49 protein-coding genes and 4 pseudogenes (1 of these 53 running past the window's edge) are annotated in these 57671 nt (G+C 58.1%); 38 read left to right on the forward strand and 15 right to left on the reverse strand.

Annotated features, from left to right (window positions below; translation table 11 throughout):
• From N5D53_RS00005 to N5D53_RS00050, 10 genes are all read left to right on the forward strand, one after another.
• Window positions 1-544: hypothetical protein (locus N5D53_RS00005; protein ID WP_279838963.1), on the forward strand; the 544-nt coding region annotated here is incomplete at its 5' end.
• Entirely contained in the window at window positions 544-1875 is a 1332-nt protein-coding gene (locus tag N5D53_RS00010; RefSeq protein ID WP_108078641.1) for an MFS transporter, read from the forward strand. The genes N5D53_RS00005 and N5D53_RS00010, both read left to right, overlap by 1 nt.
• 72 nt (window positions 1876-1947) lie before the next feature.
• Entirely contained in the window at window positions 1948-2634 is a 687-nt protein-coding gene (gene pxpB / locus N5D53_RS00015) for a 5-oxoprolinase subunit PxpB (RefSeq protein ID WP_279838965.1), read from the forward strand.
• Window positions 2631-3596, forward strand: coding sequence for a biotin-dependent carboxyltransferase family protein (locus tag N5D53_RS00020; protein ID WP_274083868.1), 966 nt, complete (start codon window positions 2631-2633; stop codon window positions 3594-3596). Before pxpB ends, N5D53_RS00020 begins: the two co-directional genes overlap by 4 nt.
• 15 nt (window positions 3597-3611) lie before the next feature.
• The gene (locus tag N5D53_RS00025) at window positions 3612-4394 is read left to right on the forward strand and encodes a LamB/YcsF family protein (protein ID WP_279838971.1); all 783 of its coding nucleotides are present in this window, start codon (window positions 3612-3614) and stop codon (window positions 4392-4394) included.
• A complete protein-coding gene (locus tag N5D53_RS00030) occupies window positions 4394-4828 on the forward strand; it encodes a biotin/lipoyl-containing protein (RefSeq protein ID WP_279838973.1) in 435 nt (144 codons plus the stop codon). Before N5D53_RS00025 ends, N5D53_RS00030 begins: the two co-directional genes overlap by 1 nt.
• Window positions 4821-6197, forward strand: coding sequence for an acetyl-CoA carboxylase biotin carboxylase subunit (gene accC / locus N5D53_RS00035; protein WP_266033117.1), 1377 nt, complete (start codon window positions 4821-4823; stop codon window positions 6195-6197). Before N5D53_RS00030 ends, accC begins: the two co-directional genes overlap by 8 nt.
• Window positions 6187-6588, forward strand: coding sequence for a hypothetical protein (locus N5D53_RS00040; RefSeq protein WP_279838976.1), 402 nt, complete (start codon window positions 6187-6189; stop codon window positions 6586-6588). Before accC ends, N5D53_RS00040 begins: the two co-directional genes overlap by 11 nt.
• 81 nt (window positions 6589-6669) lie before the next feature.
• Complete coding sequence (locus tag N5D53_RS00045; RefSeq protein WP_279838977.1) at window positions 6670-7902, forward strand: OprD family porin; 1233 nt, start codon at window positions 6670-6672, stop codon at window positions 7900-7902.
• A gap of 75 nt (window positions 7903-7977) precedes the next feature.
• Window positions 7978-8889, forward strand: coding sequence for a LysR family transcriptional regulator (locus tag N5D53_RS00050; RefSeq protein ID WP_266033126.1), 912 nt, complete (start codon window positions 7978-7980; stop codon window positions 8887-8889).
• Between the two features lie 199 nt (window positions 8890-9088).
• Here the strand turns inward: N5D53_RS00050 and N5D53_RS00055 are convergent, their stop codons facing one another.
• Window positions 9089-9733 carry a TetR/AcrR family transcriptional regulator gene (locus N5D53_RS00055; RefSeq protein ID WP_132845603.1) on the reverse strand — a complete coding sequence of 215 codons (645 nt, stop codon included), beginning with the start codon at window positions 9731-9733 and terminating at the stop codon, window positions 9089-9091.
• Window positions 9734-10102: 369 nt separating this feature from the next.
• Between N5D53_RS00055 and N5D53_RS00060 the strand changes: the two genes are divergently transcribed.
• From N5D53_RS00060 to N5D53_RS00095, 8 genes are all read left to right on the forward strand, one after another.
• Window positions 10103-11197: an LLM class flavin-dependent oxidoreductase gene (locus N5D53_RS00060; RefSeq protein ID WP_266033135.1), complete on the forward strand. Its 1095-nt coding sequence runs from the start codon at window positions 10103-10105 to the stop codon at window positions 11195-11197.
• A gap of 18 nt (window positions 11198-11215) precedes the next feature.
• Window positions 11216-11836, forward strand: a complete 621-nt coding sequence (locus tag N5D53_RS00065) for an NADPH-dependent FMN reductase (protein WP_132845601.1) — start codon at window positions 11216-11218, stop codon at window positions 11834-11836.
• Window positions 11826-14276 carry a glycoside hydrolase family 3 C-terminal domain-containing protein gene (locus N5D53_RS00070; protein WP_279838985.1) on the forward strand — a complete coding sequence of 817 codons (2451 nt, stop codon included), beginning with the start codon at window positions 11826-11828 and terminating at the stop codon, window positions 14274-14276. Before N5D53_RS00065 ends, N5D53_RS00070 begins: the two co-directional genes overlap by 11 nt.
• A 70-nt stretch (window positions 14277-14346) precedes the next feature.
• Window positions 14347-15561 (forward strand): MFS transporter, encoded by a 1215-nt coding sequence (locus N5D53_RS00075; RefSeq protein ID WP_138736396.1) that lies wholly within the window; start codon window positions 14347-14349, stop codon window positions 15559-15561.
• A gap of 95 nt (window positions 15562-15656) precedes the next feature.
• The gene (locus N5D53_RS00080) at window positions 15657-17006 is read left to right on the forward strand and encodes a carbohydrate porin (protein ID WP_138736395.1); all 1350 of its coding nucleotides are present in this window, start codon (window positions 15657-15659) and stop codon (window positions 17004-17006) included.
• A gap of 9 nt (window positions 17007-17015) precedes the next feature.
• A complete protein-coding gene (locus N5D53_RS00085; protein WP_279838989.1) occupies window positions 17016-18221 on the forward strand; it encodes an MFS transporter in 1206 nt (401 codons plus the stop codon).
• Between the two features lie 40 nt (window positions 18222-18261).
• On the forward strand, window positions 18262-19245 hold the full coding sequence (locus N5D53_RS00090; protein WP_266033152.1) for a fumarylacetoacetate hydrolase family protein: 984 nt from the start codon (window positions 18262-18264) through the stop codon (window positions 19243-19245).
• A 44-nt stretch (window positions 19246-19289) separates the two neighbouring features.
• The gene (locus N5D53_RS00095) at window positions 19290-20078 is read left to right on the forward strand and encodes a cyclase family protein (protein WP_132845583.1); all 789 of its coding nucleotides are present in this window, start codon (window positions 19290-19292) and stop codon (window positions 20076-20078) included.
• A 96-nt stretch (window positions 20079-20174) separates the two neighbouring features.
• On the opposite strand, the gene N5D53_RS00100 is transcribed toward N5D53_RS00095, so the two are convergent.
• From N5D53_RS00100 to N5D53_RS00115, 4 genes are all read right to left on the reverse strand, one after another.
• Window positions 20175-21110 (reverse strand): VOC family protein, encoded by a 936-nt coding sequence (locus N5D53_RS00100; RefSeq protein ID WP_243055402.1) that lies wholly within the window; start codon window positions 21108-21110, stop codon window positions 20175-20177.
• Between the two features lie 16 nt (window positions 21111-21126).
• Complete coding sequence (locus tag N5D53_RS00105) at window positions 21127-22284, reverse strand: prolyl oligopeptidase family serine peptidase (protein WP_138736392.1); 1158 nt, start codon at window positions 22282-22284, stop codon at window positions 21127-21129.
• A gap of 534 nt (window positions 22285-22818) precedes the next feature.
• Entirely contained in the window at window positions 22819-24525 is a 1707-nt protein-coding gene (locus N5D53_RS00110; RefSeq protein ID WP_279838996.1) for a DUF5597 domain-containing protein, read from the reverse strand.
• A gap of 463 nt (window positions 24526-24988) precedes the next feature.
• Window positions 24989-25765, reverse strand: a complete 777-nt coding sequence (locus N5D53_RS00115; protein WP_266033168.1) for an SDR family NAD(P)-dependent oxidoreductase — start codon at window positions 25763-25765, stop codon at window positions 24989-24991.
• A gap of 322 nt (window positions 25766-26087) precedes the next feature.
• Here N5D53_RS00115 and N5D53_RS00120 point away from each other — a divergent pair, with 322 nt between their 5' ends.
• From N5D53_RS00120 to N5D53_RS00145, 6 genes and pseudogenes are all read left to right on the forward strand, one after another.
• A complete protein-coding gene (locus N5D53_RS00120) occupies window positions 26088-27263 on the forward strand; it encodes an FAD-binding oxidoreductase (protein ID WP_266033170.1) in 1176 nt (391 codons plus the stop codon).
• A 252-nt stretch (window positions 27264-27515) separates the two neighbouring features.
• Window positions 27516-28631, forward strand: a complete 1116-nt coding sequence (locus N5D53_RS00125; RefSeq protein WP_266033174.1) for a branched-chain amino acid ABC transporter substrate-binding protein — start codon at window positions 27516-27518, stop codon at window positions 28629-28631.
• 76 nt (window positions 28632-28707) lie between these two features.
• Window positions 28708-29617: pseudogene (locus N5D53_RS00130) on the forward strand (branched-chain amino acid ABC transporter permease LivH).
• A gap of 2 nt (window positions 29618-29619) precedes the next feature.
• Window positions 29620-30828 (forward strand): annotated as a pseudogene (gene livM / locus N5D53_RS00135) (high-affinity branched-chain amino acid ABC transporter permease LivM); the annotation flags it as partial.
• A pseudogene (locus tag N5D53_RS00140) lies at window positions 30820-31257 on the forward strand (hypothetical protein); the annotation flags it as partial. The pseudogenes livM and N5D53_RS00140, both read left to right, overlap by 9 nt.
• Window positions 31254-31970 carry an ABC transporter ATP-binding protein gene (locus tag N5D53_RS00145; RefSeq protein ID WP_266033185.1) on the forward strand — a complete coding sequence of 239 codons (717 nt, stop codon included), beginning with the start codon at window positions 31254-31256 and terminating at the stop codon, window positions 31968-31970. The pseudogene N5D53_RS00140 and the gene N5D53_RS00145, both read left to right, overlap by 4 nt.
• A 23-nt stretch (window positions 31971-31993) precedes the next feature.
• On the opposite strand, the gene N5D53_RS00150 is transcribed toward N5D53_RS00145, so the two are convergent.
• Together N5D53_RS00150 and N5D53_RS00155 are read right to left on the reverse strand one after the other, a co-directional pair.
• Window positions 31994-32731 (reverse strand): helix-turn-helix domain-containing protein, encoded by a 738-nt coding sequence (locus N5D53_RS00150; RefSeq protein ID WP_266033188.1) that lies wholly within the window; start codon window positions 32729-32731, stop codon window positions 31994-31996.
• A 45-nt stretch (window positions 32732-32776) separates the two neighbouring features.
• Window positions 32777-33661: a LysR substrate-binding domain-containing protein gene (locus N5D53_RS00155; protein WP_279839005.1), complete on the reverse strand. Its 885-nt coding sequence runs from the start codon at window positions 33659-33661 to the stop codon at window positions 32777-32779.
• A gap of 283 nt (window positions 33662-33944) precedes the next feature.
• On the opposite strand from N5D53_RS00155, the gene N5D53_RS00160 reads away from it, so the two are divergent.
• The 3 genes from N5D53_RS00160 (at window position 33945) to N5D53_RS00170 (ending at window position 35309) form a co-directional block, all read left to right on the forward strand.
• Window positions 33945-34748 (forward strand): NAD(P)H-dependent oxidoreductase, encoded by an 804-nt coding sequence (locus N5D53_RS00160; protein ID WP_279839006.1) that lies wholly within the window; start codon window positions 33945-33947, stop codon window positions 34746-34748.
• A 2-nt stretch (window positions 34749-34750) separates the two neighbouring features.
• Window positions 34751-34942 (forward strand): 4-oxalocrotonate tautomerase, encoded by a 192-nt coding sequence (locus N5D53_RS00165; RefSeq protein ID WP_266033196.1) that lies wholly within the window; start codon window positions 34751-34753, stop codon window positions 34940-34942.
• A gap of 76 nt (window positions 34943-35018) precedes the next feature.
• The gene (locus N5D53_RS00170) at window positions 35019-35309 is read left to right on the forward strand and encodes a DUF1330 domain-containing protein (protein ID WP_279839007.1); all 291 of its coding nucleotides are present in this window, start codon (window positions 35019-35021) and stop codon (window positions 35307-35309) included.
• 299 nt (window positions 35310-35608) lie between these two features.
• On the opposite strand, the gene N5D53_RS00175 is transcribed toward N5D53_RS00170, so the two are convergent.
• Genes N5D53_RS00175 through N5D53_RS00185 form a run of 3 tightly spaced genes read right to left on the reverse strand, consistent with a single transcriptional unit; the run spans window position 35609 to window position 38617 of the window.
• The gene (locus N5D53_RS00175; protein WP_279839009.1) at window positions 35609-36538 is read right to left on the reverse strand and encodes a LysR substrate-binding domain-containing protein; all 930 of its coding nucleotides are present in this window, start codon (window positions 36536-36538) and stop codon (window positions 35609-35611) included.
• A gap of 2 nt (window positions 36539-36540) precedes the next feature.
• Window positions 36541-38202: an ABC transporter ATP-binding protein gene (locus N5D53_RS00180; RefSeq protein ID WP_279839011.1), complete on the reverse strand. Its 1662-nt coding sequence runs from the start codon at window positions 38200-38202 to the stop codon at window positions 36541-36543.
• 1 nt (window position 38203) lies between these two features.
• Window positions 38204-38617 (reverse strand): ABC transporter permease, encoded by a 414-nt coding sequence (locus tag N5D53_RS00185; RefSeq protein ID WP_279839012.1) that lies wholly within the window; start codon window positions 38615-38617, stop codon window positions 38204-38206.
• Here N5D53_RS00185 and N5D53_RS00190 point away from each other — a divergent pair.
• The 3 genes and pseudogenes from N5D53_RS00190 (at window position 38515) to fliE (ending at window position 40571) form a co-directional block, all read left to right on the forward strand.
• Window positions 38515-39075, forward strand: coding sequence for a metallopeptidase TldD-related protein (locus tag N5D53_RS00190; protein ID WP_347881660.1), 561 nt, complete (start codon window positions 38515-38517; stop codon window positions 39073-39075). The two genes, N5D53_RS00185 and N5D53_RS00190, sit on opposite strands and share 103 nt — an antisense overlap.
• A gap of 20 nt (window positions 39076-39095) precedes the next feature.
• A pseudogene (locus N5D53_RS00195) lies at window positions 39096-40102 on the forward strand (metallopeptidase TldD-related protein).
• Between the two features lie 139 nt (window positions 40103-40241).
• The gene (fliE, locus tag N5D53_RS00200; RefSeq protein ID WP_279839016.1) at window positions 40242-40571 is read left to right on the forward strand and encodes a flagellar hook-basal body complex protein FliE; all 330 of its coding nucleotides are present in this window, start codon (window positions 40242-40244) and stop codon (window positions 40569-40571) included.
• 2 nt (window positions 40572-40573) lie between these two features.
• Here the strand turns inward: fliE and N5D53_RS00205 are convergent, their stop codons facing one another.
• Together N5D53_RS00205 and N5D53_RS00210 are read right to left on the reverse strand one after the other, a co-directional pair.
• Complete coding sequence (locus N5D53_RS00205) at window positions 40574-41923, reverse strand: ATP-binding protein (protein WP_279839017.1); 1350 nt, start codon at window positions 41921-41923, stop codon at window positions 40574-40576.
• Window positions 41913-42602, reverse strand: a complete 690-nt coding sequence (locus N5D53_RS00210) for a response regulator transcription factor (RefSeq protein WP_279839019.1) — start codon at window positions 42600-42602, stop codon at window positions 41913-41915. The genes N5D53_RS00205 and N5D53_RS00210 overlap by 11 nt, the downstream gene beginning before the upstream one ends.
• Before the next feature lie 308 nt (window positions 42603-42910).
• Here N5D53_RS00210 and N5D53_RS00215 point away from each other — a divergent pair, with 308 nt between their 5' ends.
• A complete protein-coding gene (locus tag N5D53_RS00215; RefSeq protein ID WP_279839020.1) occupies window positions 42911-46075 on the forward strand; it encodes an efflux RND transporter permease subunit in 3165 nt (1054 codons plus the stop codon).
• On the forward strand, window positions 46072-46389 hold the full coding sequence (locus N5D53_RS00220; protein WP_279839022.1) for a DUF2790 domain-containing protein: 318 nt from the start codon (window positions 46072-46074) through the stop codon (window positions 46387-46389). Before N5D53_RS00215 ends, N5D53_RS00220 begins: the two co-directional genes overlap by 4 nt.
• Window positions 46390-46543: 154 nt before the next feature.
• Here N5D53_RS00220 and N5D53_RS00225 read toward each other — a convergent pair whose 3' ends face one another.
• From N5D53_RS00225 to serA, 3 genes are all read right to left on the reverse strand, one after another.
• On the reverse strand, window positions 46544-48187 hold the full coding sequence (locus tag N5D53_RS00225) for an acetolactate synthase large subunit (protein ID WP_279839024.1): 1644 nt from the start codon (window positions 48185-48187) through the stop codon (window positions 46544-46546).
• A 91-nt stretch (window positions 48188-48278) separates the two neighbouring features.
• Window positions 48279-49607 (reverse strand): MFS transporter, encoded by a 1329-nt coding sequence (locus tag N5D53_RS00230; RefSeq protein WP_279839026.1) that lies wholly within the window; start codon window positions 49605-49607, stop codon window positions 48279-48281.
• A gap of 302 nt (window positions 49608-49909) precedes the next feature.
• Complete coding sequence (gene serA / locus N5D53_RS00235; protein ID WP_279839028.1) at window positions 49910-51139, reverse strand: phosphoglycerate dehydrogenase; 1230 nt, start codon at window positions 51137-51139, stop codon at window positions 49910-49912.
• 435 nt (window positions 51140-51574) lie between these two features.
• Here serA and N5D53_RS00240 point away from each other — a divergent pair, with 435 nt between their 5' ends.
• The 6 genes from N5D53_RS00240 to N5D53_RS00265 form a co-directional block, all read left to right on the forward strand.
• On the forward strand, window positions 51575-52699 hold the full coding sequence (locus N5D53_RS00240; RefSeq protein WP_279839030.1) for a pyridoxal phosphate-dependent aminotransferase: 1125 nt from the start codon (window positions 51575-51577) through the stop codon (window positions 52697-52699).
• Between the two features lie 140 nt (window positions 52700-52839).
• Window positions 52840-53757: a LysR family transcriptional regulator gene (locus N5D53_RS00245; RefSeq protein ID WP_279839032.1), complete on the forward strand. Its 918-nt coding sequence runs from the start codon at window positions 52840-52842 to the stop codon at window positions 53755-53757.
• A 205-nt stretch (window positions 53758-53962) separates the two neighbouring features.
• A complete protein-coding gene (locus N5D53_RS00250) occupies window positions 53963-54859 on the forward strand; it encodes an NAD(P)-dependent oxidoreductase (protein WP_279839034.1) in 897 nt (298 codons plus the stop codon).
• 45 nt (window positions 54860-54904) lie between these two features.
• The gene (locus N5D53_RS00255) at window positions 54905-55486 is read left to right on the forward strand and encodes an amino acid synthesis family protein (protein ID WP_279839036.1); all 582 of its coding nucleotides are present in this window, start codon (window positions 54905-54907) and stop codon (window positions 55484-55486) included.
• A 103-nt stretch (window positions 55487-55589) separates the two neighbouring features.
• Window positions 55590-56597, forward strand: coding sequence for a 2-hydroxyacid dehydrogenase (locus N5D53_RS00260; protein WP_279839038.1), 1008 nt, complete (start codon window positions 55590-55592; stop codon window positions 56595-56597).
• Between the two features lie 2 nt (window positions 56598-56599).
• Window positions 56600-57671, forward strand: the 5' portion of a protein-coding gene (locus tag N5D53_RS00265) for an aldehyde dehydrogenase family protein (protein WP_279839039.1). Its footprint extends 374 nt past the window's final position; only the first 1072 of its 1446 coding nucleotides appear in the window; the start codon lies at window positions 56600-56602; its stop codon lies beyond the right edge, outside the window.

A 57671-nucleotide genomic window follows, 5' to 3' on the forward strand; every position in this document is an offset into this window, starting at 1 on the left:
GGACCGTGCATCGATGGCCGGAGTGATTAAGGCAACACGCTTTAAATCCCCATCCGATTTTCCAAAATACCTCGCGCTCTATTGGGCAGAGGGCATCTCTGCCTTCGACTGCCCGGAATATGCGCAGGCGTTCAAGTACCAGTCTGTCTGGTCCAGGAAAATGCTTCCGCTCATGCAGAACCCCACCCGTCGCATCGGTGAAGCTTTTGGGCAATTTGACCAGCCTGGAGGGGAGTGGGTGGCAGTCGTCGCAGCAGCCGAAGCAACTGAACCTCGCTCGCTGAACACGCTTCATTCAGCACTTGCCGAGATCCCAGGGTACATCCAGAGCTACGCTATAAGTCCGGTGCCAGCGCTGAGCTTGCCGTTGCCCCAGGAAGCCGGCAACCCGCGGCCGATGGCTCCCATACTCATCGTGGAATGCGCCAGCGAAAGTGCGGCGCGACAGGCTGCCGAATCCAGCCTGATCCATTTGCCCACCGGTAGCACCCATTTTGGCGTGTATCAGAGCCTGAGCAAGGACTCGGTCGGGGAGGTGCGTTGATGAACACTTCGATCGCATCCGTGGATCAGTCAGGCCCCATCAGCAGCGAAAATTCTGGCAAGCGTGCCGACATCAGGCGACTCGCCGCTGCCAGCTCGATCGGGACTACGCTCGAATGGTATGACTTCACGGTCTACAACCTGATGGCGGCGCTGGTCTTCAATGTCATCTTCTTCCCTTCGTTCGACCCGTTGGCGGGTACCGTCATTGCGTTCTCCACCTACGCGGTAGGCTATGTCTCGCGCCCTCTGGGCGGGATCGTCTTCGGCAGCCTGGGCGACAAGCTCGGCCGGCGCTGGGTTTTGGTGGCGACACTGATTTTGATGGGGACGGTGACCGGGTTGATGGGGTTGTTACCTACCTATGAAACCTGGGGTATTTGGAGCCCAATCCTTCTGGTCCTGCTGCGTTTCCTGCAAGGGGCAGCTATTGGTGGGGAGTGGGCCGGATCAGTACTGTTGTCCATGGAGCATGGCGAAGATCGCCATCGTGGTCGGAATGCTTCCTTCACACAGGTAGGTCCGGCCTGCGGGACCCTGTTGGGTGCCGGGTTCATTGCCTTGATCACTTTCGTCATGACGCCCGAGACGTTCCAGGAATGGGGCTGGCGTATTCCATTCCTGTCCAGTGTCCTGTTGGTGATGCTCGGGTTCTGGCTGCGTCGGGGTGTAGATGAAACACCGGTTTTCAAGTCGATCGAGGCGAAGGAAGCCAAAGTCGACGCACCGGTGCGGGAAGTGTTCGTTGGGCACTGGCGGCGGTTGCTGGTCGCAGGCGGCGCACGTATCGGCTCGGACATCGTCTACGCGTTGCTGGTGGTATTCACGCTCGCTTATGTGACCAACGTCCTGCACTTACCTCGTTCTACCGCGCTGACTGCCACGATTATCGGTTCCGTGTTCCATGCCGTCAGTGTTCCGCTGTTCGGTATGCTTTCCGACCGATTGGGGCGCCGGCCGGTCTACGCATTGGGAGCAGTGCTATCGCTTGGCTGGGGGTTTGTGTTCTTCGTGCTGCTGGATACCGCATCCCCCGTGCTCATCTGCCTGGCAGTCATTGTCGGCATGATCTTCCAAGCAATGATGTTCGGCCCCCAAGCTGCTTTCGTTACAGAGCAATTCCCCACTCGCGTCAGGTATGCCGGATCGTCGTTGGCCTATACCTTGGCCGGCATTGTCGGAAGCGGACTGGCCCCACTGGTTATCACGGGAATATTCAAGGTATACGAGTCTTCGTTCGCAGTCAGCCTATATATCGCCGGCGGGCTGATCATCACCTTGATAGCGCTTGCATTCGCACGTGAAACCGCGAAGAAACCGTTGGAAGAATAATCCGAAATAGACAGGCAACTTCCTGATGCCCAATTGGGGTTGCCTGTCAAAACTTCGCTGTGGGATCAAGCCATGCGAGATATAGACATTATTGAAACGCCTGCCGCCGAATTATTGTTTAGCCCGTCAGGGTGTGGTGCAGTGCTTGTTGATAGTTCCCAGCCGGTGTTTTCGCCAAGTGTGCAAAGAAAGTTTTTTTCACTGGCGCGCGCACTGGAAACTGATCAACAGATCAGTGAATTGGTGCTCGGGGTGAACAATCTGTTGGTCATGTTTGACCCGTTCGTTAGTTCACCTTCGACGATTGAACAATTGATTCAGAGCCTTTGGCTGTATCCCGATGCGCTTCCTTCCACCCCCAGGGTTATGGAAATCCCGGTGAGCTACGGCGGTGAAGCCGCTCAGGACCTGGCCATGCTCGCCGAGCACGCGGGGTTCAGCATTGATCAGTGGATCGAATGTCATAGTAACGCAACCTATGAGGTGGCGTGCGTCGGCTCCATGCCCGGCTTCGCCTACCTGTCAGGGCTACCCGCTGAATTGGCCAAACCCAGAAGAGCGTCCCCGCGGGCACAGCTCGCCAAAGGTACTGTGATTATTGGTGGTGCGCAGGCCGGAGTAATGCCGTGCACCGCACCATCAGGCTGGCACGCGATAGGGCGTACTGACGTCGATCTGTTCGACATTCAAAGACAGCAGCCATGCCTGCTGTTGCCCGGCGACCAAGTTCGGTTCCTGGTTCGGGAGGTCGCGTCATGATCGAAGTACTGAGTGGTGGTGCATTGAACCTGGTCCAGGATCTCGGGCGCTCGGGGTGCATGGCGATGGGGGTGAGCCGCAGTGGCGCCATGGATGCGCCCGCACTGATGATTGCCAACTGGCTGGTTGGCAACCAGGAGAACGCTGCAGGGCTTGAAGTGACCATCTTTCCGTTCCGTTTCAAGGCGGAACGCGAGCTACTCGTCAGTTGCACCGGTGCACACTGCGCACTTAGCGTGGATGGGCATCCCGTACCCAGTTGGACTTGTCTGGAAATCAGGCCCGGCCAACAGGTAGTGGTTGAGCGACCACGCTTGGGGGTCAGGGCTTACCTTGCGTTTTCAGGTGGTGTTGACGCACCGGTGCAATTGGGTTCCCGCGCGACAGATCTGAAGGCGGGGTTCGGCGGTCATGAAGGGCGGGGCCTCAATCGTGGTGACCGTCTTCGACTATTGCCCCAAAGCCTTTCGTTACCAGGACGTGCCATCCTGCCCCTTGAGCGTGTGCAGTATGCAGAGGCTATGCGCGGCCAGCAGCTGACAGTGCGGGCGATCGCGGCAGCTCAGGCTGACGACTTTTCCTCCGCTTCGTTGGACGCGTTCTATTCCACTCCCTACGAAGTCACCCCGCAGGCCAACCGCGTCGGTTACCGCCTGCAGGGCCAACCCCTGCAGACCCTTCGACCCATCGAATTGCTCTCACATGGCATTGCGCCGGGCACTGTCCAGGTGCCGCCAGCGGGGCAACCCATCGTGCAACTGGCGGAAGCCAATACCTGCGGCGGCTATCCGAAGATCGCCACGGTACTCGATTGCGACCTCTGGCGCCTCGCCCAAGCGGGCGTCGGTTGCAGCATTCATTTCGAGCTCGTCACTGTGGCCGAAGGCATTGAAGCCCTTGCCCAGCACCGTGCGGCGCTCGCGAACATTCAGCGACACCTGGACGTCAGTCCACCAGCCTGATTCGAGGAACAGACAATGAACAACAAGACCTTACGCATCGATATCAACTCGGACATGGGCGAAGGCTTTGGTCCTTGGAAAATGGGTGACGATGACGCGATCCTCGACATCGTTACCTCTGCTAACGTCGCCTGCGGACTGCATGCCGGCGACCCTGAGATCATGGCTACCACCTTCGCCCAAGCCCAAGCCAAGGGCGTAGCAGTGGGGGCCCACCCCGGTTTTCCAGATCTTTGGGGTTTCGGTCGCCGGGTGATTCCGCACACGACCGGCGAAATTGAGCGCTTCGTTGCCTACCAGGTCGGTGCGGCTGTGGCGTTGTCCAGTTACGCCGGTCACCCCATCACGTACGTCAAAGCCCATGGTGCGCTCGGGAATCTCACCCAAACGGACCCTGAGGTTGCCAAGGCTATCGCCAAGGCCGTCAAAGCCGTCGACCCCACGCTCGTCTGCGTCACATTCGCGGGTGGACTGATGATTCCGATTGCCAATGATATGGGCCTCGAAACTCGTGCAGAGGTCTTCGCGGACCGTGCTTATACCGAGGCCGGCCATCTGGTTCATCGTAAAGAGCCTGGTGCAGTGCTCCACGACGTGGATTTCGCCGCCCAGCGCATGCTGCGCATGGTTCAGGCAGGCGGTATCGAAACGGTGAGCGGACGCATGCTTCCAGTTCATATCGACACCATCTGTGTGCACAGCGACACGCCAGGTGCAATCAGCATGGCACGGGTACTACGCAAGACCTTGGAGTTGGCCGGCGTCCAGGTTTGTGCTTTCGCTGAGGGATCCCGCTGATGGACAAACCCCTTGTCGAACGGCTCGTCAGCCTGCTCGAAAACAGCGCATTGAGTGAAATCGAATATTCGGCAGACGGCACCCGTATTCGGTTGGTCAAAGAGTCGGGGTGGACGGTGCCCCTGCAGCCTCGCCCACCTGAAGCGCAGTCATCAATGGCAACGCCGACACGCCAATCGAGTTGGACCATTGATGCCGGATTGACTGGCATTTTCTACCGCGCCCCTTCGCCGGATGAGTCCGCTTTCGTCGATGTTGGCACTGTCATTGAGGAAGGCCAGCAGGTAGGAATCATTGAGGCGATGAAGATGCTAAACGTGCTCGAAAGCGAGCGCAGCGGGCGTGTGGTGCGCATCTTGGTAGAGGACGGTGCTTCGGTAGAGGCAGGGACGCCGCTGTTCGAGCTGCAATCGATGGAGGATGGCCATGTTTGACTCAGTCTTGATCGCCAACCGAGGCGAGATCGCCTTGAGAATCCTGCGTGCTTGCCGGGCATTGCAGATTCGGACTATTGCCGTGCATTCCTCGGCAGACGCCGATCTGCGCCATGTGCAATTGGCCGATCAGGCACTGTGCATTGGCCCCGCCGCCTCGGCTCAAAGTTACTTGGATATCGGTCGCCTGCTGGAGGCCGCCGAGCTAACCGGTGCGGGCGCCATCCACCCCGGCTACGGCTTTTTGTCTGAGCGTGCCGATTTTGCCGAGGCTGTAGAACGCTCCGGTCGAGTGTACATCGGCCCCACCGCTGCAGCCATTCGCCTGATGGGCGATAAGGTCAGTGCCAAAAAGGCCATGCTGGAATCCGGCGTGCCTTGCGTGCCCGGCTCGAACGGCGCTCTGCCTGGCGACCCACAGGCGGTGGCTGACATAGCCCGACATGTGGGGTATCCGCTGATTGTGAAGGCAGCAGGTGGTGGAGGCGGGCGGGGAATGCGCATCGTCCGCGAGCCAAGCCAGTTGGCTCAGGCGGTGATCACCACGCGGGAAGAAGCCAATCGTGCGTTTGGTAACCCGGCCCTTTACATCGAACGTTTTCTCGAAAATCCGCGGCACATCGAAATCCAGATCCTGGCAGACGGATTCGGCAATGCGGTATGGCTCGGTGAGCGTGACTGTTCCATGCAACGGCGGCATCAGAAGGTGATCGAAGAATCTCCTGCCCCCGGTGTTTCAAGAGAGGCGATCGCAGAGATCGGGCAACGCTGCGTCGACGCCTGCGTGCACATCGGCTATCGCGGCGCGGGCACTTTCGAGTTTCTCTACGAAGACGGGGCTTTCTACTTCATCGAGATGAATACCCGAATCCAGGTCGAGCATCCGGTGACTGAGTTGGTGACCGGTATCGATCTGGTGGTGGAGCAGTTGCGAATCGCCCGGGGGGAGCCTCTGTCGTTCGGCCAGAAAGATGTCGCCGTGACCGGGCACGCGATTGAGTGTCGCATCAACGCCGAGGATCCATGGCGGTTCACGCCGGCACCGGGCACAGTTGACCATTGGCTTGCGCCTGGCGGCCCGGGAGTTCGTGTCGAGTCCCACTTGTATTCCGGGTACCAAGTACCGGCCCACTACGACTCGCTGGTGGCCAAGATACTTACGTATGGCAGCAACCGCGAGGAGGCCGTCAACAGGATGCGCCAGGCACTAGAAGAAACCGTGCTGGAGGGGATTTCATGCACCATTCCACTGCACAGACGGTTGATGGATGAACCTGGGTTCACAGCTGGCGGCTACAACATCCATCACCTGGAACATCTTTTCGAACAAGGCTTTGGTCAGTCTGCGGAGAGCCCTCATGAGCGTTGAAGAACTCGCGGTACTGATTGAGCAGTTGCAGGGGCGAGGTATTGCGAGATGTGAGTACGAAACTGAGCAGGGGTCAGTGGTTCTGGTCTTCGCGTTACAATCCCGTACATCTGTCGTGGAACCGGTTCAACTGCCTGTCCCGGGTCGCCAGGATACTTTAGTCGAGGCTCCGAAGGCCGGCCGGTTCTTGTCTTCCCATCCTTTGCAGGGCGTCGCTCTGGCGGCCGTTGGCGAACCTGTCGAGGCGGGTGCAATCATCGGCTTCATTCAGGTTGGGGAGTCCCTTCAACCCGTCAAAGTGAAAGCTGCCGGCGTCATGGTCGGCTACTGCCCGGTCGACGGCGAGCTTGTAGGCTACGGGGCGCCAATCGCAAGGCTGATCCCTTCCTAAGGGAATGCCAGCACGCGCACGACCTTATCGTGCGCACTCCCTCCTGCGGTATTCATCTATTCAAGAAGAAGAGGTCGCTGCATGCGTGCACATTGGCCCGTGGTACCTGCTGTCCTGTGTTTGACCTTTGCAACGGACCTGAGAGCCGGTGGCTTTCTCGAAGACAGCCGGGCAAACGTCGACTTCAGAAACCTGTATTTCGATCGAGACTTTCGCCAGCCTGGAGGTAACAGTGCAAACGGTCAAAGCCAAGCACGGGAGTGGGGTGAAGCCGCCGTTCTGACACTCCAATCCGGATTTACTCAAGGTACGTTTGGGCTGGGGATCGATGGCGTCGCCATGACCGGCCTCAAACTCGATTCCAGCCCAGATCGTGCAGGCACCGGTATGTTCCCAACTGAGCGTGACGGACGTTCGGATGATGAATTCAGCCGACTGGGCGCGAGCTTCAAATTGAAGTACTCCAAGACGCTTGTTCGCTCGGGCGTCATGGCCTTTCGTAAGCCCGTGCTTCAAAGCGCCGACTCTCGGCTGCTACCTGGGCTGTTCAAAGCCACCACGCTGGAATCCAGTGAGCTGGCGGGCCTCACCCTTCAGGCTGCACGCGTGACCAAAACGATGGGTTTGGATTCATCTAACTGGGAGCGGCTGACCAGCCGCTATGGCGGGCGCAGCGAGGATTTCACCCTGTACGGAGCGGATTACGCGCTGAATGACAAAAGCCAAGTCCGGGCTTATTACGGAAAGCTGGACGGCATTTACCAACACACGCTGGCCAATTACCAAGGGCGCGTCGATTTCACGGCGGATCGACACCTCTCTTTCGATTTGCGCTGGGCGAAGGCGGAAGAGGTAGAGGACTTTCGCGACATCGACAACAGGGCAGTGGGCGCCTTGGTAGGGTTCCGCCAGAAGCACCACACATTGAGTCTGGGCTTCCAGAAGATGAGCGGGCACGATGCTTATCCGTACGTAAACGGAACCGATCCCTACCTTGTTAACTTCGTTCAGATCCTGCAGTTCTCCAATGCTGGAGAGCGTTCATGGCAGTTGCGCTACGATCTGGATCTGGCCGCATGGGGTGTTCCTGGGTTGAGCTTCATGAGCCGATATGTCCGGGGAGACCAAGTTCAGCTTTCGAGCGGCGGCGAAGGACGAGAATGGGAGCGCAATAGTGAGCTCACCTATGTCATCCAGGGCGGCTCATGGAAAAACGCCTCAATCAAATGGCGCAACGCCACTGTCCGCTCAACCTTTGGTAATGATATCGACGAAAACCGCCTCGTGATCAGCTACCCACTGAGCCTGTTCTGATGGATCATCGATTCATAGATCGAACGCCCCGCTTGGTAGCGGGGCTATCCGCCGGATCGAGTTCGTGGGGAATCAATGAATACGCGTTTCATCGAGGCGTTCTTACAGATTGCAAGGCTGAAAAGCTTCAGAGCCGCGGCCGAGCATCTGCACCTGACCCAAGCTGCCATATCCAACCGGATCGCTTCGCTTGAAGAAGAGATCGGTGCTCGGTTGTTTGAGCGGGAAACACGAGAGCTCAAGTTGACTGCGGTCGGCTCGCGGCTGGTCGACTATGGCGAGCGCATGCTGGATTTGGAACAAGAGATCCGCCATCTGGGTCGGCCCAGTCACGAAGTTTTGGGGTTAGTGCGCATTGGTGCGGTAGACAGCGTGGTGCATACTTGGCTGATTGCCTTCCTGAAGTGCCTGCAGTCGACTTACCCGGGTATCGAGGTTCAGCTGACCTCGGAAACCAGCGCCGGTGTTCATAAGGCATTACGTGATGGGGTGATCGATATCGCCCTGCAGACGCATCCTATCGAAGGTGACGGTATCACCAGCATTCCCTGCCTCTCGATTGCCACAGGGTGGATAGTCAGCAACCAGGCGATGATCAGTGCCCAGCAACCCATTCTGGATTTGCTGGGGCAGCCGACCATCACCATGAGCCAGAACTCACAACCCCATCTGGTCCTTAAAGAGCTTTACCGCAGGTTCAGCCTCCCGGTCGGCAAGACGCACCATGTCAGTTCGATATCCGCACTGGTGCAACTGGTTCAGGCTGGTTTTGGCAACGCGTTTGTTCCTCTTGCGCCGGTGCGCTATGCCATCGAGTCGGGTCAAGTGAGGCTGGTGGACTGCGGGCTGGCAATCCCCAACCAGCCGTTGGTTGTAAGCTATACCCAAGCGCACTCGTCCGAGGCTATTCGGTTGGTAGCAGAGCTTGCGTGCCGTGAATGCGATCAATACGTACGAGCCTTGGTGCCTCCGTACGCTGCTACCTGACGTTGACGAATTCATGCAGCGCTATTCAAACAGGGTGATAGACCGCAAACTCTCCGAACGCGCGGCGTGCATCACCGAAGAAGCCCCTGAGGCAGTGGTACGCATCGGTGAACCTGGATTGGGGAGAGCAGGATGTCGATATCTTGCCACTCGACCCGGCTAAGTGGGCACTGCGCGCGGCAAACCAAGGCAAAGCCGATCAACTGTGGTCCATTTCCAGGCAAAGGAAACCCCGACACATGATGCCGAGGTCTTTTTTCAATTGTTCCCAATTACCCTCGCCAGAGGCTTCGGCCGCAGAGCCAAGCCCCAGGAATCGTGCCAGTGCGGCATAGGTGATCGAAAAGCACGCCTCTACCGCATGGGGCGGATTCGGATGGCGGATATCAGCGCAGCACTCCAGCAATAGGCTCTGAAAACCATGGGCAGCTTTCAGGTAGCTGGCTTTGCCGCAATTGGCGACGTGCTTGTCCGATGCGCGGCCCATCAGCGGACGCAACAGGTTGGCATGGGTCTTGAGGTGTTCGGCGAGCATCTCCACCACTGCAGGCACACGCTTGTCGAGTGGCAGCTCGCGCGCGCGTAAGGCGCTTAAGAGGGTGGCCCACTCCGCATCGATTTCGGCAAGTACATTGGTCATTACCGCCAGGAACAGATCATCCTTGCCTTGAAAACGCGCGTAGATTGACCCCACCGAGACCCCTGAGAGCTTACTGATCGCGCCGATGGTGAGCTGCTCAAACGTGCCATCGCGTAGTAACTCACGTGAAGCGGCCATCAGGCGCTCAAGGGAGGCTCGACTGCGGTCTTGTTTGGGTTGCTTGGCGCCAGGCGCAATGGACATGGATCTGCCTCTGGTTGGAAATGAAACGCTGATTTTAACTGCTGCAAGAAAGATTGTGTCGCGAAGGTCATACATTAGCGGGCATCTGGACGTGTTGACGAGCTTTGGACGAGCTGCTATTTTCTGCAAATAGAACGTGCATTCTATTTAGGTGGATTGCTCACGCATAACAAGAAAAGGTAATTATTCCATGGCTCCCATTACCATCCTCCATCCTTGTCTCTCGCGGCTGTCAAATGACGGCTTGTTTTCAGTGCTGCAGACGTTGGCGCACGTGTTCTGAGATCTTCCCTGGCACCGTACTTCAGGTCTAATTTCGACAATTATCTAGAATCAGAATTCCGATTCAATAATAAGAAGGGTTTTTCTATGCGTTTTTCAGTGTTCCTTGTAGGCCGCTCCACCGCCGCAGAAGACGACAAGGCGGTCATGGACGCGTTGATCGATCACGCCTGTCAGGCTGAAACCCTGGGTTTCGACGCGATTTTCATGCCCGATCACCACTTCACGGGCTACGCACCGATGTCCAGTGACCCGTTCATGTTCGCCGCGTATCTGGCCAGTCGGCTCAAACGCGTGCACTTTGGCATGTCTGTTACCACTGTGCCGTTGCATCACCCGGTGCGTTTTGCCGAACGTGTCAACCTGCTCGATCAGTTGACCGAGGGCCGCCTGCTGGTAGGTATCGGCAGCGGTACTACACCTGAAGAGATGATCGGTTTTGGCGTGAACTACAAGGAAGCATCGGCTCTCTTGCAGGAAAACCTCGACTTGGTGCAACGGCTTTGGGACAAGCGCGTCGAAGATGAGCCGATTACCTTCGAGACCAGCCATTACAAAGGGGCAGTGGTACAGCGCATCGTACCTACGGCGTTCCAGCGGCCGTTCAATCGCATCATGCCAGTGGCACTGCGTGAAACCAGCATGCAGCGCGCCGCTGATATGGGCTGGCCGGCGTTTATCCCTGCATTCACTCCTCCGGTACCCGCCAGCGCCGAGCCCTTCGAGCACCTTAGTCGGTACTTCACGCGCTACCGCGACGCCCTGGAGGCCGCCGGGCATACCCAGCAGGTGGTTGACCATTGCTTGTCCTGGACCACTCACACCTACCAATGCGTGCACATCGCAGAAACCGATGAACAGGCCGAGCAAGAGCTTCAGATAATCCTCAAGGCATACAAGCGCGCGATCGACCGCGAGTATGAATTCAACAAGCGAGCCGAGCAGATCAGCGGCGTTGAGTTGCATCCACACCCCGATTGCTTCAGCCGTGAATGGATCAAGACATGGTGCCTGCACGGTAGCCCGGAAACCGTTGCTGCAGAGCTGGAAAAGCACCGTCAGCTGGGTATCGGCAACGTGCTGATGGGCTTCACCAATGGCCCCCTCACGCAAGAGCGAGTGCGCTATGGCCGTCAGTCTATGGAGCTGTTTGCCAAACACGTCATGCCTCGTTTTCAGTGACCGCCGGAGCCCTTTCCCATGACAGAAGCCAATACTCTTAAACCTTTGAAACAAGGGCCACTCATCGTCGGTATCGGCGGCACTACCCGTTCCGGCTCAAGCACCGAGCGCGCGCTTGCCTTTGCCTTGCAGCATGCCAGGCAATGCGGTGCCCGCACCCTCATGTTCGGCGGCGCCGAGCTTGCACAGCTGCCGGCATTCAACCCCGAGGATAATACCCGCAGCGCTGGACAGTTGGCGCTGATCGAAGCCGTGCGCCAGGCGGACGGCATTATCCTCGCCACACCTGGCTACCATGGTGGTGTCTCGGGGCTGGTAAAAAATGCGCTGGACCTTCTCGAAGATCTGCGTGACGACACCCGTGTGTACTTCGACGGGCGTGCGGTAGGCTGCATCGTCACCGCCGCCGGCTGGCAGGGTTGCAATACAACGTTGGGAGCCTTGCGTTCGATCGTCCATGCGATGCGCGGCTGGCCTACGCCATTGGGCGTGACGTTGAACACCGCCGGCGTAAAGCTGTTCGACACCAGTGGCAGCTGCACTGATGAGCGGGTCACCCAAGCGTTGCAACTGGTGGCCGAACAGGCGTTGGCAGCCCCTGTACGGGTTGTGGCTGCGGAGCTTGAAAATGCCTGGTGAAGATCTCGCCGAAAAGCTGATGTTCACCGCCGGTGCCGACATGTGGTCGACCTGCACGGATCAGCAATGGGGGCTGAGCGCGTTGCGCATGGCCGATGGCCCGATGGGCGTCACAGGTGGCCGGGTAGACGAGCGCGATGTCGCCCTATTGACCCCGTGTGGCTTGGCATTAGCGGCTTCGTGGGACGCCGAGCTGGTACAACGTGTTGGTCAGGTGATTGCCGAAGAGGCCGTGCGCATGGGCGTTCAGGCGGTGCTGGCACCCAACCTGAATTTAATGCGCAGCCCGCTGGCCGGTAGAGCATTTGAACTGTTCGGCGAAGACCCGCTGTTGATTGCACAACTGGGTTGGGCCTGGGCGCAGGGCGTGCAGCAAGAAGGCGTTGCCGCAGTAATCAAGCACGTGGTGTGCAATGACTCCGAAACCGACCGGCGCAGCATGAATGCGGTGGTCGATGAACAGGCGTTGCGCGATGTCTACTTCAAGCCCTTTGAATATGCTGCGCGCCACGGTGCATGGGCAATGCTCACGGGTTACAACCGGGTCAATGGTCGGGCGTGTGCCGAGCATGAACAGGTGCTGCGCAAGTGGCTGAAGGGCGACCTGGGTTGGGACGGCTTGGTCATGTCGGACTGGTTCGGTACGCAGGATGGCATCGTCAGCTTGAATAACGGTCTGGACCTCGAGATGCCTGGACCAGGCCGACACATGGGGGCTGCGCTGCTGGGTAACCCTAGCCTTCATGCCGTGGACGAAGCGCGTCTGGACGATGCAATCGAACGTCTGCGCAGACTGACCGCACGGGCACAACCGACACAGGCACCTGACCGCTCGGCAGCGGCTACTGACAGGCGCCTGCAAGTACTCGAAGAGGCGGCTGCAGCGGGCATGGTATTGCTGCGTAATGAGGGCGATCTGCTGCCCTTGGAGTCTGACTCAAAAGGGCTGCTCGCGGTGATTGGGCCTAATGCGATCCGGCCGTGCTATCAGGGCGGGACCTTTGCCAAGGTCGCCTTGGCCGACGATGTGGTTTCGCCGCTCGAGGCCCTCAATCAGGCGTTGGCGGACACTGGCAAACGAGTCATTTATGCCCAGGGTGCTGCAGCTGAGCACCGTATACCGCCGATCACTGAACTTGATTTGTCGTGTGGGGAAGGCCAGCCAGGCTTGTTGGTTGAGTTTTTCGCCCCCGGCGCTGCTCAACCGTGCCACCGCGAAATCCGCCATGCGAGTTCGCTGGTCTGGTTCAAGGACATGCCGGGTATAGGGCCGCTGTTGACCCTGAAAGACCAGGCGCAAGTGACGGTAAACACTCGTTTCGTTGCCCCGCGCAGCGGTGAATATCGCTTTTACTGGGGCGGGACCGGGCGTGTGCAGTTGACGCTCGATGGTGCGTTGCTGGGCACCTTCGATGGTGCTACTGCCGAAGGCGACATAATGGGCAAATTGATGCAGGCGTCCCATACGACGGCGGCATTCAACCTTGAACAGGGGCAAACAGTCCGTTTGAGTTTGACCATGGACATCGCCCGCAGCCTTGCCCACGGTCTGTGGCTGGGCTGCCAGGTGCCAGAGCCTTGCGACCTTGTTTCGCAGGCGATTGCGTTGGCGGAAGAGGCCGACCACGTTCTGCTGGTGGTCGGCGAAACGGCAGACGCCGGGCTTGAGAGCGTCGACCGCTCCAGTACCCATTTGCCTGCCGCGCAGGAAGAATTGATCCGTCGGGTCTGCGCTGTGAACAACCGTACCACGGTGGTACTCAATGTCGCCCATCCGGTCGATATGGAGTGCCTGCAAGATGCCGCGGCGATCATCGTTGCCTGGTATCCAGGGCAGCAGTTTGGGCCCGCGCTGGCCAGCGTGGTATTTGGCGAGCGTGAACCGGGAGGGCGCCTGCCGGTGACCTTCGCCCGAGATGAAGCCGACTATCCGGTGTGGTCGCTGACCCCTGCTGCCAATGGCGACCTTGCTTATCACGAAGGCTGGTGGGTGGGCTATCGCAGCTTTATCGCACGTGATACTCATCCGGCATTCAGCTTTGGCTATGGGCTTGGCTATGCCCGTTTCGCGTACAGCCCTGGCGCTGTGCACGGCAAACGGGTGGATCAACTGGTGATCTCGCTGACGGTGCGCAATATCAGCGCGCGGGCGGGCAAGGAGGTGGTCCAGTTGTATCTGCTGGAGCCATCAGCCGCCGATGAACCTGCACGCCTGTCGCTTAAAGCCTTCGCTGCGGTGTTCGTGCAAGCCGGGGCCGAGCAGGAGGTTCGCCTCACGCTGCAGGCAGATGCGTTCTCCCGCTGGGACAGCCGTGCCAACCGCAGCGTATTGATCGCAGGGCGTTATCAACTGCAGATCGGACACGCCGTCGATGACGCGTTGATTCAGTACAGCCTGGCGGTGGGGCACAAGGGGGATGTTGAAGTACTTCACGATTGATCATTGATTCAAGCCTTTGTGTGATCCACAACAAAAACAAAAGGCACCTCAAGTGTGCCAGGAGTCGATCATGTCCAATGCGGTCTCTAGCAGCAAGGGTTCATCAGCCGAGCGTAAAGCTGGCGCGGCCCAAGCGCTGATACTGGTCTTTACCACGCAACTGCCGATCATGGGATTGCTGTCGCTGATCCCCATCGTTCCATTGTTGTTCGAACAGTTTGGTAGCCATCATGAAGCGCGCTTCTTGATTCCGCTGCTAATCACCGCGCCCAGCGCCTGCATCGCATTGCTCTCGCCGCTGGCGGGGTGGTTGGCCGACCGCCTGGGCAGGCGCCGTCTGTTGCTCGCTGCGGTGTTTGGCTATGGCATCTGCGGGTTCGCTCCGTACTTTTTGCATGACCTCACCTCGATTATCATCAGCCGCTTTGGCCTGGGGATCACCGAGGCAGTCATCATGACCGTGGCAAACACCCTGATGGGCGACTTCTATCCGCCCGAGCCGCGGCGTAAGTGGCTGGCTGTGCAAAGTGCGGTGGGCTCCCTATCAGGCACGACGTTGATGTTCCTCGGCGGAGTACTCGGAGGCTATGGCTGGCAAGGGCCTTTCCTGCTTTACCTGCTGGCGTTCCCGATCTTTGCAATGTTGCTGTTTTTTACCTGGGAGCCGGTTGCCCATCGCGAGCCTTCAGGTTTTGCCGGCGCAGCTTGCTTTCCGGTGCGGAAAATGGGCGTCATTGCCTTGGTCACGCTGTTTTGTGCGGTGCTGTATTACGTTGAAGTGTTGCAGGTCAGTCAGGTGTTCCACTTGCTCGGTTTGACCAGCACAGCAGATATCGGCCTGGCTGGCGCGATTGCCGGGTTGGGTGTGCCGCTGGGCGCGCTGCTGTTCGCCAAGCTGTCGAAACAGGACATCCACGTTCATGTATTCACGGTGTTTACTCTGTTCGCCATAGGCCTGGTTGGGCTTGGCCAAGCCAGTACCATACCTTGGGCCGTTGGCGCAGCGTTTGTTGCGCAGGTGGGTTGCGGCATGCTGATCCCCGCGCTGATCAACTGGTGCCTGGGCAGCCTGAATGCACAACACCGCGGCCGTGGGGTGGGTATCTGGACGGGCGCATTCTTTATCGGTCAGTTCGTCAGCCCGTTTGCAGTCACTCTGCTGGCCTCTGCGTTCGGCGGTCTGGCGACAGCAATTGTCGCCATGGGTGGAGTTGCGTCGGTTGCGCTGCTGGTTGTCTGGTTTATCCCACGAAACCTGCGCCACACCTCTACGCAAACCGGCTGATCTACAACCACTGTCCTCCACTGCCTGGCTACAGGCGGTGCGGGCTTCTGCGCGCCTGAAACCTTGATCTATCAAAAACAATAAAGGATGGAGCTATGCAGTTCTCGAAGATGCTGTTTGCCTTGCTGTGCGTTGCAACCTCTCCTGTGGCGCTAGCCGTGACCCCGATGGCGGCCGAAAGCAGAACCGGCCCGGGTAACCTGCCACAAAGTGCCTTGCCTGCTGCAGCGGATGGCTGTCAGGACTTCGCCAAATTCATGCCACGCACCGAAGCGGTGCTTCATCAGACACAACCCTGCGAGACGATCGCTCCCGAATTGTTCGGATTGCGTTCGACGCTGGCCGAAAACGGTATGGGGCTGGCTCTGAATGTGCAGCCGAACTTCCGTTATGACGTACTCGGCCACAATGAAAAGCCACAGTTGTATAACGGACAGAACCCAACCTACCGGCAATCGACAACCTTCAAGTTGACGTACGACCTGACCCGCATGGGGTGGGGTGGCGATGCCCAGTTTGTACTGGGCGGCACCTGGGAGTCCGGGAGTTACAAGTCAGGCAACCCCAACTTCGCGACGATGTCCAGCTTCGCTGTCAATCAGCGCTTCTACGATGGCCGACTGGAGCTTCAATACGGCTACTACAACTTGATCCGTGAATACTACGGGATGGTCTTGGGTGGGAACTCTTCTGCGGCAGCGCTTGGCCCGACCAGTGTGATTCCGGTGCAACTTGGCTTGTCACTGTTTACCCCAAGCCCGGCGATTACAGTTGGCATCAAGGACTCGAGCAAACGTTGGTACAACCGCGCGTCTGTGGCACGGAGTGCTAGCCCCAACCGCTTTCAGTACGACCTGGACGAGAACCCAAGCGGTTTTGAAATCAAGGTCAAGGGTTCTCGCGCACTGCTGGTGGACGAGGTGGGTTACAAAATCGATGCGGGGGCTAATCGGCCAGCGTTCTGGGCGAGGGCAGGGGCGATTTACAACACCAGTCACTACAGCGACATGCGTAACGGCGGCATGACCGATAACAATTATGGCGGCTATGCGGCCGTTACGCATCAACTGACGCAGCCGAACAAGGCTGGCCCCCGAGGCCTGTATCTGGACGCCAAGATCAACTATGCCCCAGAGGACCGCAACCTCTACACCAAGGACTTCCAGCTCACGGCCTTCTACATCGGTCCCTTCGAGACACGCCAGCGTGACATGGCGTCGATTGGTTTTACCCGGAGCTACTTCAGCACGTACGCGCACGATGCGGTAGAGGCGGGGGGAGGCGATGCCGAGCGCACGTCGACTGCCTTGTCCGTGTCCTATGCGGCACGTATGACCCGTGGGGTGTATTGGGTAAACGGTCTTACTTACCAGGAAGGCCCCACGTTCTCGCCAGCGCGCGATGACGCGCTGATCTTCCAAACGGGTCTGAACCTGAGTTTCTGAGGAGTCTGAATGAAGTTCACCCACATCCTGCTGTTGGCCGGGCTGAGCATGCTTGGACCACTGGGCATCGACATGTACCTGCCTGCGATGCCGACCATCACCGAGCAAATGCGTGCTGCGTCTTGGCTCGTGCAGCTTTCGCTCAGCGCCTACCTGGTCGGGCTGGCAGCAATGATGTTGGTCTACGGAGCACTTTCCGACCGCGTCGGCCGGCGACCTGTCCTGCTGTGGTCTACGGCCGCTTTCAGCCTCTGCTCACTGGCGGTAGCCTGTTCGCAGAATGCGGAGCAGCTGCTGCTGTTCCGCGTCTTGCAGGGCCTATCTGCCGGGGCCGGAGGTGTTGTCGGCCGCGCACTGATTCAGGATACGCTGCAAGGGCCGGCAGCCATGCGCGCCATGTCGCAGGTAATCATGGCGTTCGTGCTGGCGCCCGCCATTGCCCCCCTATTAGGCGGTTATCTGCTCGACGCGCTGGGATGGCGCGCGGTGTTCCTGGCTCAGGCCGGGTTCGCTGCCGCGTTGTTCGCCTGGGCACTAGTGCAGCTCGGCGAAACGCTGCAGCCAGCGCATCGCGTAAGGCTAGGTATGCGCGCCATGGGCCGCACTTACCTGGCGGTCGCCAGGGACGCGCAGTATCAGGCAATGGTCCTGGCCGGCAGCCTGACGTTCATGATCTTCTCACTCTACATCGGCGCCGCCGCCTGGTTTGTTCTGCAGGTACTGGCGTTGCAGGTGACCGAGTTCGGCTGGGTGTTCATTCCCCTGGTGGCGGGTGCCATGCTCGGCGCCGCTGTCAGTGCGCGGCAGGCCTCGCGCTGGTCACGCAGCAAGCAAATGCTGGTGGGCTACGGGCTGATGCTCACAGCCAGTGCTTGCAACTGCGCCTACTTCATTTGTACCGATTCGCCACAGGTGCCTTTCGCTGTACTGGCACTGGCGTTGGCGAGCTTGGCTTTTGCGCTGCTCAACCCATGCATCTGCCTGATGGCTGTGGAACGCCACGCCGGTTATAGAGGCATGGCCAATTCTCTGTTGTCTTTCGAGCAAACGCTTTTCTTTGCCGCGGTCACGGCATTTTTGTGCCCCGCCCTGGAGCCCAGTGCAACCGCCTTGGCGGCGGCACTGTTTGTCGCGGTGCTTTTGAGTGGTGTGATCATGCTGCGTTCCGTGACATCTGAACGGACTGTCGAACACGTGGCAGGCACCCCCTCATGACCGTTCAGTCTTTCTGCAAAATTACAGGGAGCTTCTTGAAATGAAATTGGCAACGCTTCGAGATGGCAGTCGCGATGGCTGTCTGCATTTGATTTCCCGAGACCTCACACAAATGGTATGCGCCGCAGATATCGCACCCACGCTGCAAGCAGCAATCGAGCGTTGGGGCACTGTAAGCTTTGCCCTGGAGAAGCGCTATGAAGCTTTGAATGCTGGCCAGCTGGGGCATGCACTGGCCTTCGACCCACACCAGGCGATGGCACCATTGCCGCGGGCCTGGCAGTGGCTAGACGGCTCGTGTTTTCTGAACCATGCCGACCTCATGCAGCGCGCATATCAACTTGAACCGCTGGATGGCATCGAGTCCATACCATTGATGTATCAAGGGGCTGGGGATGACTTTCTGGGGGCGACGGATGATCTGGCACTGCCAAGCGACGCGCATGGCATCGACTTTGAAGGCGAGTTTGGCGTGCTGGTAGATGAAGTGCCGATGGGCTGTTCGGCCGATCAGGCGCTCGCCCATATCCGCCTGTTGGTCCAGCTCAACGACGTGAGTTTGCGCGCGCTAGGGCCGCGCGAAATGAAAACCGGCTTTGGCTTTGTGCAAGCCAAGTCGTCCTCCAGCTTTGCTCCGGTGGCGGTTACCCCTGACGAGCTGGGTGACGCCTGGCACGAGGGCAGGGTGCACTTGCCATTGAGCGTGGAGTGGAACGGCGAATGGTTCGGCCACCCCCACGGTGGCGCTATGAATTTCGGCTTTCATGAACTGATCGCTCATGCTGCGCTGACTCGGCGCTTGAGCGCAGGCACCGTGCTCGGCTCCGGTACGGTATCCAATGCCGATCGCAATGTCGGCTCGGCATGTATTGCCGAGCGCCGCGCCATGGAGATGTTGGAGCAGGGTGCGGCACGGACGCCGTTCATGCGCTTCGGCGACCGGGTGCGCATGGAGGCAAGAGACCTGCAAGGGCAGGCCTTGTTTGGCGCGATTGATCAGCGTGTGGTGCGCGCCGGTATTTGACTGAGCGCTGCCAACCCTCAACTCATTCTTCAAGGACTCAGCGCATGACGCTTCCAGGCAAACGACGCCTCGTCGACCTCTCCGTGACGTTGGATAACAACCCGTACACCGACCCGCCGCCGTTACTACCGCACATCGACTATATGGACCATCAGCAGGGATGGCCGGAAATGGCGGCGATGTTCCCCGGCCTAACCCTGGAGCAGTTGCCCGGCAAAGAGTCCTGGGCGGCAGAGCGGCTGACCCTTACCACGCACAGCGGCACTCACATGGATGCGCCATGGCATTATGCGTCGACCACCGACGGCGGCAAGCCAGCTTTCGGTATCGATGAACTGCCCTTGGACTGGTGCTTGCAAGCTGGTGTGAAACTGGATTTTCGTCACTTGCCGGATGGGCATGTGGTAACTGCAGCGCAAGTTGAGGCCGAGCTGCTGCGTATCGAGCATGACTTGCAGCCGTTGGACATCGTGTTGGTCAACACCCGCGCAGGTGAATTGTTTGGACAACCTGGTTATCTGGACGCCGGGGTCGGTATGGGGCGTGAGGCCACGCTCTATCTGCTCGATCGAGGCGTCAAGGTGGTGGGCACCGACGCCTGGAGCTGGGACGCGCCGTTCAAATACACCCGTGAACGGTTCGCTGAAAGCGGTGACGCCTCGTTGATCTGGGAAGGGCACAAGGTAGGTCGGGATATCGGTTACGGCCAGATGGAAAAACTCGCAAATCTTGCGGCGTTGCCAGCCAAAGGCTTTCTCGTTTCGTGCTTTCCCTACAAGATCAAGCATGCTTCGGCAGGTTTCGTAAGGGCGGTAGCGATTTTCGAACAGTGATGAGCGGGCCCTGCAAAAAGGCGCCAGCTTTGATTCTGGGACATAAAAAAGGGCTAAGTCTGGGATACAGACTTAGCCCTTTGTCGTTATGTGCGATCAATGCTTGGGTGGCGGCCCCCCTGGCGCCCATTTTTCCTGGTGACTGAACAGGAAGTACTGCGAGTTGTCGGCACCCGGCAGCGCCTCGCGCGCAGCCCAGTCGTCATCATGCAGGTCCATATCCGCGTCGTACTCTACGTGGCAGCCCAGCGGGCTATTGAAATACCAGAACCAGTTCGACCCCAACTGATGACGTCCCGGGCCCCAGAACGACTCATAGCCTTTCTTGACGAAACGGCTACCGGCTAGTAGCACTTCAGTCGGGCCGCCCAAGTGGAAGGTGAAATGTTCGATACCCTTCAGGAAGGGTGGGGTCTGGATCAGGAACAAGGTGTGGTGATCGAGTGTGCCAGCAGGCCGCAGGAACGGCCCCACCCCAGTGAATCGGTCAGTGCAGACGAAACCGAGTCGAGCATAGAACGCCTCCGCCTTGGCGTAGTCGGGCACGAAGTACACGACATGCGACAGGCTACGCGGGAGAGCTTCGATCGCGTCGCTGGCTCCCAGGTCGTTGACTGGACGGCCACTCTGCGCCCCCGGCGCATTACTGATCTCGCCGGGGAGCTGGAGTGCTTGACGACGAGTGATCTGAAAGCCCAGCGCGAAGCCCATGTCGTCCACGGCTCGCAGTACCCCATCTTCACCGCGGACAACGACACGGTCCTTGCTCAATTCGGCTTCGATGGCTTGCAAGGCTTGTTCGTCGGCGACCCCATAGACGGTTTCGCGAAGCATAGTGGCGGTTTCCATGGGCGCTGGCAAACGCCCGTCACTGCGGTGACGGACAAGCACACCGGTGCCGTCCAGCGCCTCCAGGTAACCACCATGCTGATCTACATCGACGGGCTTGAGGCCGTAGTCGGTCAGGTACTTGACACACTGCTGGACGTCGTCCACGCCAAACACCAGGTAATCGGGTCCAATGATGTTCATGATTGTCTCTCTTCTGTCAGGCCGTGCGGCCGCCAAGGGTCTGGGCAACCCAGTCAGCAATGAAGTGTCCCGCGTTTATGGAGTTGTCGAAGCTCGAATGCTGTACGCCGCCTTCGCGCGCGGTGAAAATCTTCAACTCGCGCTTGGGGCTGTTCACCAACTGCTCGAAGGTGCGGTACGCCCACTTGACTGGGATCTGCGAGTCCTGCTCGCCATGGGTCACCAAGAACGGCACCTTGATCCGCTCGACTACACCGTCGAGATGAACGTTTTCAGCGATGCTCATGAATTCATCGATGTCTTTACCGCCCCAGACCCAGCGCACGTGATCCCAGTAATGTGGCACGGGGAAGTCGCCTTCTCGCTCCAGGCGACGTTGCTGCACGTCTCGCCAATCGTGGTTGGCGCCCCAGACCACGCCGCAGGCAAAACGGGGCTCGAAGGCGACAATCCTCGGGCAGTAGTAACCGCCTAGAGAAACGCCTTCGCAGCCAATGCGCTGGGTATCTACATCGTCACGCGTCTCGAGCCAGTCGAACACGCGGCTGCCCCAATGTTCAGCGTCGTAGCGCGCTTTGAGGCCATGCAAGCGGAGCGCCTCGCCGGTCCCGGGTTGGTCGAGTATGAGCGAGGCCACACCACGCTTGGCCAGCCAGGCTGGTAGCCCAACTCGATATTTCATCTCTTTTACGGAGTCCAGGCCATTGAGCTGTACCAGCAAGGGGGCACGCCCGGTTACACCTTCGGCGCGTACCAGTAACCCAGATAGCACCCCATCTGCATAAGGAATCTCGACACGTTCGCAGTTCTCTCTCGACAGATCGACGCCGCGGGCGAAGGTGTCCAGAAACCGTTGGTAGAGGGCAAGCCTACCGGGGGTGTTGTGCGCTTGCAGGCGCTCGCATGTCAGGTAATAGATGGCCGCTCTATTGTACTTTTCACCGGCAGACAACCTTCGGCCCAAGGCAAGGTCCTCGCTTGCGAGGTCGCACAGCTTGTCTGCCATTTTCGACCACGTTTCGCGAAACGCCTGGGTACCTGCTGCGTCCGGCTGCTTTGCGGCGTCCTGCAGGGGTTCGCACATTTCGACGATTTCGCCGATACGGGCACCCATTTCCAAGGCAAGATCCACGGACAAGTTCCACGCGTAGTTGGTGGGGAAGTATCGGAACATGATTATTATTTTCCTCTTGGAGCTAAACGACTAACAACACACGTTCAACAGGTGCTGGTAGCTGATGCCCAGGAAGCGCGGGCTTCCCACGCTCACCCCGCAGGTGCAGGTTTGAGTGATGCGCTGCCACTGAGCTAATCCTGGAATGCCAATACTAGAATCACAATTCTGATTTAGCCAGCTTTTTAGGTTTTAATCGCTGTTAACACCGTGCTTTGCTGGACAGCGGGCAACCGTACCGAGGGCTGCTGCCGATGCGCTCTGCTTCCAATTTGGGCTTGCTAAGCGTCCCATGCCTGGCTGTGTAAGATCACATCGAGGTGCGGAGGGGGGGGCAACCTGCAGCGCAAGCAGGAGGTAGATCGTCAACAGGTGATCGTTGACGCCAGCGCCGCAGGCATTTGTTAGCCGCGTGTGTGGTCGCATGGTGGTACCGCAAGGGAGTGCTGACCTGTTCTTCGACGCTGCCAACCGTGAATAGGGCAACTGTGAGGTTCGATGCTAGGGCCGCCCAAAGCCCTAGCACACCAAGGCTTAGTGACGTATCAGCTTGATCTTAGCGATACCGAAGCGATCCGGAGGGACCAGTCGCAAGCGTTGATCACCGTTTAATACGCGGCCTGCGACCCACTTGCCCGCTTGGAAGCTACCTTCCTCGACGCGAGAAATCTCTACAGACTCCTGACTGCCTTGCTTGGGTTTGAACTCCAAATAAAGATCACGGCCCACGATCAGAAATTCGTCGCTACCTGTTTCAATGATCAAGCCGCTGGGACGCAGGTCGCTACTGTCGGGAGCAACGCTCGAGTCAGCTTGCTGTTTCTTGGCTCTGCGATCCACTGGCGGAGGGACCCCCATGTCACGCAATTTAGTCAATAGGCTTTCATGTTGGCCTTTAACCGTAATGGTGTAATTATCGAACGTGAATTGTTCCTGGCTGGTGGGCTCGAGCGCGAAACCGCGAATTTTATTGTCCGCCTGTGCACGCGCAATCACTTCTGTCATAGGGCCTAACAGGCCGTAAACCTCTGCGATCTCGTTGCCCAGAAACCCGTCCTCAATGCCGAAAGGTGAAAAGCCGACGCCGCGGTAGAGGCCGATCGTTTTGAATAAATTGCCCACGATAAATCGAGCCTCGGGGACGAACAGCATATTGTCGGAAGTTGTGTATTGGCTGGCCCATGCATCGAAGTCATCTACGTAGATGTCGGGTGACAGCCAGTCAAGCTGGGGTGCCCCAGCGGTCCAAATATCCATTACCTGCGGCACCGGCCCCCCGGAAGGGTACGTGCCTGCGCTGTCCTGTGGAGCTTGTGGGCCCAGCCAGGCGTTGGCATACATCGGCAGTGGAAGTTGTTTCTTGCCCGCAGCGGCGACTGTATCGACAGACCGTGCCTGGTGCCACGCCATGAAAATTTCATCTCCCCTCATGTCGTCACCAAATACTTCAGGCCACGTGCCGGTAGTCCGGTAACCCTGCTTGGCCCATGCCTCCTTGATAAACGGCGATAGGGCTTGCTTGTTGTGTTCAAGGTGAGCCATCAATTCGCTTGGCACCTCACGCTTCCAGGCCTCTTCTGCTTCCGGTGAACGCTCACGGCTATCGCCGAGCAGCCCCGTTTCGTTTTGCACCTGAACGGCGATGACTGTGTGTTGTTTGTCATGTGTCGCAAGAAACTTCAGCACTTGAGCGAACGCGTTGGCGTCGGCGTCGAGCGTCGATTGGCTGAAAATGCTGAGTACCGGCAATTCACCTTGTTTTTGCTGCAGGCCGGGCGAGCCGATAACGGTGCGAGGGAACCTCTTGGGATCAGCCCGCACCCAGTCAGGGGCATAGGTCGAGCGCGCATTTTTCTTGCTACCGAACCACAATAGTACTATCCGCATGCCTCTGGCCTGAGCCTGAGCTAAGTGATCCTTGATTAAAGCGAAGTCAAAACGCCCCTCCTCAGGCTCAGTCAACTCCCAGTAGATGGGGATGATTGCAGTGTTGACGTTGAGGGCCTCCATTTTGTCCCAGGTGGCTTTCATATACTGAGTGTTTGAAGCCGAGGAGTTATGCACCTCACCGGCAAGTGCGATGTAGGGGCGATCATCGACCATGAGCTGCAATAGTCCATTGTTACGACGTACTTCAGGGGTCGGCGAATCTTTCGCATAGGCGCTTCCCAAGCTCAGTGTGGCGGCCAGTATCAGCCAACTCATGCCCTGCCAAAGCGGAAATCTCGTGCCTTTGTACATCAAAACGTCCTCATTATTTTTGTTAGGTGCAGCGCGTTGCTATCCGGCGCGCCCGTGCTAATAGAACAATAGTTCGCGTAATAAACCCTTTACAGAGGGTTAATCGGATCAGCATTGGCATTAAATAGAACGAAGATTCTATAAATTGCACGCTAGCATTGGAAGCGGAGGGCGTCAATCGTAAGGCACTGGCGAACGCATGGGATACGAAGGGGGGCAGCAGCACCAGGATTGTCGACGATGAAGTGAATCGTCATAACCCTGGTGCGCGTGGGACTGGTAACGCGAGCACCGTGCTCCTCCATCGCAGAGCGAACGAGCGCAGATGTCGACACACTCGACATCCAGAACCAACAAGCGCTTGCCCCGGTACCGGCTGCGCAGCAGCCGGGGGCTTTCAGCATGAGAGAAAGTATTACGACACCCGGCAGAGACGTTGCCTACATCAGCGCCGTCTGGCGTGTCACTCGTTGACTGGCACGGTGTAGTTGAGGATAAGGCGGCCACCGTCAGGGTAAACAGTCTGGCCTACCATGTACGATGCGTCGTCACTGGCCAGGAATGACACGACGCTGGCGACTTCAGAGGCTTCGCCAAGACGACCGATTGGCGTGCGGGAGAGAACGGCGTGACGCTGGGTAGGGTTCGACATGATCGCGTTGCGAACCATGTCCGTGCTGATGGTTCCTGGCCCTACCGCGTTGACTCGAATACCGTGGCTGATAAGGCCCACAGCCATGACTGCAGTCAGCTGCTTGATTCCGCCTTTGGAGACGGCATACGCCACGGCGGTAGGGTTGGCCAACTCGGCATTGATAGACGACATGTTGACAATGGCGCCTTTGATGCCGCGTTCGATCATCACACGGGCAGCGGCTTGACCGATAAGGAATTGTGCCTTGAGGTTGACCCGCAGTGTTCGGTCGAACTGGTCCTCCGGAAAATCGACGAACTCTGCGGTGTGGATGACACCGGCATTGTTCACCAAAATATCCAGCGAGCCGAAGTGCTGCAGTGCATGCTCGACCAGTTGCTTGGCTTTGCCTGCGTTCAGATCATCGAGGTCGGCAGTGAACGCAGCGGCATTTTCGCCCAGCCGCTCTACTTGCTCGTGCAGTTTGCCCTCTTGCACATCCACCAGTAGCACCTTCGCGCCCTCTGCAATAAAGCGTTGTGCACACGCCAGCCCCAACCCTTGAGCTGCACCGGTGACGATGACCACTTTGCCTGCATGCTTCATCTGTTTACTCCTATAGGACTACTTGGCACAGCCCCCCTGCACTCGAACGAGGAGTACGACTGTGCGGTAGCCATATGGTGCCGCTGGAGAAGGAATCTGACTTGTATGAACGCACCACCTCTTCTGCGGCTTTCTGCACAAGCCAGGTTGGTTGTGCGATGACACGCGATAGAGAGTGCATCGCCCTCGTTGTGCTAAATACCGCCAGCTTGCCAAGCCGTGAATACAAGTCAGCCGGTAGAGGAGGCCGCACAATGAGGGAGCGTTCACTGCGAAAACAGTGAGTCATTCATTGAAACCATAAAGGCGCAAGGAGGGCAGAATGCCCGAAACTTCAGAAACCGTAGTGATCGTCGGCGGCGCAGTGATTGGCAGCTTTGCCGCATTCTTCCTGCGGGAACAGGGATTCACAGGCCAGATCAAGGTAGTCGAACGTGATAGTACGTATCAGTTTTGCTCAACGGCACTATCCGCCGCATCTATTCGAAGTCAATTTCATCAGCCTTATAACATCGCCATGAGCCTGTTCGGCGCGAACCTGTTCCGCAACATCAAGCAGTGGTTCGGACAGGATGCTGACATAGGCTTTGTGGAGCAGGGTTATCTGATCTTGGGTGACAAAGGCCATGAGCAACGTCATCGCAATGCCGCGCGGGTGCAAATCGAGTTGGGCGCCGAGATCGATATTCTCGACCCGGAGCAAGTGAACCGGCGATTCCCATGGATGAATGTAGAGGATATCGGCATTGGAACATACGGCACCCGCAACGAAGGCTGGTTCGATGCTTGGGCTTTGATGCAACTGGTCAGGCGTGCTGCTCGTCAAAGGGGCGTTGAATACATCCATGACGAAGTGGTGGGCCTGGACGTTCAGGGGGGGCGTATAACGGGTCTGCGCCTAGCCAATAGCGGCGAGCGATTGAGTTGTGACTGGTGCGTTAACGCCGCTGGCGCCTGGGGTGGGATGCTTGCGCGAATGGCGGGGCTGCAATTGCCGGTGGAGCCACGAAAGCGGACCGCATTTCACATCAAGGCTCCTCTTGAAAAGGCCGGCTTTCCCATGCTCTTCGATTCAACGGGTGCGTGGATCAGGCCTGAAGGCGAGGGCTTTATCTGCGGCATTGCTCCCGAGGAGCATCTGGACCAGTGCGAAGACGGAGATTTCGAGCCGGATCACTACCTGTTGGAAGACAGGGTCTGGCCACTGCTGGCTCATCGCATTCCCGCCCTCGAGCAGTTGCGGGTACAACGGGCATGGGCCGGTTACTACGAAATGAATCTCTTCGACCACAACGCATTCATTGGCGCTCATCCCGAGATCAGTAATTTCGTGTTGGCGACTGGATTTTCTGGCCATGGCGTCATGCACTCACCTGCAACCGGGCGTGCGGTTGCGGAGCACATTGCCCACGGCGAATACCGCAGCATCGACGTGAGTGCGCTGTCGTTTGACCGAGTCGTGCGCAACCAACCGATTCGAGAAGGCGTGGTCTACTAAGCACTCCGGCTGCGGCGGCTATGCAAAAAACCGCAAACACGGTGCCGGCTGCGTACAAGCTATTGCACCGGCGGAGTCGCAAAATAACTTACGACGCGAGAGCCTGCCGTCGTTTACCAAACAAATAATGGCTCAAGCTGCATGGTCATCCCAGGCCCTGCATTCACTGCTGTTTCGATAGCATGCCGGGCCTTCAGCCACCGTGGTTGTAACGGCACGTCTTGATCGGTTCCTTGCACTGGAGCGAACGAAATGCACGTGTTTAAACCTTCTTTGCTGTGCGCTTTCTCTTTTTCCACACTGGCACTTGGCAACGTTGCCCATGCCGACCTGGTCATCGGCGTCGCCGGCCCCATGAGTGGACCCTATGCGAATTACGGCGAGCAACTCTGGCGAGGCGCAACCGCAGCTGCAGAACAGATTAACGCTGCAGGTGGCGTTAACGGTGAAAAAATCCGCCTGGTCAAAGGCGATGATGCCTGTGAACCCAAACAAGCGGTATCAGTAGCGAACAAACTGGTGGATGCGGACAAGGTGACAGCAGTCGTAGGGCACTTTTGCTCTTCCTCTTCCATTCCTGCTTCCGACATCTACGCCGATGCCGGTGTGCTTGCGATGAGCCCTGGATCGACAAGTCCACAATTGACGGAGCGAGGGCTGGATACCGTGTTCCGCAACTGTGGACGAGATGACCAACAAGGGGCTGTGGCTGCCAATTACATCGCCGACGTTCTCAAGGCCAGGCGTATCGTCATCCTGCATGACAAAGACACTTACGGACAGGGTATCGCTGACGCAACTCGTCTTCAGCTGCGCAAAAAAGGTATTGAGGCGGTGCTATACGAAGGGTTGACCCGCGGCGAGAAAGATTTCAGTTCGGTGGTTACCAAGATGCGCGCGCTGGAGGCCGACGCGGTGTACTTTGGCGGCCTGCATCCAGAGGCGGGTCCGTTGGTGCGACAAATGCGGGAGCAGGGGCTCAATGCCGCATTCATCTCGGACGATGGCATCATGACTGACGACATGGTGACCGCTGCGGGTGGTAAACAGTTCGTGGAGGGTGTCCTGTTTACCTTTGGCGCAGACCCCAGGCTAAACCCGGCCGGTAAGGCAGTGGTAGATAGTTTCCGGGCCCGGGGTTACGAGCCGGAAGGTTTTACGCTATACGCCTACACCGCGCTTCAGGCCATTGCCGCCGCCTACCAAGCCAATGGCAATCTCGATGTTGCCCAGGCTGCGAAATGGTTGAAGAGCAATCCGGTTCCTACCTCGCTCGGCGCTCGCTCGTGGGACGCTAAGGGTGACCTCACTCACTCGGATTACGTGATGTATCAGTGGTCCGCAGACGGCACGTACAAACAACTCTAATCCTTGCGCAGCATGCCCTTCGCGCTCTGCGTGAGGGGTAGCTACGCCCGCCGGAACCTGGTGAGGACAAGTAATCGTGGATCCCTTATTCGTGCAACAACTTATCAATGGCCTGACCCTAGGTGCAGTGTACGGTTTGATCGCCGTGGGTTATTCGATGGTCTACGGCGTGATCGGCATGATCAATTTCGCCCACGGCGAGGTCTACATGATCTCTGCCTATCTAGCGGCGATCGGTCTCGCTGTTCTGAGCTTTTTTGGAATCCAGTCATTTCCATTTCTGGTCTTCGGCACCTTGATCTTTGCCGTGGTCGTGACTTGTGTGTATGGGTTGGTCATAGAGCGGATCGCTTACAGACCTCTGCGAAAATCAACGCGCCTGGCGCCCCTCATCAGCGCGATCGGTATGTCGCTCATTCTGCAAAATTACGTGCAGGTCTCCCAAGGCAGTCGCCAGCAGGGTATACCCACATTGTTGGAAGGCACCCTGCGAATAGAACTGGGCAGCGGGTTCATCCAGGTCACTCATATCAAGTTGTTCATCTTGTTCGCGGCGCTCGCGGGCATGTCGCTGTTGGCCTACATCATCGGCAACACCAAACTGGGTCGCATGTGCCGTGCAGCAGGATGCCAAGATGGCTTCGATCCTCGGTATCAATAATGATCGGATCATCAGCTACGTGTTCATGATCGGTGCCGCCATGGCGGCACTTGCCGGCGTTCTGATTACCTTGAACTACGGGTCGTTCGACTTCTATGCGGGCTTCATCATCGGCATCAAGGCCTTCACCGCTGCAGTTCTAGGCGGCATTGGCTCACTGCCAGGTGCCATGTTGGGCGGCTTAGTACTGGGCCTCGCCGAGACGCAATTCGCCGGGTTGATCAACAGTGATTACAAGGATGCTTTCAGTTTTGGTCTCCTTGTTCTGATCTTGATCTTCCGCCCCCAGGGCCTCCTTGGCCGCCCCATCGTAGTGAAGGTGTGACTATGAAAACGCTGATATTGAATGACCTGGCGGTGAAAGGTCAGCCGCGGCCAAAACTGCAACCTGCTCGTGCACTTCTGGATGCCCTCGTGGCTGGGTTGCTTGCTCTTGTGGTGTTCGGCCCTATCGTGGGAGTGGTGCTGGACGGCTACAGCTTCAATCTGGAGCCAGGTCGCGTCGCAATCCTCACCATCATTGTGATGTTGGGCAGGCTGACTTTCAGTTTGCTGGATCAGGCGGGTGTTCTGCAGCCGCTTGCAACGCGATTCGGCAGCAGCAACCAGGCCGTGCAGGTGGCGGCGCCGGGCGCCAAATCAAGCGTTCGCTGGCTATCGCCGATGGTTTTGATGTGCGCGCTGGCACTGCCATTCGTAGCAGATAAGTACGTACTCACAGTGGTGATCCTGGGGCTAATCTACGTATTGCTTGGTTTGGGACTGAATATCGTTGTCGGCCTGGCTGGGCTCCTTGACCTAGGGTACGTCGGGTTTTATGCCATTGGCGCATACGGCTTGGCTCTCGGATACCAGTACCTTGGGCTTGGTTTCTGGAGCGTGCTGCCGTTATCGGCAATTCTGGCCGCTGCTGCGGGGGCTGTTCTAGGGTTTCCGGTGCTTCGCATGCATGGTGACTACTTAGCCATCGTCACTCTGGGTTTTGGAGAAATCATTCGCCTGATACTCAACAACTGGCTACCCGTGACAGGCGGCCCGAACGGTATGCCCGTGCCCGCGCCGACCGTGTTTGGCTATGAGTTCGGTCGTATCGCGAAGGAGGGTGGTACCCCGATCCATGAGGCATTGGGGATTGCGTATTCACCCAATCTCAAATTCATTGTCATCTACGGCGCCTTGCTGCTTACCGTGTTGCTGGTACTGCACTTGAAACACCGGTTGACACGTATGCCGATCGGCCGAGCTTGGGAGGCATTGCGCGAAGATGAGATCGCCTGCCGAGCAATGGGCCTTAATCACGTCCTGGTAAAGCTTTCCGCATTCGCGATTGGCGCGAGCACCGCCGGGATTGCCGGGGTGTTTTTTGCAACGTACCAAGGCTTCGTCAATCCAGCGTCGTTCACGTTCTTCGAATCGGCACTTATTCTGGCAATCGTCGTCCTGGGAGGAATGGGTTCAACGCTAGGCGTGGTTATAGCGGCGTTTGTGCTGACCGTCGCACCGGAGCTGCTGCGCAGTTTCGCTGAGTACCGCGTGTAAGCGACAGGCGGGGCTATTCAGCTCTTTGCACATGGTCGATGCACGAACGTAATCGGTGTGTTGGGAGAACCGTTCAAGGCATCAGACTTCATCCATCCGCTGCGATTCATCAACCGGTTGCACTACAAGATGTTTGGTGGCACGCACCTGGTGAACCGGGCCGGGCTAGCCAGGACATTCCAGAATATCCGGCTGTTCAAAGAGATGTCTGTTGTAGAAAACTTGTTGGTTGCGCAACACATGGGCATCAATCGCAGTTTATTGGCGGGAGTGCTGAATAACATGGGCATGGTGATGGATATTTCCGACCATATCGTGGTGCTGGATCATGGCGAAGTGATTGCGGCAGGTCCGCCACAAGCAATACGTGACAACCCAGTGGTGATAGCGGCGTATTTGGGCGCAGAAGAGGAGGCGCTGGCATGAGCACACCGTTGCTGGCGTTCAAGGACGTCGATGTTTTCTACGGGCCAATCCAGGCACTGCGTAAAGTCAGCCTGCAAATCCATGCAGGGGAGACCGTCAGCCTGATTGGTGCCAATGGTGCCGGCAAATCTACCTTGCTGATGTCGATCTTTGGTCAGCCACGGGCGCGTGGTGGGTCAATCGTCTACCAAGGGCGCGAGATAAGCCAGAGCAGTGCGCACTATGTGGCCTCCAATGGTATCGCTCAGTCCCCAGAGGGGCGTCGAGTTTTTCCTGATATGACGGTGGAGGAAAACCTTTTGATGGGGACGATTCCTATCGGTACCGCGCATGCACAGGAAGACCTCCAGCGGATGTTCGAAATGTTTCCTCGGCTGAAGGAGCGACGCAATCAGCGTGCAATGACCATGTCCGGTGGAGAGCAGCAAATGTTGGCCATTGCGCGTGCGCTGATGAGCCGCCCAACCCTGTTGTTGCTTGACGAACCATCACTGGGGCTTGCACCGATAGTGGTGAAGCAAATCTTCCAGATACTCCGTGAATTAGCGCGAAACGGCATGACGCTGTTTCTGGTGGAGCAGAATGCCAACCATGCCTTACGGCTGTCAGACCGTGGTTACGTCATGGTCAATGGTGAAATTCGCCTCAGCGGTACTGGCGAAGAGTTGTTGGGCAACCAGCAAGTTCGTGAAGCCTACCTGGGCGGGCACTAAGCGCTGGCGCATGACGCGGCGCGCTACGGGCGCCGCACGCTGGCCCGGTATTCTTGTGGCGTGCAATGCAACGCGGCACGAAATTGCCTACTGAATGCACTGTGATCGGAGTAACCACATTCGCTAGCGATATCGGTGATGTTTGTCATTGAGTTTTCAAGAAGCTCACACGCTCGATCAATCCTGGCTTTCATCAGCATCTGCTTTGGCGTGAGCTGGAAGACCTCGCGGGTCAAACGCTGCAGGGTGTCCATGGACAGATTGACCTGCTGGGCGATATCGCTGATCAGGACAGGTTGGCCGAGGTTTTCCTGGATCTGGCGAGAGAACTCCAGCAGCCGCTTGTAGCCGTAGTGTTTTTCGTCTGGCCGCGCGAGGATGCGTGATATGCCAACCAGCCCTATCGGGTTGCGGCGCTCATCGAAAATTCCAAACTTGGAGCTCAGGCACCATTGTTTACTGCCATCGGCAGAGCGGAATAAACGCATGGCGTCGATGATGTCCCGACGCGAATGAATGACCTGCATATCCTGCGAGCCGATGCTGGTGTTGCTCACCGGAAACACCTCATCGGCGGTCAAACCGATGATTTTGTCCTTGCCTCTTAGGCCACTGTGGTACACCAGCGTTTCGTTGACCGCCACGTAGCGACCATCGACATCCTTCAAAAAAAACATCACATCAGGCAGCCGGTCGAACAGCCTACCCAGCAACGTCAGATCATGATCAAGCCAATGCAACAGTTCTTTCGGGGTTACCACGGCTACTACGCTCCTTGAGGTGAACGGTGTTGCTCAGCCAAACCACTAGGCTGGTTGCAGGCCAGCTGCCTGGAGCAACCACCGCTGTACCGCGACGGTGCTAGGCGGCAGCATGGAATCGTCGCGATGCAAGAGATAGAAACCCCGGTTCACTGACAGGGTGTGAGAGAAAAGTTGCACGAGTAGCCCAGCCTCCAGCTCGTCCTCCACCAACCAAGGGCTGGTAAGCACTAACCCCTGGCCACGTCGGGCTGCATCAATGGAAAGCAGCGACTGATCGAACTGCATACTCGAATGTGGCACCGGTCCCGTATAACCTGCACCCCCAAGCCAACGTGACCAGTGATTGTGTGATGCCGTGTGCAACAGCCTCGCCCGGCCTATATCCTGAATCGCCACCAACTGAAGCTGTTCGCAATACCGTGGGCTGCAATAGACTCGCAAATCATCGGCTAACAGCAGCTGGGCGTTCAGCCCTGGCACTTTTCCGTCGCAATGACGGATCGCAAGGTCTACTTCATCGGTATCGAAATTTAACAGGCCCTCGGTTGCTCCTACATTCAGCCTCACCTGAGGTAAGGCCTTCAGTAGGGCAGGCATTCGTCGAGCAAACCATTTACTAGCAAGTGCCGGCGGCAGACTGAGGCGTACTTCCTGTCCAATCCCATCACGCAGTTGCACGCAGGATTCGTTCAACTGGTCAAGCGCTGGTCTGACGTTGTTCCAGAGAGCATGCGCCTCCCGGGTGGGGCGCAATTGTCTGACCGAACGGATGAACAGGGGGCTTTCCAACCATTCTTCAAGTCGACGTATCTGCTGACCAACGGCACCCGGCGTTACGCACAGTGTCTGGGCAGCGGTGACCAAACTGCCGTACCGCATTACGGCGTCAAAATACGCTACGGCCTTCAGCGGTAGATCAGTTCTCATGGCGCAGAAACTCTATCTTATTAACTGAGAAACGATCGGTTGTCATTGCTCGGCGTCCCACCAAGAATGGATTGGGAGGCTTTGGAGCGAATGGTCATCCAACCATACTAGCGCCTGATTTTGCCAGTCATCCATGTCCGCCGCTCTCGGGACGTGATACTTGGGAAGCATCGCTGACATTCTCGCAGGCGCAGGCAGGCCGAGCTTGATATCAAACCGTGCCATTTCTGCGGTGTTCTGCACAACCACCATGCGGCGCTTATCCTCATCTGGAGAGATGTGAATGAATGTATTGATCGTTTTTGCCCATCCAGAATCGCAGTCGTTCAGCTCCGCGCTGAAGAACACTGCGATTCAAACCCTGTCTGCTGCTGGCCATCATGTGCAGATCAGCGACCTCTACGCCATGAATTGGCAAGCGGCGCTTGGCCCTGATGACTTCGCCGGGACGCGGGCGGATCCCGACTACCTGGATCTTTCGGTAGAGCAGGAGTACGCCTTTGCACACCGCAGCTACGCCCAGGCTGTGCTGCAAGAACAGGACAAAGTCGCTCGTGCCGATCTCATCCTGTTCCAGTTCCCCGTATGGTGGTTCTCGATGCCTGCGATTCTCAAGGGCTGGGTCGATCGCGTGTTTGCGCGTGGTTTTGCCTACTCCACGGGCAAAAAGTACGAAAGCGGCCACTTCAAGGGCAAACGGGCAATGCTGTGCCTCACGACTGGCACAGCGTCCACTCTGTATGAGCCAAATGGCATTGACGGCGATCTGCATCACATTCTTTGGCCGATTCATAATGGAATCCTGGCCTATACCGGCTTTACCGTATTGCCACCCTTCGCTGCGTGGATGCCGGCTCGCGTTTCGGCAGCGCAACGCGGGGCCTATCTGAAAGGTTATGCCGAGCACCTCGGCACATTGGATAGTCTGGAACCACTGTACTTCCACCCGTGGCAGGACTATGACGAGACCCAACGCCTCAAACCGGGGGTAGTGGCACGATCTGGCGTACAGTGGAACCCTAGCGCCGAGCAATGCCGTGAGGACGCAGCTCAGCAGTACACCCCTTCGCATGTGAAGGAGGCTTGATCATGCCGACCGTACGAATTGAGTTGAGCCCAGGTCGTAGCCGAGAACAAAAGATCCGCTATGTCGAAGAGGTCACGCGCGTAACGGCAGAGATCCTCGGATGCAAACCGGAGTCTGTTGACATCCTATTCCTGGAAATTCCCCCCCACGAGTGGGCTCGCGGGGGCACCTTTCTCGCACAGGCACCGGAGTAACGCGCAAGTGTTCAACCGCGGCTAGGCACCAAGCACTGGCGCCTTTCAATCACACCATTGAAAAGAGGACCGCTCAGTGAAGGGCTACTGGATCATTTTTGCGTCTGACGTGATCGACACTGAAGCTCAACAGGAGTACGGGCGTTTGTGGAAGCCGATCAGTGACCAGTATGGCGCCAAACTCAAAGTACTGGAGGAAAGCGCTCTGGTCGAATCAGAAAGTACGTATCGCGTACTGGCAGTTGAGTTTCCGAATTACCAGCAGGCCAAAGCTTGCTATCACGATCCCGCCTATGTCGAGGCTAAACAGTTTGCGCAGCGGGCTTCACGTCGTGAAATGATCATCATCGAAGCCAACTTGAAGTAGGCTCCTTCGCCGACAGTCGAGTGTCTCGCCGCTCTAGCGAGGAGGCACTCGCGAGGCCAGCATGAGCTTATCCACGTGTTCGACCGCAGCGGGCCTGATGTGAATCCGAGTGAGGAGATGGCTGTCTATCGGGTAGCGTGATGATCGACCCCAGCGAGAGTACAACGGCCGCTGGGTTACTTTTTGTTTGCTTTAGTTCATGTTGAGGGTTGCCGTCAGTCTCCGCGAACAGGGTGGATGTCGCCGCGATCGACCAGTTTCATGGTGACTGGGCGTGTCTGCCGATACGCTTCGAGAGACTATGGCCGACGGGCTTTCCAGACCTGCCCATCGATCAGACGCTGGGTCACTTCTGCGAAAATGGCCTGCACCACCCGGTTGGCTGGGCTCATCGGTCGATCGGCGGGGAAGGCCAGTACCAGGCGTCGTTCTGGAGTGGGGTCGCACAGCGGGCTGGCGCTGAAGTGGTTGTCCAGTACCCGCGCATAGATGGGCGTCAACGGCAGAATGCTCGAGCCGAAGCCGTTATGTACCAGGTCGAGAATCGCCCCGAGGGAATCAGCTTCGATGGTCGGTTTGAGCTGTATCGAGGTTTGCTTGGCGTAGTGATTGACCACTTTGCGCAGCCCATGGGGGGCACTGGGCAGTATCAGCGCCTCACCGGCCAGATCGGCAAAGCGCACCGGCCGGTTCAGCGCCAGGCCACTTTTCTGGTTGCTCACAAGGTACAGCGCTTCGGTGACCAGCGGAATAGTGGCTACCGGCGCATCCGCGGGCAGTTCGGGATCATAGATCAAGGCCATGTCGATCTCGCCACGGCGCAGCCAGTCGAGCATGTGTCCGCTGAACGCCGACGAAAAACGCACCGTCAAGCGCGGGTGGGCGCTCTGTATCCCCTTGAGCAGGGGGGCGGTGATGATTTTAGCCACGGTCGGCGGCACGCCTATCACCAGCGTGCCGGAGAGCGACGTCTTGCGCTGGTCGATAGAGTGGCGGATTGCGTCGAACTCGTTGACGATTTTCAATGCATGGCCGAGTACATCTCGGCCCGCGTCGGTAATCACCATGCCCCGCCCATGGCGCTCGAACAGGGTTTCCTCAAGGGTTTCCTCGAGCAGCCGGATATGCCGGCTGAGGGCTGGTTGCGCCAGCTTCAGGCGGTCTGCCGCCCTGCGCAGGCGGCCCAGTTCTGCGACCAGAATCAGCGTTTTGAGCTGTACGATGTCCATGCTCAGCGACTGGCCTCAATCAGTTGACGGGTGTACGGCACACGCGGGGCGTGCCAGATCTCGCTGGCACACGCCTGTTCGACGATGCGCCCTTTGTGCATCACCGCCACCTCATCGGCCATGTACCTGACCACTGCCAGGTCGTGGGAAATGAACAGGTAGGCAAGGTTCATCTCGTGCTTGAGGACGTTCAGCAGGTTGAGGATCTGTGCGCGCACCGACACATCCAGCGCCGACACGGGCTCGTCGCAGACCACCAACTGGGGGCGGGTGACCAGTGCTCTGGCGATCGCGATTCGCTGGCGTTGCCCTCCAGAGAACTCGTGAGCGAAGCGCTGAGCACTGCGTGCCGGCAGGCCCACGGCGTCGATGATGGCACTGACCCGACGTTGGCGCTCCGCACGGTCCCGCACTCCGTCCACCTTGAGGGTAGTGTCGAGCATGTCGGCGATGTGCTGGCGCGGGTTGAGTGAAGCGTAGGGGTCCTGGAAGACCATGCGCAACCCACGGTAAGCCTCCTGGGTACGGTTGCTGCGCCCTCGGCTAAGGTCTTCGCCGTCGAATCCGATGTAACCGCTGCTGGGCTTGACCAGCCCCATGAGTGCCCGGCAGAGCGTCGATTTTCCGCTGCCCGACTCACCGACCAGGCCAAGGGTCATGCCCGGGGCGATGGCGAGGTTGATCTGGCTGATGATATCGGGGCTGCTCTGACGATAGCGTACGGCCAGGTCGCGCACGGCCAGCAAAGGTGGCTTGGCAGGACGCGTGGAGAGGGATGGCGCCGGGGTAATGTGGGTCTGGAAGTAGTACTCGCCGGTCTGCGGATCTTGGCTCACGTCGATTTCCGGCAGGCGCACGCGCCGATAATGAACGTCACTGTCGACGCGCATCGACGCGTTGATCAAGCCTTGGGTATAAGGATGCGCTGCCTGGCTGTAGAGTTTCGCCGCGGGCAACCGCTCGATGGCCTGGCCATGATGCATCACCACTAGATCGTCGGCCCAGCGAGCGATTACCGGCAGGTCGTGGCTGATCAGCAGCAGCCCCATACCCAGTTCCTGGCACAGGCTGCGCAGCAGTTGGAGTATCTGCTGTTGCACCGTTGCGTCCAACGCGGTGGTCGGCTCGTCGGCGATCAGCAGGCTGGGTTCGCAGGCAATCGCCATGGCGATCATGATCCGCTGGCGCTGGCCGCCGGACAGTTCATGCGGGTACGCCTGGTACACCCTGCTCGGGTTGCGCAATTGGACCCGCTCGAGCAAGGCAAGGACTCGCGCGCGCGCGACATCCGGGTCCAGGTCGAGGTGGCGTTCCAGGCATTCGAGTACCTGCTGACCGACCCGATAGACAGGGTTGAGCGAGGTCATCGGCTCTTGGAAGATCATGCCGATTTTTAGTCCACGCACCGCGTCCCATTGCCGCGGTTGCAGGGTCAGCAGCGCTTGCCCCTGCAGCAACACCTGGCCGCTGCACGTAGCGTTCGTCGGCAACAGCCCCATCAGCGCCATCGCCGTGCTGGACTTGCCGCACCCCGATTCGCCTGCCAGGGCCAGGGTACGGCCACGCTCCAACTGCAGGTCCAGCCCGTCGACCACTGAGCGTCCGTCAAAACGCACGCTGAGGTTACGTACGCAGAGCAGGGGCGGTGAACGATCTTTGCTCATATCAGGCACTCTCACGCGGGTTAAGTGCCCTGTTCAGGCCGTCACCCATCAGATTCAGGGAAAGGATCGTCAACAGGATCATGCCGCCGGGCAGGGCTGAGATGTACCAGGCTGACTGCAGCATCTCTCGGCCATTGCCGATCATGCTCCCCCACGACAAGGTATTGGGGTCGCCCAAACCGAGGAATGACAGCCCCGACTCAGCGAGAATGGCCGAAGCCGCCATGATCGAGCTGACCACGATGATCGGCGCCAGGGCGTTTGGCAGGATCTCCCTGAGGAGGATGCGAGTGTGGCTGTAACCTTGAGTTCTTGCTGCCTGCACGAAGTCTTGCTGACGCAGCCCGCGGCATTCGGCCCGGATTAGCCGAGCGGAGGTGGGGAACGCGCCCAGGCCGATGGCGAAAACGATCACGCCGATGCTCGGGTGCGGAGGGCGTGGCCACGCGTGAGCGCCTGTTGGTCAGCGAAGGCGTCCTGCAAAGCTACCTGCTCGATGCCTACGCTGCCCGACGGCTTGGTCTGGCACTCACCGGAAACGCTGGCGGCGCCCGCAACGTACGCATCACCAGCCGCAGAGCTCAGGCGTCTGATGGCCTCGCCGAGTTGGTGAGGGCAATGGACCGCGGTTTGCTGGTAACCGATATTCTTGGCGGTGGAGTGAACCCGGTGACGGGTGACTACTCGCAGGGCGTCGCGGGCTTTTGGGTCGAGCAAGGCGTGATCCGCTACCCGGTCGAAGACATCACCATCGCCGGCAACCTGCACGACATCTTCCATGGCATCCAGGCTATCGGCCGCGACGAGTTGCCCGGCGCTGGCATGCGTTGCGGCTCCGTCCTTGTCGAGCACATGCGCATTGCCGGCCTGTAACCGGTCATCAGGAGCACCACATGATCCAACATACAATCGAGCACGCTCAAACGCGCCTGCTCACGCCCAACGGCCTCGATCAGTCGCAGCTTTTCGGCGACCTGCAGCGGGCGCTTGATGTACAGGCAGATTATGCCGATTTGTATTTCCAGCATGCCTATACTGAGTCTTGGATCCTCGAAGATAGCGTGGTCAAGCGCGCCAGCTTCGGCGTCACGCAAGGCGTGGGGGCCCGCGCCATCGCCGGTGAGCGATCGGCACTGGCGTTTTCGGATGATTTGTCGATCGCGTCTGTACTGCGCGCCTCGCAGATCACCCGCGACGTCATCAAAAACAGTGGGCCACAGCGTATAGCAGTGCCTTTGCCGCGCCGTTCGGCAGAGCGCGCTACGGCCCTCTACGCCACCGACAACCCGATCCAGTTGGCCAGCGCAGTGGAGAAAGTGGCACTGCCAAAGGAGTGACGATCCTCGACAACGGCGCGCTGCCCGGTTTGCGCGGCTCATTGAGCATCGATGACGAGGGCAACCCCGGGCAGTCGACCACGTTGATCGAGGACGGCATCCTTACCGGCTTTATGCATGACGACCTGAGTGCCCGCCTGCTGGGCGTGGCGCCGACAGGCAACGGCCGGCGCCAGAGTTACGCGCACGAGCCGCTACCGCGGATGACCAATACCTACATGGTCAACGGGGAGCATGAACCTGAGGAGATCATTCGTTCGGTCAAGCGTGGCATCTATGCGGCAAACTTCAGCGGCGGACAGGTGGATATCACCAGTGGGCGTTTCACTTTTGCCGCGACCCAGGCGTATCTGATCGAGGACGGTAGGATCACCGCGCCGGTGAAGGGCGCAACACTGATTGGTAATGGGCCTGAATCGCTCAAGCATGTGAGCATGATCGGTAACGATCTGGCATTGGATGAAGGCACGGCGACCTGTGGCAAGGATGGCCAGAGTGTGCCAGTCGGAGTAGGGCAGCCCACCTTGCGGATCGACAATATGACAGTGGGTGGCAGCGCCTAGTTGAGCACGAGGGCAGCGGGATCTGCCCTCGTTCATCGAGAACGATATTTTTCAATCCACCATTTAAATTTTATTAACTGGGGAAGGGGAGCTTGTCAGGTTAGCTTTGTGACCTCCGTAACTCATGGATACAAGCCTAATGGGACAAGGTCTCGAGATGAACAAGCTGCTACAGGAGATGCGCTCGATGCATTCCGCGCACGCTCTGTCGAAGGACTCGCAATTGGCGGTAGAGCCAGTGAATCAGAACAGCTTCACTGATCTGTTCAAGCAGGCCTTAGAAAAAGTGCATGCTAACCAGCAGGCATCCGGGCAACTGGCCAAAGCATTCGAGCTTGGGACAGCAGGCGTCGATCTCACACAGGTGATGATCGCCTCGCAGAAGGCCAGCGTTTCCACCCAAGCGCTCGTTCAGGTGCGTAACAAGGTAGTCCAGGCTTACCAGGACATTATGCAAATGCCCGTATGAGGCTACCGTTGCTCCTCACATTGAATTACTGCCCGCAAACCCGGCATTGCATCTTCCAGGCGCAATTGAAACCCATGCAGCCGCACAATGGCTGCAACGATGGCAAGTCCAAGACCTGCGCCCATAACCTGCTGATCGCGGCTGCAACGACCAAAGCGCAATAGCACATGTTCGCGATCCCCGGCGGGAATACCGGGCCCGTCGTCTTGAACGATGAGGTTAGAACCATTCGTGGATTGCTCTAGCGCAACTCGAATTGTGCCCCCCTCAGGTGTGAACTTTAGAGCATTGTCCAGAAGGTTGATCAGTGCTTCCATCAGCAGCTCATCGTCAGCCAGTAGCGGTGGCCCAGCTTGCACATCGATTAATAACGTCACTCCGCATTCTTCCGCAACAGGTTTGAAGTCAGCCACGAGCGAACTGATCAGCGAGCCTGGGTCCAGCATTTTCATACCCGCTCGGCGGCTATGTGTATCGATTTCGGCAATGCGCTGGATAGCACGAAAGCGCGTCAACAGTTGCTCCGTAGCGTCAAACGCTTCGTGAAGGCGCGACAGCTGACGCTCGGGAGGGGCGTAGTTAAAATCCTCGATTGTTCGCCTTAATTGCGCTCTCAACTGATTCAAGGGCGTTCTCAGGTCGTGCGCTAGATTGTTGCCGACACTGCGCACCTCACCCATCAAGTGTTCAACTTCGTCCATCATCTGATTGACCAGAGCGGATAGAGCATCCAGCTCATCACCTCGGCGCGACAAAGGCAATCGAAGGGCCAAATTCCCTTGTGCTATACGCTGGCTCGTATGTTGAACCGCTTTCACTCGGCGCAATGGTTGTAAGCCAAGAATTGCTCCCATCCCGATACCACCGGCGATACTCAATGCCCCTGACCAGAGGAGAAGCGCAAGCAGCATGTCGCTGATGCCACTCAGAGTCTTGGCGTCGTAGCCGACGACGAGGATATCGCCATTTGCGACCGCCTGGGCAGAGGCCTTAGCACCAAACTCAAATCCCGGCTCGTTCAGCGCACGTGGAATCCCGTCGAACGGCAGGTCTGGAGGCAAGTGCTTGATATTGCCGGCAATGTAGTGCCCATCTGTTGAAAACAGCCCATAATGGGCAATGCCTCGGATATCGCCACGTTGCAGTTGCTCTAGTTCGCGCGGAAGCTCTTCTGGTGGTACGTGCAGCAGTGAGCGCGCCTGGCCGACAACAAACGTTTCGCCAATCTGGCTGAAGTAGTCGGTTGAGCGCCAATATATCAGTGCTAGCAGGACCATCATGGCCACCGCTAAAACCCCTGCGTAGCTCACCGTCAGACGAAACGCGGTCGTCCGCCAAAGGCTAGGCTTCATGATTGCCTGCATCGAGCAGAAAGCCTGAGCCTCGTATCGTTCTGATCGACGGCGCACATTGCAGATCAACCAATTTGCGCCGCAAGCGGGTGAGGTGAACGTCGATCAACTTGGTGCCTGGGTCGAAGTTGTAGCCCCAGACGGTCTCGAAGATCAGACCGCGCGTCACCACCTGACCCGCATTGCGCATCAGAAACTCAAGGAGCTTGAACTCCGTACTCTGAAGGTCGAAATGGCGATCCGCACAGGACAGCCTTCGTTCAAGTAAATCGAGATGGAGATCCTTGAGTTGCAGGTGGGTCCTGCGCTCATCGTGCGCGTGTCGGCGCAGTAGTGATTCAACTCTAACGGCCATTTCTTCAGAGGCGAATGGCTTTACCAGATAATCGTCGCCTCCTGCACGTAGGCCCTGGACGCGGTCATCCAAAGTCGCCATAGCGCTGATCATCAGTACTGGCGTGTTACGGCCAGCCTGACGAAGGCCAGCAACGATGGCCATGCCGTCCAAGGTGGGGAGCATTCGGTCGAGGGTGATAACGTCGTAATGCCCACTAAGAGCGAGGTCGAGGCCTTCCTGCCCATCGCTAGTGTGCTCCACCTGGAACCCTGCACGCCTCAACTCGGTGATGATTTCCTCAGCAGTGATCGCATCATCTTCGATGCATAGGGCGCTCTTCACAGTGATCTCTCGGGTTTTGGGCTGTTGTCAGGCCGGTTCCGGCGCAGCAGTAGTCCTTACAATCGTAAAGCAGCATCCTTTGCGCGAATAGTTAACTTATTTTAGCTAACGCGCAGTACTCGCTTCGCTACACGATTGCAGCCCTCATACCTGCGCGCCCCTAGGAGTGCGCTCATTGGAGCACCGAGGAGCCCCTTCACCGTGAACGTTGTAATCCACTCCAGCATCTTGCAGAACCCGCATGCTTGCGTGAGCGTTTGCCTGCCTCCTGAACACAGGTTAACGGCAGCAGGCAGAGGAAAAGACTGATGTCTAGATTCTTCATCGACCGCCCAGTGTTCGCCTGGGTCATCGCCCTAGTGGTCATGCTGGCGGGCGCACTGTCCATCCTCAAGCTCCCGGTTAACCAGTACCCCAGTATTGCGGCACCAGCGATTGGGATCCAGGTCAACTACCCCGGAGCATCGGCTCGAACGGTACAGGATACTGTTGTCCAGGTCATTGAACAGCAGCTCAACGGCATTGATGGGCTGCGTTACATGTCGTCGGACAGCACCTCCGATGGCCGGATGAGCCTTACGGTGACCTTCGAACAGGGGACCGATCCGGACATCGCCCAAGTCCAGGTCCAGAACAAATTGCAGTTGGCGACCCCGTTGCTGCCACAGGAAGTCCAGCAGCAAGGCATTCGAGTCACCAAAGCCGTCAAGAATTTCCTGCTCGTCATCGGGGTCGTCTCCGAAGACGGCAGCATGACCAACCAGGACCTGAGCAACTATGTCGTTGCCAATATCCAAGACCCGATTTCACGTACCACAGGTGTCGGTGACTTCCAGGTGTTCGGTGCCCAGTACGCTATGCGCATCTGGCTGGACCCAGCACGCCTGAACAGCTACCAGTTGACCCCTGTTGACATCAAGGCGGCGATTCAGGAGCAGAATGTACAGACTTCGGCCGGCCAGATCGGCGGGTTGCCGGCCGCTCCCGATCAGCAACTTAACGCCACCATCACTGCTAAGTCGCGGCTGCAGACGGCAGAACAATTCGCCGACATCCTTCTCCGAGTCAATGCTGACGGATCTCAGGTCCGCCTGGGCGATGTCGCACGTGTTGAGTTGGGCGGCGAGAGCTACAACGTCAGCGCCCAGTACAACGGTCTACCTGCTTCGGGGATGGCGATAAAGCTGGCAACCGGCGCCAACGCGCTGGACACGGCAAAGGCCATCAGAGCCACGGTCGCCGAGTTGGAACCGTTCATGCCTCAGGGCATGAAGGTGGTATTCCCTTACGACACTACGCCAGTGGTTTCGGCCTCCATCCAGAGCGTGCTGATGACGCTGGTCGAGGCGGTGGTTCTGGTATTCCTGGTGATGTACCTGTTTCTCCAGAACTTCCGCGCCACGCTGATCCCTACGCTGGCAGTACCCGTGGTGCTGCTTGGCACCTTCGGTGTCTTGGCGATGTTCGGCTTCACCATCAACACCTTGACCATGTTCGCCATGGTGCTGGCCATCGGCTTGTTAGTCGATGATGCCATCGTAGTGGTAGAAAACGTCGAGCGGGTGATGGTCGAAGATGGGTTGCCACCTTTGGAGGCGACGCGTAAGTCCATGGATCAAATCCAAGGTGCACTTGTCGGGATCGGCTTAGTGCTATCGGCCGTGTTTCTGCCCATGGCGTTCTTCGGCGGTTCGACCGGCGTCATCTACAAGCAGTTCTCCATCACTATCGTATCGGCCATGGCGCTGTCGGTACTGGTCGCACTGGTCTTCACTCCGGCACTGTGCGCCACCATGCTCAAGCCGCCCGCTGCCGATCATGGGCACAAACGCGGGTTCTTCGGTTGGTTCAACCGCACGTTCGACAAAGCTGTCGGCCAATACGAGCGTGGCGTTGTCGCCGTGCTCAAACGCAAGCTGCCGTACATCATGATGTACGTCGTGATCGTAATGGCCATGGCCTGGATGTTCACGCGTATCCCCACTGCATTTCTGCCGGAGGAGGATCAGGGGGTGCTCTACGCCCAGATCCAAACGCCGTCCGGCGCAACCGCGGTGCGCACCCAGGCGGTCATCGACGAGGTACGCCGCTACCTGCTCCAAGACGAGGGCGAAACGGTTGCGTCGGTCTTCAACGTCAACGGCTTCAACTTTGGTGGTCGGGGGCAGAGCTCGGCCCTGGCCTTCGTCATGCTGAAACCGTGGGAGGACCGCACCGAGCCGGGGCAGGGTGTCTTCGAGCTGGCAGAGCGAGCCCAGCGGCACTTCGCCACCCTGCGCGACGCCAAGGTCAACGCCTTTGCCCCGCCAGCGGTGATGGAATTGGGCAATGCGACGGGGTTCAACCTTTACCTGCAGGATCGCGCCGGCCTGGGCCATGAGGCGTTGGGGGCGGCCCGCGACCAACTTGTCGAACTGGCGGCCAAGGAGCCGGCGCTGGCCAATGTGCGCGCCAACGGCCCGCGTGACGAGCCGCAATACAACCTAGTCATCAACGACGAGCGTGCGCGGGCCCATGGCCTGTCGCTGGCCGAGATCAACGAAACCGTCGCGATCGCCTGGGGTGGCAACTACGTCAACGATTTCATCGACCGCGGCAGGGTCAAGAAAGTCTACGTCCAGGGTCAGGCGACCTCGCGCATGAGCCCAGAGGACCTGGGCAAATGGTATGTCCGCAATGCCAGCGGGCAGATGGTGTCGCTGAGTACTTTCGCCCATGGAGAATGGAGCTACGGGCCGCCGAAGCTGTCTCGCTACAACGGCGTGCAGGCTCTTGAGCTGCAGGGCGAACCGGCAGCAGGCTACAGCTCCGGAGACGCCATGGCGGCGATCGAACGGATTGCCGGTCAGTTGCCGCCCGGAGTGGGCTTCTCGTGGACCGGCCAGTCCTACGAGGAGCGGCTGTCGGGCGATCAGGCCCCGGCGCTGTTCATCCTTTCGCTGCTGGTGGTGTTCCTGTGTTTGGCCGCGCTGTATGAAAGCTGGTCAATTCCGTTCTCGGTAATGCTGGTTGTTCCGCTGGGTGTCATCGGCGCGCTGCTGTTCACCAGCATGCGGGGCTTGTCGAACGATGTGTTCTTCCAGGTCGGCCTGCTTACTACAGTGGGCCTCTGCGCAAAAAACGCAATCCTGATCGTTGAGTTCGCCAATGACCTGCACAAGCAAGGCATGAGCCATTTCAATGCGGCGGTGATGGCATGTCGTATGCGTCTTCGGCCGATCATCATGACATCGCTTGCCTTCACCCTGGGCGTGGTGCCCTTAGTATTGTCGAGCGGGGCAGGGGCGGGCAGCCAGCATGCGATTGGCACAGGCGTGATCGGTGGTGTCATCACCGGCACCTTGCTGGCAATCTTCTGGGTGCCGCTGTTCTACCTGGCCGTCAGCTCGCTGTTTCAGCGCAACAGTCCGGTCCAGAACAACTCAATAGCGGGGCGTCCGCCAGCGCTTTCATCAAAGGAATCGAGCCAGTGAGCTGCCTTTTTTATTCACGCATGAGTATCTGTGCGTTTGGATTACTTGCGGCCAGCGCTGCTATAGCCAGTCAAGACGGGCGCCTGCAAGAACATCACGAGGCTATGGTGACCTACGCGCTGAAGGTTGGAAAAGCTAAACCGGTCGTCAAAGAGTACGTCTATGGAGAAAAGCTCGATATTGTCAAAATGATTGGCATGACCGATAGCCTTAGGACTTGTGAGCTAGTCCCCATGGCAATGACGTACGAGGATGGCGTCGGACAACTCAACACCGTTCTCTACTCGGCATTGGGAACATGCCCCAAAAGCTGACAGGAAGGGTGGTAGCGCACTACGATACGTGGTGCGCCTCGGTTGTCAATTTGCAGTGACTTTGGGCCGACAGTAGACAGCAAGAATGCCATTACAATGGCATCATAACCTGTTGTGAAGGGCCACCGTGCGGGCACGATGGCGTCCTATCTGGCTAAACCGCCAGGGCACGCTCACGCAGTTCGTTGTTGAGTATGCGGTCGTTCTCGCTGTAGTCCACCGGGCAGTCGATCACGTGCACGCCTGGGGTTTTGATGCAGTGCTCAAGCAGCGGCAGCAGGCCTTCGGCACTGTCCACGCGGTGGCCATTGGCACCGTAGGCTTCGGCGTATTTGACGAAGTCCGGGTTGCCGTAGTCCAGGCCGAAATCGGTGAAGCCCATGTTCGCCTGCTTCCAGCGAATCATGCCGTAGCCGTCGTCACGCAGGATGACTACGGTGACGTGCATGCCCAGGCGCACGGCCGTTTCCAGCTCCTGGCTGTTCATCATGAAGCCGCCGTCGCCGCACACGGAAATGACCGGGCGGTCCGGGTACACCAGGTGTGCCGCCATCGCCGATGGCAGACCGGCGCCCATGGTCGCCAGGGCGTTGTCGAGCAGTACAGTGTTCGGCTTGTGCGCCTTGTAGTTACGGGCAAACCAGATCTTGTAGATGCCGTTGTCCAACGCGATGATACCTTCGGAAGGAAGCACGCGACGGATGTCGGCAACGAGGCGTTGCGGATAGACCGGGAAGCGGTTGTCGTCACCGCCTTCGGCGATTTGTGCCTCGTTGGCGTCCCGGATGGCAAGCAAGCGGGCGAAATCCCAATGCGCGGTGTCTTTCAAGTCTTCGGTTATCTGCCACACGGCGTTGGCGATGTCGCCAATCACTTCCACCTGGGGGAAATACACGGCATCGACTTCGGCGGAGCGGAAGCTGATGTGGATGACTTCGGTGCCGCCACGGACCATGAAGAACGGCGGCTTCTCGATCACATCGTGGCCGATGTTGATGATCAGGTCGGCCGCTTCGATGGCGCGATGGACGAAGTCACCGGACGACAGCGCAGCGTTACCCAGGAAGCGCGGATGACGCTCGTCGACCACCCCTTTACCCATCTGGGTGGTGATGAACGGAATACCGGTCTTATCGATCAGTTGCTTTAGAACCCTGGCAGTCATCTTGCGGTTGGCACCGGCGCCAATCACCAGGATCGGGCTGCGCGCGCTCTGCAGCTTGGCAACAGCCGCTTCGATGGCTTTGTGCTCGGCTAGCGGCCGGCGGTGCAGGCTCGGCGAGATTGGCAGGGCGTCGGTCTGCTCGGCGGCGATGTCCTCCGGCAGCTCCAGGTGCACCGCGCCCGGCTTTTCTTCTTCCGCCAGGCGGAACGCTTCGCGCATGCGGGCCGGGATGTTGTCGGCCGAGGCGAACTGATGGGTGTACTTGGTGATGGGGTCCATCATGCCGCACACATCGATGATCTGGAAGCGGCCCTGCTTGGACTTCTTGATCGGCTTCTGGCCGGTGATCATCATCATCGGCATGCCGCCCAGGTAGGCGTACGCGCTGGCGGTCACCAGGTTGGTGGCACCAGGACCAAGGGTCGAGAGGCTGACGCCCGTCTTGCCAGTCAGGCGACCGTAGGTGGCAGCCATGAAACCTGCGGACTGCTCGTGACGGGTCAGTACCAGCGTGATCTTAGACTTGCGCAGGGATTCGAGCAGGTCAAGGTTTTCCTCGCCTGGGATACCGAACACATACTGGACGCCTTCATTTTCAAGACACTGCACTACAACGTCTGCTGCTTTGGCCATGCTGGTTTCTCTAAGTACACGGTATTGGGGGTATTGGGGCAGTAAGTACAAAGGGCCAGCGTTCATTCTGGCCCTTTGATTGAAGCTGCAGTCAGGTACGCGGTACTGCCAAATTACCTAGATCTTCCTTGAGTTCCCGCGCCTCAATAGGTTTGTCGACGATCCACAGGTAAGCGACCGCTGCGCCGACTACTACCAAACCGCCGCTGAGAAACGCCAATGCGTACGAACCGGTAGCATCGACGATGAGACCAGCCACCAGAGGAGAGAATGCCCCACCGAAGTAGCCGCCGAAGTTCTGGATCGAACTGACGGATCCCACCATAGATTGGGGGGCGATTTCGGTGGCTAGTGCCCACGCAAGCGAGTTGGTCGCTGAGATGAAAAACAGTGCCACGATCATCGTCACGACTGTCGAGTGGAGCGTGGTAGTAAGCGGCAGGCAGCATACGGTGATGACGGTCAGCGTGGTGGACAGACCGATCATTGTCTTGGTGGCCTTGAGCGAAGTCAGGTTGAAGCGTTCGGCTATGCTGCGGACCGCAAAGCCGCTGAGTACCGCCCCAATCGCGCCACCGATCCACGGCAGGGACGCGTAAATACCCATTTGGGCCAGTGACACATGGTAGGTCTTTGACAGGTAGGAGGGGAGGAACACGATGAACATGTTCCAGATCCAGATGTTGCAGAAGTACCCAAGGATCATGCCCCATACCGAGCGGTAGGTGAATAGCGTTGACCAAGGTATACCCGATGCTTTGTTGCCGCCGGTGCGCTCGACACCGCCACCACCAGCCTTGATGAACTCGAGTTCGTCAGCCGGCAGCCTGCGCGCCTTGTCCGGATTGCGGAAAAACGCGTAGAAGATGATCGCATAAATAATCCCCGCGAGCCCGCTGACGATGAACAAGCCGCGCCAGCCGAAGTAGACCATGATGGTGACCAGCACAGGAGGCGCGATGGCGGCTCCCCATTTGGCAGAACTGGTAAAGATTCCGGTTGCGATGCCCCGTTCCTGTTTGGGGTACCAGACAGAAATGACCTTGGTCGCCGTTGGCCAGCATGGCGCTTCGGTAACTCCAAGCAAGGCTCGCAAGAGGATCAGCACGATGAGGCCACTGGCAAAGCCTGTCGCCAAGGTTGCCAAGCTCCAGAGCAGCATTGAACCAGCAAAAACAAGGCGCGAATTGAAGCGGTCGATGATCCAGCCGGACGGAAGTTGGGCGAGGGCATAGCACCAGGCGAACGCGGTACCCATCATGCCGATATGGGTGGCACTCAGCTCTAGGTCTCGTGACATCTCTGGTGCTGCGATGGCCAATGTGGCTCGGTCGAAGTAGTTGATCATTCCGCCGATCATTAGCCAAAAAACGGCTTGGCGACGGTGGTTTGTGGCGGGGGTGCTGGTGGAGTTGTTCATAGAGCCTCCCCGTTAACCAAACGAGTCGGGATCAGGCTAGGGAGCGAGCAGGCATACCCGCAACAGGTGTAAACAGTCATCATCAAAGCCTCGGATTTATTTTTGGTAGGGCTTTCGTTTTGTGGATCGTTTTTGATGGTATGGGCAGGGGCCGAGACTGACGATTGCTAGATATGTGCCGGGTTATAGCTTCAGGACAATGCTCACCACCGTGCAGGCCGTACTGCCTGCTCAATCACTTGTGAGGTTCAACGAAAAATGGCCCGCGTACGGGCCATTTGTGCTTACTGCAGCCAAAAATTTCAGAACAGTACGCGGCAACGGATGGTGCCATTGATGTCCTGAAGCTTTGCGAGCGCCAGATCAGAGTGCTGGGCATCCACGTCGATGACCACGTAACCAACGTTTTCTTCGGTCTGGAGGAATTGACCAGAGATGTTGATGCTGTTTTCTGCAAAGACCTTGTTGATCTCGCTCAGCACCCCTGGCACGTTTTTATGGATGTGCAGAAGGCGATGCTTGCCAGGATGAGAGGGCAGAGCAACTTCAGGAAAGTTCACTGAGGAAATGGTAGTGCCGTTGTCGCTGTACTTAACCAGTTTTTCTGAAACTTCCAAGCCTATGTTGGCCTGGGCTTCGGCCGTAGAGCCACCTACGTGGGGGGTCAGGATCACGTTATCCAGGCCGCGCAGAGGAGAGTCGAAGGTGTCTTGGTTGGAGCGAGGCTCCACCGGGAACACATCGATGGCAGCACCAGCCAGATGCTTGTCCCTAATTGCGCTTGCCAGGTGATCGAGTTCGACTACGGTGCCACGGGAAGCGTTGATCAACAGGCCGCCCTTCTTCATGGCGCGAATTTCCTTTTCACCGATCATCCACTGCGTGGATGGCAGCTCAGGAACATGCAGGGAGACGATGTCCGAGGTCTGGAGCAACTCCATCAAACTGCCGACCTGAGAGGCATTACCAAGAGGCAGTTTGGTCAAAGGATCGTAGTAGATCACCTGCAGGCCCAGGCTTTCCGCCATTACAGAAAGTTGCGTGCCGATAGACCCGTAACCAACGATGCCCAAGGTCTTGCCGCGGACCTCAAAGGAGTTCGCGGCACTCTTGATCCAGCCACCACGGTGGCAAGATGCGTTCTTTTCCGGAATGCCGCGGGCAAGGACCAGTATCTCGCCCAATACCAGTTCGGCCACGGAGCGGGTGTTGGAGTAGGGCGCGTTGAAAACGGCGATCCCACGCGCTCGAGCAGCCTTCAAATTTACCTGGTTTGTACCGATGCAGAAGCAGCCCACCGCAATGAGCTTTTTCGCCTGCTCGAACAGTTCATCCGTGAGCTGGGTGCGTGAACGGATACCAAGGAAGTGGACATCCGCAATCTTCGCCCTGAGCTCCGCCTCGGGCAGCGAACCGGTCAGATGCTCCACGTTGGTGTAGCCAGCGGCCTTGAGTGTACTCACCGCATTCTTGTGCACCCCTTCAAGGAGGAGAAATTTGATTTTGCTTTTATCGAGGGAAGTCTTGCTCATCTCTTGAACCCGTGCTCCGAATGATACGCAGTGTTAGATGGCGGTCCCTAACGGTGACGACCGACGTTAACCTAGCACGCAAGTCCGGCGGTGTGCTGGCGTCCCAGCTGAGCCTATTTCAGGTACAAGTGAGAGATGTTTACTTGAACCTCGAGGTCTAAACAGCTACCCGTGCGCGCCAGCTAGTCCGAGTTGAATGAAGGCCAAAGCCCGTAATCACCGGGGTTAAGGCAGTCAGGCATAGCCTTGGGAGCGGTTCATTGCTGCCTTTTCAGGGCATGCCGAAGCGACTGTTCAATCAGGGTGTCTATTAACATAAAGGCATAACCTGTAGCAGATTCAGCATAGGGTGGTGAAGGGGTGTGACCCTATCATCGGAGCAAAACAACAGCATCCTGCTGGTGCCCTCGATAACTCCAATGACAAAGGATTCCCATGCCAGTCACCCTTAATCGCTTCCTGCAAGCGGCACGCCCTTCGGCAACCTATGAGGTCATGGACCGCGTCGCCGCCCGCAGAGCTGAAGGAGCCTCCATCATCTCCCTCAGTTCTGGTGAGCCAGATTTCGATACGCCGCCCCATGTCAGTGAAGCGGGTATCGCGGATATCAAAGCGGGGCACACGCGCTATACGCAGGTAGCGGGGCTGCAGCAACTGCGAGAGGCCGCTGCTGAGAAGTTTCAGCGTGAGAACGGGCTGCAGGTGGACTGGCGCAACACGTTGGTGTCGAGGGGCGGTAAGCAGGTGATCTTTAATGCGCTGGCGGCAACCCTCAACGAAGGCGATCAAGTCATCGTGCCTGCGCCTTACTGGGTGAGCTATCCGGAAATCGTGCAGTTGTGCGGAGGAGAACCGGTCATCGTGCCTTGCACCGCGCACAGCAATTTCAAACTGACTGCTGAGGCACTGGAAGCGGTGATCGGACCGCGCACTCGCTGGCTGATTCTCAACTCGCCGTCCAACCCTAGTGGAGCTGTATATAGCCGAGAGGAGCTTGAAGCTTTTACCCTGGCCCAAGTCACCCCGCTATTGGCCGAGCGAGTATTGACCATGAACGGTGTGTCCAAGGCCTACGCAATGACCGGGTGGCGCATCGGTTATGCGACAGGGCCGGCCTGGCTCATCAAGGCCATGGAGAAGCTGCAGGGCCAGCAAACATCCGGGCCTTGCACGATTTCCCAGCGAGCGGCGCTCGCCGCGCTGACGGGGCCGAAAGACTTTATCCGACTATCCCGCGTAATTTTCCAACAACGGCGGGACCAGGTGCTTAAGTGGTTGGCGGATGCACCGGGCCTGCGTTGTGAGGTACCGCAAGGCGCCTTCTACGTGTTTGCCTGTTGTGCAGAGCTGCTCGGCAAGGTCACGCCCAAGGGAACGGTACTGCGTAGTGACGAAGATGTGGTCAATGCGCTGTTGGACGAGGCCGATGTAGCGTTGGTGCACGGCAGCGCGTTTGGCCTTGGTCCGTATATCCGAATCGCCTACGCGCTCAATGATGACTCATTGCACCAGGCTTGCGATGCAATCGTGCGCTTCTGCTGCGCACTGCGCAGCGCATAGGCTGCCACCCCTAGACATATCACGTGCCCGACTCGAAACCCTGCAGATAATCCGTAGGCTGTCAGGGCCGGGCGTGCTAGTTTTGCCCGAAAGGCAGGGAAGTCACTCCTGCCGCGGGATGTAATCAGTCAGGTACAGCAATGAAATTTCGCCTGCGTCAGATGGAAGTCTTCCGAGCGGTCATGCTCACAGGCTCTATCAATGGTGCGTCCAAGTTGTTGTTTACATCGCAACCTGCGATCAGCCGGATCGTCTCTCATACCGAACAGACGCTCGGGCTAAAACTTTTTGATCGGGTCAAGGGTAAATTGATCCCTACGCCGGAAAGCGAAGCCTTGTTCCAAGAGGTGGAGGAATTTTACCAGCACGCATTGCGAGTTGATGAATTCTCGAAGAATCTGGCAGAAGGTCCCTCGGGTACGTTGAGCATTTCCACCAGCCCCTGCTTGAGCAAAGGTTTGATGCCTCGGGTCATCACCAACTTCCAGAAGCGCTATCCAAAAATTCGTATTCACTTCCATGCAACGCTGCTGAACAACATGGTTCAAGAGGTGCTGAGTAACAAGGTGGATATGGCGGTGTCGGTCCTACCTCTAGAGCATGCTCACCTGACAGCGACACCCTTCACAGAAGGACGGATGGTGTGTGTCGTGCCGCGCGGGCATGAATTAGGGCAACAGCATCAGGTAAGCATGGCCGACATGGCGCGCTACACCATCATTACCCATGACCCAGGCGTGCCGTTCGGCCAACTGGTCTCCGCGGCCTTCAAGAAAGCCGATGTGTCATTCACCAGCAGAATCGATATCCATCAAACCGATGTGGCGTGCTCATTTGTGCGAGCGGGGGCGGGTATCGCGATTGTTGACGAGTTTACCGTGGAGGGCCTGGGGTGGGATGAGCTACAAGTCATTCCCCTCGCGGACGAGATCAAGCTTACGCCGAGCATCGTTCGCTCCAGGTTCAGTCATGGTCGAACCTACGCTGACAAGTTCGTCGAATTGCTGCTACAGCAGGTTGAGAAGGAGCGAGGGCCGCTTTCGCACCTTGCAAACTAGATTTCTACAAGGTCAGGTACCCTGGGCAACGTCAGTTGTCCGGGGTGTGCTTGTTGCTCAGATTGTGTTGAAAAAGCAGGGTAGCGATTAACATAAAGGCATAGGGTGTGGTCAAAACAGCACTCGTCTGCGAGCTGTCACACTCCTAGTATCTCTAGTCATCGCCCTGTGCTACTGGGGCCTTTCAACTGGAGAGTTCTTCAACATGAAGATCGGATTGATAGGGGTCGGCAACATCGGTATTCACTTTGCCAACCGTCTGCTGGCAGCAGACCATGAACTGTTGGTGAATGACCGCAACCCGGTCGCGCTTGAAAAGCTTGCCGCCAAGGGTGCAATCATTGTCGAGAGCGCGAAAGAGCTCGCCTCTCGCGCCGAGATCGTCCTGCTCTGCTTGCCCTTGCCGCGCATCGTTTCCCAAGTGGCGGCAGAGGTTGCCGAGGGCAGTGCAGTGCGCATCGTGGTCGATCTCTCCACTACCGGCCCGACCGTAACCCATGAAGTCGAAGCGCTCCTGAAGGCGCGCGAAATCTCGCTGGTCGGTGCGCCGGTAAGCGGCGGGACCGTCGCGGCCGAGAAAGGCACCTTGGCTATCATGCCGGCAGGTCCTGAAGCAGCGTTCAAAGCCGTCGAACCGTTGCTGCAGGTACTGGGCAAGAACATCTTCTATCTCGGGGCCGACCCTAGCCTCGGCCAGACCATGAAGATCATCAACAACACGTTGTATGCCACCACCATGGTCGCCAGCAGTGAGGCCCTCGTTTATGGGGTAAAGGCCGGTCTGGATCCCAAAACCATGCTCGATGTGATTAACGTTTCCAGCGGCCGTTCGTTCGCCACGCTTGAGCGTATCCCGCAGTGCGTGCTTGACCGCAGTTTCCCCGTACGCTTCACCACGGAACTGCTGCACAAGGACGTGAAGATGTGTATGGACGAAGCCGAGAAGCTCGGAGTGCCAATGCAGGTCAACCCAGCGACCCGTCAGTTCTTGGCCTTTGCCCTGTCCCAGGGCGACGGCGACAAAGACAACGCTTACCCGATTCGTCATATCGAGCAATGGGCGGGTGTCGAGTTCGGCTCGAAGCCGGCCGATACCGAATAACTGCACCGTTTTCCTCCATCGCTTCCAAGAAACCAAGGAAAAACCATGTCCTTCATCCAGATCCGCAAGAAGCTGCTGAACGTCGAGAATATCTATCACGAAGGCGGTCCGGTACGTCACGAACCCATCAAGCAGGGCTCGATCTCGGTCATCATCCAGAACCCATATGCTGGCCGCTATGTTGAAGACCTTTCGCAGTTGGTGAATGAAGGCAAGGCGCTGTCCGAAGTACTGGTTCAGGAACTCATCGAAGCTCTGGGTGGCGTCGACAAGATCCAGGGTTACGGCAAGGGTGCGATCGTGGGCCTGAACGGCGAGCTCGAACACGGCGCGACCTGGCACGAAGCCGGTGGCTGGCCGATGCGTGCCGCGCTGCCGAAAGCCAAATCGATCGTTCCTTCGGCGAAGATCGTCGCGGCTGCAGGCACTCGCCTGTACATTCCTGTGCACCATATCGAAGCTGCCTATGTACGCAGCCACTTCAGCACCGTTGAGGTCGGCACCGTCGACGGCCCACGTCCTGACGAACTGCTGTTCGCGCTGGTGATGTCGACCGGTAGCCGCGTCCATGAGCGTCTGGGTGGCCTGCGCCCAGAGCAGATTTCGGTAGGTGACGGTCAGCGCTAAGCGCAGAGCGTCTGGCTAAAAGTGCATTTGGCCTTTGCGGCTGGGGAGCGGGCTCGTCCCGCTTCCTGCAAGGGCCCGTTCAATAAGAAAAAGGAGACATGCCGTGGAGCGATCCGCTATGCAGCCGCCATCGACCCCGCAAGCCGACGTAGCCGGAAAGAAACCAACGCTACTTGTCCTGGTGTTCATTTCCGAAGAGCACCGCGAGCTGGTGTCGCAGCAGTACGAACTCATCTACGCACCCAATCAGAATCTGGGGGTTGATCGCAGTAACGGCGCCGCGCAGATCGCCGCCAGAGGTAACGATATCCGGGTGGTGCTGACCAATGGCACCAATGGTCTGCTCGCCGAAGAAATCGCAGGGATGCCGAACCTTGAGATCGTCTGTACCTTGGGCGTCGGATTCGAGAACGTCGACCTCGGTGCTGCTCGTGATCGCGGCATTCCCGTGTGCAACGCTGCAGGAACCAATGCTCCAGCTGTAGCCGACCACGCCATGGCCATTTTGCTGGCCGCCATCCGCCGCGTTCCGTTCCTCAACAGTGGCGTGCGGACGGGATTGTGGCGAGATGACATCCCGCGCCCACCTCATGTTTCCGGTCGCAAGCTGGGGATCTTTGGCCTGGGCTCGATCGGTAAGGAAGTAGCCAAACGTGCCATGGGCTTTGACATGGAAATCGGCTATCACAGCCGTACGCGTCGGGACGAAACTGGCCTCCGCTGGTTCGATGACATCGTCAGCTTGGCAGAGTGGTGTGACTTCCTGGTAGTGGCTGCGCCGGGCGGTAAAGCGACTTATCACATTGTCAGCCATGACGTGCTCAATGCGCTGGGCCCTCAAGGGGTCATCGTCAACGTTGCGCGGGGGACCTTGGTCGATACCGATGCGGTAGCCGATGCCTTACGAGACAACCGTATCTGGGCGTGTGCGCTTGACTGTTACGAGAACGAACCCACCCCGCCGGCGCCGCTGCTGGAGTTTGACAACGCGGTGCTCACCCCGCACATCGGCGGCATTTCTCCTGAGGCCATTCACGCCTCAGTCGTGCGCTTTCTGGAGAACGCCGAGCGTCACTTCGCAGGCCAGCCGTTGTTGACCCAGGTGAACTGACGATGCCATTTGAAAACCTGATTGCCGGCGGTTGGGTTGCAGGCGCTCAATATGGCCTGAACCGCAATCCGTCGAACCCGGACGACATCATTGGTGAGTTTGCGCAGGCGGATTCGGCGCAGCTGGATATAGCCGTGGCTGCTGCGCTCAAGGCGTTCCCACAGTGGTCCACCGGCCCAATCCAAACACGCAGTGACGCACTGGATCGAATCGGCAGCGAGATTCTGTCGCGCAAGGAAGAGCTGGCAACCTTGTTGGCCCGGGAGGAGGGCAAGACCCGCAAAGAGGCGCTCGGTGAGGTCACCCGTGCAGGACATATTTTCCGCTTCTTCGCTGGCGAATGTTTGCGCCTGAGTGGCGAGGTCCTGCCTTCCGTGAGGCCGGGGGTTGGTGTGGAAATCACACGCGAGCCTGTTGGCGTCGTGGGGATTGTCACCCCCTGGAACTTTCCGATTGCCATTCCTGCCTGGAAAATTGCGCCTGCCTTGGCCTTTGGCAACTGCGTGGTCTTCAAGCCTGCTGATTTGGTCCCGGCCTCGGCATGGGCACTGGCCGAGATCATACATCGCAGCGGCATCCGGGCAGGTGTGTTCAATCTGGTGATGGGGCGAGGTAGCGTGATTGGCGACCCCCTGGTTACCCATCCGGGCATCGCTGCCGTGAGTTTCACTGGTTCAGTCGATGTGGGGCGGCGTATCGCCTTGCAGTGCGCCGAGCACGGCAAGAAAGTGCAGTTGGAAATGGGCGGCAAAAATCCGCAGGTGATTCTCGATGACGCTGATCTGAACGTCGCCGTCGAGCTCAGCGCCCAGAGCGCTTTCTTCTCGACAGGGCAGCGCTGCACCGCCTCCAGTCGCCTGATTGTGACGGAGAACATCCACGACCGTTTCGTTCAGGCCCTGACGGAGCGTATGGCATTGCTGCGCATAGGTGATGCCTTGGCTGAGGGTACCGATATCGGCCCGGCCGCCAGCGAGTCGCAGTTACATCAAAACTTGCAGTACATTGAAATCGCACGTGCCGAGGGCGCCGAGCTCGTGGCGGGAGGAGATCGCGTGGCGTGTCATACCGGTA

It is taken from the genome of Pseudomonas sp. GD03862 (genome assembly GCF_029840855.1).
Classification (GTDB): domain Bacteria; phylum Pseudomonadota; class Gammaproteobacteria; order Pseudomonadales; family Pseudomonadaceae; genus Aquipseudomonas; species Aquipseudomonas alloputida.

Coding starts and splice junctions, on each gene's coding strand:
- N5D53_RS00010 (WP_108078641.1), top strand. CDS start 544: ATGAACACTTCGATCGCATCCGTGGATCAGTCAGGCCCCATCAGCAGC.
- pxpB (WP_279838965.1), top strand. CDS start 1,948: ATGCGAGATATAGACATTATTGAAACGCCTGCCGCCGAATTATTGTTT.
- N5D53_RS00020 (WP_274083868.1), top strand. CDS start 2,631: ATGATCGAAGTACTGAGTGGTGGTGCATTGAACCTGGTCCAGGATCTC.
- N5D53_RS00025 (WP_279838971.1), top strand. CDS start 3,612: ATGAACAACAAGACCTTACGCATCGATATCAACTCGGACATGGGCGAA.
- N5D53_RS00030 (WP_279838973.1), top strand. CDS start 4,394: ATGGACAAACCCCTTGTCGAACGGCTCGTCAGCCTGCTCGAAAACAGC.
- accC (WP_266033117.1), top strand. CDS start 4,821: ATGTTTGACTCAGTCTTGATCGCCAACCGAGGCGAGATCGCCTTGAGA.
- N5D53_RS00040 (WP_279838976.1), top strand. CDS start 6,187: ATGAGCGTTGAAGAACTCGCGGTACTGATTGAGCAGTTGCAGGGGCGA.
- N5D53_RS00045 (WP_279838977.1), top strand. CDS start 6,670: ATGCGTGCACATTGGCCCGTGGTACCTGCTGTCCTGTGTTTGACCTTT.
- N5D53_RS00050 (WP_266033126.1), top strand. CDS start 7,978: ATGAATACGCGTTTCATCGAGGCGTTCTTACAGATTGCAAGGCTGAAA.
- N5D53_RS00055 (WP_132845603.1), bottom strand. CDS start 9,733: ATGTCCATTGCGCCTGGCGCCAAGCAACCCAAACAAGACCGCAGTCGA.
- N5D53_RS00060 (WP_266033135.1), top strand. CDS start 10,103: ATGCGTTTTTCAGTGTTCCTTGTAGGCCGCTCCACCGCCGCAGAAGAC.
- N5D53_RS00065 (WP_132845601.1), top strand. CDS start 11,216: ATGACAGAAGCCAATACTCTTAAACCTTTGAAACAAGGGCCACTCATC.
- N5D53_RS00070 (WP_279838985.1), top strand. CDS start 11,826: ATGCCTGGTGAAGATCTCGCCGAAAAGCTGATGTTCACCGCCGGTGCC.
- N5D53_RS00075 (WP_138736396.1), top strand. CDS start 14,347: ATGTCCAATGCGGTCTCTAGCAGCAAGGGTTCATCAGCCGAGCGTAAA.
- N5D53_RS00080 (WP_138736395.1), top strand. CDS start 15,657: ATGCAGTTCTCGAAGATGCTGTTTGCCTTGCTGTGCGTTGCAACCTCT.
- N5D53_RS00085 (WP_279838989.1), top strand. CDS start 17,016: ATGAAGTTCACCCACATCCTGCTGTTGGCCGGGCTGAGCATGCTTGGA.
- N5D53_RS00090 (WP_266033152.1), top strand. CDS start 18,262: ATGAAATTGGCAACGCTTCGAGATGGCAGTCGCGATGGCTGTCTGCAT.
- N5D53_RS00095 (WP_132845583.1), top strand. CDS start 19,290: ATGACGCTTCCAGGCAAACGACGCCTCGTCGACCTCTCCGTGACGTTG.
- N5D53_RS00100 (WP_243055402.1), bottom strand. CDS start 21,110: ATGAACATCATTGGACCCGATTACCTGGTGTTTGGCGTGGACGACGTC.
- N5D53_RS00105 (WP_138736392.1), bottom strand. CDS start 22,284: ATGTTCCGATACTTCCCCACCAACTACGCGTGGAACTTGTCCGTGGAT.
- N5D53_RS00110 (WP_279838996.1), bottom strand. CDS start 24,525: ATGTACAAAGGCACGAGATTTCCGCTTTGGCAGGGCATGAGTTGGCTG.
- N5D53_RS00115 (WP_266033168.1), bottom strand. CDS start 25,765: ATGAAGCATGCAGGCAAAGTGGTCATCGTCACCGGTGCAGCTCAAGGG.
- N5D53_RS00120 (WP_266033170.1), top strand. CDS start 26,088: ATGCCCGAAACTTCAGAAACCGTAGTGATCGTCGGCGGCGCAGTGATT.
- N5D53_RS00125 (WP_266033174.1), top strand. CDS start 27,516: ATGCACGTGTTTAAACCTTCTTTGCTGTGCGCTTTCTCTTTTTCCACA.
- N5D53_RS00145 (WP_266033185.1), top strand. CDS start 31,254: ATGAGCACACCGTTGCTGGCGTTCAAGGACGTCGATGTTTTCTACGGG.
- N5D53_RS00155 (WP_279839005.1), bottom strand. CDS start 33,661: ATGAGAACTGATCTACCGCTGAAGGCCGTAGCGTATTTTGACGCCGTA.
- N5D53_RS00160 (WP_279839006.1), top strand. CDS start 33,945: ATGAATGTATTGATCGTTTTTGCCCATCCAGAATCGCAGTCGTTCAGC.
- N5D53_RS00165 (WP_266033196.1), top strand. CDS start 34,751: ATGCCGACCGTACGAATTGAGTTGAGCCCAGGTCGTAGCCGAGAACAA.
- N5D53_RS00175 (WP_279839009.1), bottom strand. CDS start 36,538: ATGGACATCGTACAGCTCAAAACGCTGATTCTGGTCGCAGAACTGGGC.
- N5D53_RS00180 (WP_279839011.1), bottom strand. CDS start 38,202: ATGAGCAAAGATCGTTCACCGCCCCTGCTCTGCGTACGTAACCTCAGC.
- fliE (WP_279839016.1), top strand. CDS start 40,242: ATGGGACAAGGTCTCGAGATGAACAAGCTGCTACAGGAGATGCGCTCG.
- N5D53_RS00205 (WP_279839017.1), bottom strand. CDS start 41,923: ATGAAGCCTAGCCTTTGGCGGACGACCGCGTTTCGTCTGACGGTGAGC.
- N5D53_RS00215 (WP_279839020.1), top strand. CDS start 42,911: ATGTCTAGATTCTTCATCGACCGCCCAGTGTTCGCCTGGGTCATCGCC.
- N5D53_RS00225 (WP_279839024.1), bottom strand. CDS start 48,187: ATGGCCAAAGCAGCAGACGTTGTAGTGCAGTGTCTTGAAAATGAAGGC.
- N5D53_RS00230 (WP_279839026.1), bottom strand. CDS start 49,607: ATGAACAACTCCACCAGCACCCCCGCCACAAACCACCGTCGCCAAGCC.
- serA (WP_279839028.1), bottom strand. CDS start 51,139: ATGAGCAAGACTTCCCTCGATAAAAGCAAAATCAAATTTCTCCTCCTT.
- N5D53_RS00240 (WP_279839030.1), top strand. CDS start 51,575: ATGCCAGTCACCCTTAATCGCTTCCTGCAAGCGGCACGCCCTTCGGCA.
- N5D53_RS00245 (WP_279839032.1), top strand. CDS start 52,840: ATGAAATTTCGCCTGCGTCAGATGGAAGTCTTCCGAGCGGTCATGCTC.
- N5D53_RS00250 (WP_279839034.1), top strand. CDS start 53,963: ATGAAGATCGGATTGATAGGGGTCGGCAACATCGGTATTCACTTTGCC.
- N5D53_RS00255 (WP_279839036.1), top strand. CDS start 54,905: ATGTCCTTCATCCAGATCCGCAAGAAGCTGCTGAACGTCGAGAATATC.